The 57,671-nt window shown below is 46.8% G+C and carries 38 protein-coding genes and 7 pseudogenes (2 of these 45 cut by a window edge); 22 read left to right on the top strand and 23 right to left on the bottom strand.

Annotation, left to right across the window (positions count from 1 at the left end; translation table 11 throughout):
• The 3 genes from NQH49_RS23445 to NQH49_RS23435 all read left to right on the top strand — a co-directional run.
• Positions 1–674, top strand: the 3' portion of a protein-coding gene (locus tag NQH49_RS23445; protein ID WP_256699212.1) for a PDDEXK family nuclease. 319 nt of this gene lie to the left of the window's left edge; only the last 674 of its 993 coding nucleotides appear in the window; its start codon lies beyond the left edge, outside the window; the stop codon is at positions 672–674.
• A 633-nt stretch (positions 675–1,307) separates the two neighbouring features.
• A complete protein-coding gene (locus tag NQH49_RS23440) occupies positions 1,308–1,649 on the top strand; it encodes a hypothetical protein (RefSeq protein WP_256699211.1) in 342 nt (113 codons plus the stop codon).
• 9 nt (positions 1,650–1,658) lie between these two features.
• The gene (locus NQH49_RS23435; protein WP_305961353.1) at positions 1,659–2,651 is read left to right on the top strand and encodes a DUF4942 domain-containing protein; all 993 of its coding nucleotides are present in this window, start codon (positions 1,659–1,661) and stop codon (positions 2,649–2,651) included.
• Positions 2,652–3,225: 574 nt separating this feature from the next.
• On the opposite strand, the gene NQH49_RS23430 is transcribed toward NQH49_RS23435, so the two are convergent.
• A complete protein-coding gene (locus tag NQH49_RS23430; RefSeq protein ID WP_256699209.1) occupies positions 3,226–3,570 on the bottom strand; it encodes a hypothetical protein in 345 nt (114 codons plus the stop codon).
• Positions 3,571–3,807: 237 nt separating this feature from the next.
• A complete protein-coding gene (locus NQH49_RS23425; RefSeq protein ID WP_256699208.1) occupies positions 3,808–4,092 on the bottom strand; it encodes a hypothetical protein in 285 nt (94 codons plus the stop codon).
• 1,453 nt (positions 4,093–5,545) lie between these two features.
• On the opposite strand from NQH49_RS23425, the gene NQH49_RS23420 reads away from it, so the two are divergent.
• The gene (locus NQH49_RS23420; RefSeq protein WP_256699207.1) at positions 5,546–6,127 is read left to right on the top strand and encodes a hypothetical protein; all 582 of its coding nucleotides are present in this window, start codon (positions 5,546–5,548) and stop codon (positions 6,125–6,127) included.
• Between the two features lie 860 nt (positions 6,128–6,987).
• On the opposite strand, the gene NQH49_RS23415 is transcribed toward NQH49_RS23420, so the two are convergent.
• Complete coding sequence (locus NQH49_RS23415) at positions 6,988–7,287, bottom strand: HigA family addiction module antitoxin (protein ID WP_256699205.1); 300 nt, start codon at positions 7,285–7,287, stop codon at positions 6,988–6,990.
• A gap of 708 nt (positions 7,288–7,995) precedes the next feature.
• Between NQH49_RS23415 and NQH49_RS23410 the strand changes: the two genes are divergently transcribed.
• The 6 genes from NQH49_RS23410 (at position 7,996) to NQH49_RS23385 (ending at position 12,591) form a co-directional block, all read left to right on the top strand.
• Positions 7,996–8,358 (top strand): hypothetical protein, encoded by a 363-nt coding sequence (locus NQH49_RS23410; protein WP_256699202.1) that lies wholly within the window; start codon positions 7,996–7,998, stop codon positions 8,356–8,358.
• 101 nt (positions 8,359–8,459) lie between these two features.
• Positions 8,460–8,837, top strand: a complete 378-nt coding sequence (locus tag NQH49_RS23405) for an Ltp family lipoprotein (protein WP_256699201.1) — start codon at positions 8,460–8,462, stop codon at positions 8,835–8,837.
• 312 nt (positions 8,838–9,149) lie between these two features.
• Positions 9,150–9,782: a DUF2913 family protein gene (locus NQH49_RS23400; RefSeq protein ID WP_256699200.1), complete on the top strand. Its 633-nt coding sequence runs from the start codon at positions 9,150–9,152 to the stop codon at positions 9,780–9,782.
• Positions 9,783–9,820: 38 nt separating this feature from the next.
• Positions 9,821–11,092, top strand: a complete 1,272-nt coding sequence (locus tag NQH49_RS23395) for a DUF1173 family protein (RefSeq protein WP_256699199.1) — start codon at positions 9,821–9,823, stop codon at positions 11,090–11,092.
• A 468-nt stretch (positions 11,093–11,560) separates the two neighbouring features.
• The gene (locus tag NQH49_RS23390; protein ID WP_256699197.1) at positions 11,561–12,019 is read left to right on the top strand and encodes a helix-turn-helix domain-containing protein; all 459 of its coding nucleotides are present in this window, start codon (positions 11,561–11,563) and stop codon (positions 12,017–12,019) included.
• A complete protein-coding gene (locus NQH49_RS23385; protein ID WP_256699195.1) occupies positions 12,016–12,591 on the top strand; it encodes a VapC50 family PIN domain-containing toxin in 576 nt (191 codons plus the stop codon). The genes NQH49_RS23390 and NQH49_RS23385 overlap by 4 nt, the downstream gene beginning before the upstream one ends.
• 6 nt (positions 12,592–12,597) lie before the next feature.
• On the opposite strand, the gene NQH49_RS23380 is transcribed toward NQH49_RS23385, so the two are convergent.
• On the bottom strand, positions 12,598–13,635 hold the full coding sequence (locus NQH49_RS23380; protein WP_256699194.1) for a tyrosine-type recombinase/integrase: 1,038 nt from the start codon (positions 13,633–13,635) through the stop codon (positions 12,598–12,600).
• A 601-nt stretch (positions 13,636–14,236) separates the two neighbouring features.
• Between NQH49_RS23380 and NQH49_RS23375 the strand changes: the two genes are divergently transcribed.
• From NQH49_RS23375 to NQH49_RS23355, 5 genes and pseudogenes are all read left to right on the top strand, one after another.
• Positions 14,237–16,777: a TIR domain-containing protein gene (locus NQH49_RS23375; protein WP_256699193.1), complete on the top strand. Its 2,541-nt coding sequence runs from the start codon at positions 14,237–14,239 to the stop codon at positions 16,775–16,777.
• Between the two features lie 857 nt (positions 16,778–17,634).
• On the top strand, positions 17,635–18,975 hold the full coding sequence (locus NQH49_RS23370) for an ISNCY family transposase (RefSeq protein WP_256699266.1): 1,341 nt from the start codon (positions 17,635–17,637) through the stop codon (positions 18,973–18,975).
• A gap of 205 nt (positions 18,976–19,180) precedes the next feature.
• Positions 19,181–20,527 (top strand): annotated as a pseudogene (locus NQH49_RS23365) (ISNCY family transposase).
• Positions 20,528–20,576: 49 nt separating this feature from the next.
• Positions 20,577–20,972, top strand: a complete 396-nt coding sequence (locus NQH49_RS23360; RefSeq protein WP_256699191.1) for a helix-turn-helix domain-containing protein — start codon at positions 20,577–20,579, stop codon at positions 20,970–20,972.
• Between the two features lie 85 nt (positions 20,973–21,057).
• Positions 21,058–22,589: pseudogene (locus tag NQH49_RS23355) on the top strand (IS3 family transposase).
• 232 nt (positions 22,590–22,821) lie between these two features.
• Here NQH49_RS23355 and NQH49_RS23350 read toward each other — a convergent pair.
• From NQH49_RS23350 to galB, 7 genes are all read right to left on the bottom strand, one after another.
• Positions 22,822–23,802 (bottom strand): VOC family protein, encoded by a 981-nt coding sequence (locus tag NQH49_RS23350; protein ID WP_256699188.1) that lies wholly within the window; start codon positions 23,800–23,802, stop codon positions 22,822–22,824.
• Between the two features lie 414 nt (positions 23,803–24,216).
• A complete protein-coding gene (locus tag NQH49_RS23345) occupies positions 24,217–25,527 on the bottom strand; it encodes an MFS transporter (protein WP_256699187.1) in 1,311 nt (436 codons plus the stop codon).
• 381 nt (positions 25,528–25,908) lie between these two features.
• Entirely contained in the window at positions 25,909–27,711 is a 1,803-nt protein-coding gene (locus NQH49_RS23340; RefSeq protein WP_256699185.1) for a tannase/feruloyl esterase family alpha/beta hydrolase, read from the bottom strand.
• A 378-nt stretch (positions 27,712–28,089) separates the two neighbouring features.
• Positions 28,090–28,962, bottom strand: coding sequence for a DUF1932 domain-containing protein (locus NQH49_RS23335; protein ID WP_256699184.1), 873 nt, complete (start codon positions 28,960–28,962; stop codon positions 28,090–28,092).
• 9 nt (positions 28,963–28,971) lie between these two features.
• Positions 28,972–30,054: a 4-oxalomesaconate tautomerase gene (locus NQH49_RS23330; RefSeq protein WP_256699183.1), complete on the bottom strand. Its 1,083-nt coding sequence runs from the start codon at positions 30,052–30,054 to the stop codon at positions 28,972–28,974.
• A gap of 2 nt (positions 30,055–30,056) precedes the next feature.
• On the bottom strand, positions 30,057–30,773 hold the full coding sequence (locus NQH49_RS23325) for a 4-carboxy-4-hydroxy-2-oxoadipate aldolase/oxaloacetate decarboxylase (RefSeq protein WP_256699182.1): 717 nt from the start codon (positions 30,771–30,773) through the stop codon (positions 30,057–30,059).
• Positions 30,770–31,510, bottom strand: coding sequence for a 4-oxalmesaconate hydratase (gene galB / locus NQH49_RS23320; RefSeq protein WP_372340050.1), 741 nt, complete (start codon positions 31,508–31,510; stop codon positions 30,770–30,772). The genes NQH49_RS23325 and galB overlap by 4 nt, the downstream gene beginning before the upstream one ends.
• A 127-nt stretch (positions 31,511–31,637) precedes the next feature.
• On the opposite strand from galB, the gene NQH49_RS23315 reads away from it, so the two are divergent.
• The 3 genes from NQH49_RS23315 (at position 31,638) to pckA (ending at position 36,314) form a co-directional block, all read left to right on the top strand.
• Positions 31,638–32,864 (top strand): LysR family transcriptional regulator, encoded by a 1,227-nt coding sequence (locus NQH49_RS23315; protein ID WP_256699263.1) that lies wholly within the window; start codon positions 31,638–31,640, stop codon positions 32,862–32,864.
• A 240-nt stretch (positions 32,865–33,104) separates the two neighbouring features.
• The gene (locus NQH49_RS23310) at positions 33,105–34,484 is read left to right on the top strand and encodes an MFS transporter (protein ID WP_256699181.1); all 1,380 of its coding nucleotides are present in this window, start codon (positions 33,105–33,107) and stop codon (positions 34,482–34,484) included.
• Between the two features lie 177 nt (positions 34,485–34,661).
• Positions 34,662–36,314, top strand: coding sequence for a phosphoenolpyruvate carboxykinase (ATP) (gene pckA / locus NQH49_RS23305; protein ID WP_256699180.1), 1,653 nt, complete (start codon positions 34,662–34,664; stop codon positions 36,312–36,314).
• A 739-nt stretch (positions 36,315–37,053) separates the two neighbouring features.
• Here the strand turns inward: pckA and NQH49_RS23300 are convergent.
• Positions 37,054–37,233: pseudogene (locus NQH49_RS23300) on the bottom strand (integrase core domain-containing protein); the annotation flags it as partial.
• Between NQH49_RS23300 and NQH49_RS23295 the strand changes: the two are divergent.
• Positions 37,229–37,339: pseudogene (locus NQH49_RS23295) on the top strand (IS5/IS1182 family transposase); the annotation flags it as partial. The pseudogenes NQH49_RS23300 and NQH49_RS23295 overlap by 5 nt on opposite strands.
• Positions 37,340–37,457: 118 nt before the next feature.
• Here NQH49_RS23295 and NQH49_RS23290 read toward each other — a convergent pair.
• From NQH49_RS23290 to NQH49_RS23275, 4 genes are all read right to left on the bottom strand, one after another.
• Positions 37,458–38,372 (bottom strand): LysR family transcriptional regulator, encoded by a 915-nt coding sequence (locus NQH49_RS23290; protein ID WP_256699179.1) that lies wholly within the window; start codon positions 38,370–38,372, stop codon positions 37,458–37,460.
• Between the two features lie 139 nt (positions 38,373–38,511).
• Positions 38,512–39,852 carry a carbohydrate porin gene (locus NQH49_RS23285; protein WP_256699178.1) on the bottom strand — a complete coding sequence of 447 codons (1,341 nt, stop codon included), beginning with the start codon at positions 39,850–39,852 and terminating at the stop codon, positions 38,512–38,514.
• Positions 39,853–39,877: 25 nt separating this feature from the next.
• Positions 39,878–41,155, bottom strand: coding sequence for a C4-dicarboxylate transporter DctA (gene dctA, locus NQH49_RS23280; RefSeq protein ID WP_305961347.1), 1,278 nt, complete (start codon positions 41,153–41,155; stop codon positions 39,878–39,880).
• 108 nt (positions 41,156–41,263) lie between these two features.
• Positions 41,264–42,172, bottom strand: coding sequence for an amidohydrolase family protein (locus NQH49_RS23275; protein WP_256699177.1), 909 nt, complete (start codon positions 42,170–42,172; stop codon positions 41,264–41,266).
• Positions 42,173–42,897: 725 nt separating this feature from the next.
• Here NQH49_RS23275 and NQH49_RS23270 point away from each other — a divergent pair.
• Positions 42,898–43,857 (top strand): annotated as a pseudogene (locus tag NQH49_RS23270) (IS3 family transposase); the annotation flags it as partial.
• Between the two features lie 142 nt (positions 43,858–43,999).
• Here NQH49_RS23270 and NQH49_RS23265 read toward each other — a convergent pair.
• Together NQH49_RS23265 and NQH49_RS23260 are read right to left on the bottom strand one after the other, a co-directional pair.
• Positions 44,000–44,476, bottom strand: a complete 477-nt coding sequence (locus NQH49_RS23265) for a DUF1214 domain-containing protein (protein WP_256699176.1) — start codon at positions 44,474–44,476, stop codon at positions 44,000–44,002.
• 201 nt (positions 44,477–44,677) lie between these two features.
• Complete coding sequence (locus tag NQH49_RS23260) at positions 44,678–45,574, bottom strand: LysR family transcriptional regulator (protein WP_256699175.1); 897 nt, start codon at positions 45,572–45,574, stop codon at positions 44,678–44,680.
• 110 nt (positions 45,575–45,684) lie between these two features.
• On the opposite strand from NQH49_RS23260, the gene NQH49_RS23255 reads away from it, so the two are divergent.
• Entirely contained in the window at positions 45,685–46,899 is a 1,215-nt protein-coding gene (locus tag NQH49_RS23255) for an MFS transporter (protein WP_256699174.1), read from the top strand.
• A 272-nt stretch (positions 46,900–47,171) separates the two neighbouring features.
• On the opposite strand, the pseudogene NQH49_RS23250 reads toward NQH49_RS23255, so the two are convergent.
• The 4 genes and pseudogenes from NQH49_RS23250 to NQH49_RS23230 all read right to left on the bottom strand — a co-directional run.
• A pseudogene (locus NQH49_RS23250) lies at positions 47,172–47,420 on the bottom strand (transposase); the annotation flags it as partial.
• A gap of 865 nt (positions 47,421–48,285) precedes the next feature.
• Positions 48,286–49,356, bottom strand: coding sequence for a RepB family plasmid replication initiator protein (locus tag NQH49_RS23245; protein WP_176973216.1), 1,071 nt, complete (start codon positions 49,354–49,356; stop codon positions 48,286–48,288).
• A gap of 3,818 nt (positions 49,357–53,174) precedes the next feature.
• On the bottom strand, positions 53,175–54,158 hold the full coding sequence (locus NQH49_RS23235) for a ParB family protein (protein WP_256699173.1): 984 nt from the start codon (positions 54,156–54,158) through the stop codon (positions 53,175–53,177).
• Positions 54,155–55,363 (bottom strand): AAA family ATPase, encoded by a 1,209-nt coding sequence (locus tag NQH49_RS23230; RefSeq protein ID WP_222185884.1) that lies wholly within the window; start codon positions 55,361–55,363, stop codon positions 54,155–54,157. The genes NQH49_RS23235 and NQH49_RS23230 overlap by 4 nt, the downstream gene beginning before the upstream one ends.
• A gap of 575 nt (positions 55,364–55,938) precedes the next feature.
• On the opposite strand from NQH49_RS23230, the gene NQH49_RS23225 reads away from it, so the two are divergent.
• A complete protein-coding gene (locus NQH49_RS23225; protein WP_256699172.1) occupies positions 55,939–56,814 on the top strand; it encodes a hypothetical protein in 876 nt (291 codons plus the stop codon).
• Between the two features lie 520 nt (positions 56,815–57,334).
• Here the strand turns inward: NQH49_RS23225 and umuC are convergent.
• Positions 57,335–57,671 (bottom strand): annotated as a pseudogene (gene umuC / locus NQH49_RS23220) (translesion error-prone DNA polymerase V subunit UmuC); its annotated part runs 839 nt beyond the window's last position; the annotation flags it as partial.

The following is a 57,671-nucleotide window of genomic DNA, read 5'->3' as shown; positions in this document are numbered from 1 at the left end:
CTGAGTGCTATCAAAAATATCTCGATAAAGAAGGTGTTGAGAAAAATTCAGAGAATGAAATCTTCAATTTCTGTGAGAGAGAAGAAAGCGAAATTGCTGACTTTAATACGCAAGTCCGGATTGTTTTAATATCGGCTGATTTCTCTAAAGAGATCACAAACACAGTCCTGTGGCTTAACAACAATGGCCTTAGTATCAGCTGTTTCAGGTTAAGTCCATATCTGCATCTAGACAAGCTGCTGGTGAATTTCGAACAAATAATCCCGTTGCCAGAGGCAAAAGATTTCCTTGTCCGACAAAAGCGCAAAGAAATAGAAGCCTTGAAGGCAAATGAAAAATCGGAGAAGGATTATTCTAAATTTGTGTTTAAAGGCGCGGCATACAATAAGCGAAACCTGGCTTTTGAGCTTATGAGCGACTGGATAGCGGAGAATGAGCCGGAGAACATCAACTCTGTTGTATCGATCTTTGGAAAGGATATTCATCGCAGTCTTATAAAGTCGGAATCCGACGTCAGTCAGTCACGACGAAAGCGTTTTCATGAGGCGTCCATTGAGCTCATCTCTGGTGAGACGGTGCTGATTACCAACCAATGGAGTATCGGCTCTATTCAGCGACTGATTACAACGTTTGAAAATCTTGGTTATAAAATAACCGCGCAACGCCCTGAATAACGCTAATGAGGAGAAGGGAGCAAGACCTAGTGACCTGCTCCCTTTTGATTAAAACAGAGCGGCTTTAGCCGCCTCTGCTTCACACCCTGGGACATTCATTTACCAGAAAACGTAGTCACCCACTGAATACTCACTCTGAACTGCGCGAAGCAATAATGGCTTCTTCATGATCTCCTTTGGCTCCCCGGCAGGCGGGTCGTCAGCCCGACTGCGCTAACCGGCAGGCCGGCAAGCTTCGCCGAACCGCGAAGGGCTGCGTTTCGGGCCTGGCGGCTGGGGTCTGATGGCGAATGCGAAACCCCAAACCCTGCAGCTCGCTTACCGCCAGCGCCTTCACTGGCCACACAATCCGTGGACGCTAAAGACCGGACCGACGTATAGCTGCCGTCCGGGGCTGTGTCCTGTTCATCATCTGCCTTCCTGTTTCGTTCTCCTGAGCCCCTTCGCCGTGCAGAAACCTGCCACACGGGCGGCCTCACGCAAGGGTCGCCTTGCTAAACGTCTGCACCCGGTCCCTGCGGGCTGCGGCTTTGTCGTTTTCCCCTGCGTTCTGCCTGATGCCCGCGTGCCTGTTCTGCCCTCACGGCGAGGAACTCAGAGAAACATCACGTAAACGCAAACAGGAGAAACAACATGTCACAGCAGAACATCAACACCACGGCTTCAGAATCTAAAGAATCATCGGTTTTTAAAGTCCAGTGCGATTTGAGTCAGGCGGGTGAGGTGCTGGGTGAGGGCTTCTTTGCGCCGGTTGAGTCCGATCTGGTGGATTCGCTGCTGGGGCGCTACCAGCACACCCGCGCCATTATCGGGGAAATTGCAGGCGCAGTGACCAGTAGTGAGAACACGCCTGCGGTGGCGCACTTTATCAGCGGCAACCTGAGCGGCCGCCGGGGTGGTTACGGTTTTTCCGTGGGGGAGGTGTTTAACGTCACGGGTGCTGTCGCGTCGCTGAATGCGGCCTACTGGCAGTAGGCGTTAAACCTGACGGACGTGTACGAGTACATGCCCAACGATCGCCGCAACGAGTGGAACGAGCAGATCCGCGAGATGAAAGCGCCAGACTTTGAAGAGGCTACCGTGCGTTCCACGCTCTCCGAGCTGCTGTTTTCGCGTGAGAAGTTTTTCTCTGAGCGTGTGGACGGCATCTTTCGCAATCTCTCCGGTGAACACGTCACGAACCGCCCGGAAGGCTTCGGCAAGCGCATGATCATGGCGCGCGTCTATGACGAGTGGGGCGGCAATAACTACCAGCGCACGGGCTACATAGACGATTTGCGCCAGGTGATTGCTAAATTCATGGGGCGCGATCCCACCAGCTACCGCACCACCGACAAAATTTTGCAGATTGCCCGCAGTCGCGCCGGGGAGTGGCTCACGCTCGATGGCGGCGCGCTGCGCGTCAAAGCCTTCCTGAAAGGCACGGCACATCTGGAAATTCATCCCGACATGGCCTGGCGCCTCAATGACATTCTGGCCTTCCTGCATCCGGCGGCCATTCCGGCGGAGCATCGTCAGAAGCCGCGAAGCAAGGCAAAATCCTTTGCGCTGCAATCCAATCTCCTGCCTTTCTCCGTGCTCGCAGAACTGAGCGAGCTTGAAATAGAGCGCACAACGCCTTTTCAGGCTAATCGCTGGGACCAACCGCGCGAGCCGATTACAACGAACCCGTTTAACTGCCGCTTTAAAGGTTACCGGGACGGAGACAAGGCCGCACGCGCCGAAGCGGAGAAAGTACTCATGAGCCTGGGCGGCGTGAAGAAGAACATCAATGCGCTGACCTGGTTTGAGTTCGACTATGACCCGACCACAGCGATTCAGGATATACAGCTGAGCGGTGCATTGCCGGATCAGAAAACACACCAGTTTACCCGACGCCCGAGGTGCTTGCCTCGCTGCTGCTTGATGAGGTGGCCATCCAGGCGGGTGACAAGTGGCTGGAGCCGAGCGCTGGCATGGGCGGGCTTGCTGACCTGATGCCGATGGCGCAGACAACTTGTGTGGAGATTTCACCGCTGCAGCGCTGCACTGCCGCGTGTAGGGGGCGAAAGGCTTTAACGTGATCGAAGGTGATTTTGCAGTGGTGCAGGAGGTGCGCGAGCGTTTTGACTTGGTGGTAATGAATCCGCCGTACTGCTAATGCCTTGCCTTGGCGCATCTGAAAGCGGCGGCTGAGCTGCTGAAACCGAGCGGAAGACTGGCCGCGATCTTGCCTGCGGGGATGCTGTTAAGGGTGTGCTTAAGGATTGGAACTGTAGCAGGTCGGATATTCACAAGGGCATGTTTGCTGGAAAGGAAAAATGTGTTGTGCCTGTTGGTCTATAAGCCCGAATAAGGAGCAGAAAAAGGCACGGGTTAACCCTGCCATAATCTTTGACTCCCTTTTGCTAGGAAGATAATACAGAATTAATAGGTGTGTAGATGCGCTGCTTGTTTATACGAGCGTAAACAACCTACTGGCTTCTAAGCTGTTGGTCCACTAAATCAAGACTGTTGCACTGGAGGCGCAAACTTAGCATGAAGACCGCTTCACACTCGGCTATTACTCGTATTATTTTTCACAGAGGTTTTTCCATTCTTTGACGGCGAATATGTCCATCATACCTGAAATGTAATCAGCCACAGCTCGCGCCTTTCTAGCATCATACTGGGATGTTTGATTATATGAAAAAGTAGATTTAAGCTCAGGTGACAAAAACTTATAGTTATGATCGGAAATATAAAAATGAAATAAATCTTTGATGATTTTATCTCCTTTTATTTCTTGGGGCATTATATTTCTTTTGCGCATAATGACTTCCGAGACCAATTTTTGGAGCCCCTCAGCAAGCGCCGGTAGCTCACCATAACCAAGCTCTTCAAAACTACCTTCATTTTTGACTACTGAAATATCCATGACAAGGTGGTTGACAATATTTGATGCCGGCTCTTTACAGAAAGTAATTGCAAATTCTTCAGAAGACTTCAGGGGTTTCTATTTAACTGCAGTTTTCTTAGGCTTACTAACAAGTTAACTGAAGTGACATATAGCAACGTTGTAATTTAGTGAGTTAAGAAATTCATACTCAATATCTTCAATAGTCACCATGTTCCAGCTAAGTGCATCCTCGAGATCATGTGCTGCATGTGCTATTTAATCGGCAAGATTCATGATCTGCGCATCAATAGTTCTCTCACCTTCCTCAAGGACCATTTGCTTTTTTTTAAGTAACTGCGCGTAGAAGGCGTAGTCTTCATCATAAAGGAATTTATCTGCAGGGTATTTTTTATTAGGGTATTTGATGATTGACAGCATGCTGCGGTGGGTGAGATTCAGACCAGCACAGCATGCATAATTTTTTTCGAGTTTTCTCAAAATACAAAACGCCTGGGCGTGTCTTTCATATTCGCCAATTCCATCGAGTAGGATATTGAGCATCTTTTCGCTCGAGTGTCCGAAGGGGGGCTCCCTATGTCATGTGCTAGGCTGCCAGCTCAACAACTACGGGATATTGAAGTTCTAGAACTAATGCCATGCTTCATGCAATCTGGGCGACTTCAAAGCGGTGAGTTAGTAGGTTTCTGGTGAATTTATCAGGAGTAATTTCAAATAGCAGATTTTTCCCTGAAGTAGTTGAAATGAGGACGAATATAGTATTCGTGCATAGTCTCGCTGGTAATCATCTCTATTTCGCGTTTCATTACTGACATCAGTATGCTCACGACTAGGCTCAAGCGCGTCGATGAGTTTTTGCTCTTGATTTTTCGCAAAAGTCTTGATTTGTTCATTGTTCATTGTTCATTGTTCATTGTTCATTGTTCATTGTTCATATTACACCTTAAATTTGGAAACCAATGAAGTAAAGCTTCGCTTTCATATTGATAATACAATGATGGGTAGTCAAGTATCCAATTGGAGATTAACTCGTTTATTTGTAATCTATAGCCTATATATCTTTCTTTTTTATTTTTTAAATCAATTTTCTATGCGCTGCGAAATAATTTTTCTTGTTTTAAATCCTATGTAATCTAGAAATTGCCCGCTTGCCCAAGGATTTAAAGTTCAAACCACACACACACCTTACGCAAGATTGTTTTTTTTCGAAAAAATATTGCAAGAACAATGTCTTAAGATAACATTGAAAGTGCATCGCCTTTTGAAAATTCAAGGAAACTCATAGGAAAATGTTAGGAATCCTATGATAAACCCTTAGGAAACTCATAGGAAAATGTTAGGAATCCTATGGTAAAACCTTAGGAAACTCATAGGAAAATGTTAGGAATCCTATGGTAAACCCTTAGGAAACTCATAGGAAAATGTTAGGAATCCTATGGTAAACCCTTAGGAAACTCATAGGAAAATAATAGGAATTCTAAGCCCCATGAATATTCAATCTATAGGTTACCGTGGCAATTCCTAAGGTTTCCTATGGTTAATCCTAAGGTTTCCTAAGGTTTCCTATAGTTAATCCTATGGGGTTCTATCTGAGATTTTTTAAGTACCTACAGAAATCCTATAGGTCACTTTGTCTGCAATTTTGTCAAGGCTTGCTGATCCAGAACTGGGGCAACGTCTAGCATTTTGGTGTGGATGTACAGTTAGATCGTTAATAATTGCTTTTTGTTTTGATTTGTCTTATTTGTATCTCGCTTAGGCTTTGCACCCTATGTGGCAGGGAAAACAATATCAGTGGAATTTCCTCTTAATAAATAGGCACTGTTAGTTCATAAGTAGCCGCAATCTGCTGTGCTTTGGATAATTTCTTTTTCAATTCCGCATGAGAGTATAAGTTATCATGGTCATCCATCCATTTCGTTAGTTTTTCACTACGATCATATGTAGTGGGGCACTCTAAATGGCGCGGTATATTCACTTTAAAAAGGGGCACAAAATGAGTTTTAAAAAGAAGAGTGGGAAAAAGGTATCAGGTGATCCAAGAAAGCGCTCGGCTACTGCAGTAAAGAAAACGCGAGTAAAGAAAACGCGAGAAGAAAGGACGCTTAAACTCCATGAATTCATCGACATGGAAAATCCACGTGATGTAAAGAATCTTAGGGAAGAAGCTATTGAAGAAAAGTCGATAGACATGGCTGAAATGTTCTGGGACTGGTATGGTGAAAAAACAGGAGCTTATAATGCTAGCAACAGCATACTTAGCTCCAGCGTCCTAGACTTTTTTGATGCACTCTTCGAATTCGGTAAAGTTGACCATGATTCAGGGCAACTGAACTATGATGATATTATTTCCTATCTCAAGGATCCGGCCAACACACTTGAACACATGGAAGCAAAATGGGATGATCTGGATGAGGAATATTTACTGAGTTATTTGAAAGAGTTCTTGAAAGTAAACGGCTATCTGGCCGATTTACACGGCTTCCTCAGCCTCGATGCATATATAGAAAAAGTTCTAGATTTTGAATATTCATTTTATGACGATGAGCCAGCTGTTTTTTCCTATCCGGAAAAGTGACAAATAGACTTTAACACGGTGAATGTCTTAAAATAAATTAATCCTGAATGTGGGGAAATGATTCCCGGAGGACTGGCATTATTTCCCACCGCGAAGTCCATGTGGATGATCGCATTTTAATTAATCATTCCCACTGTTCGGCAAAACACACAATAGTCGTCTCACCCAAGTGGTGAGGATTCATCATTTCAAGATCGTACAATATGAGAGCGGCGGCATATCGTTTTCTTTCTTAAGCAACTTCAGGCTAATATGGTATCATATCTTTTCGGAACGATTATCGACATTGATTTGGAGAGATTTATCCAGTTGCGTCTGCATTTCTTTGCTGAGTTACATATATGTTTTTTTACCGCGTCCGACTAACGTACTGCATTTTTTCATCACCTTCTCATTAAGCACTAACCAACGTGCGCTATGTGCCAGCGTCTTCAGGGGCGTGTCCGCTGTGTATGTTAGTAATAGCAGCAACTCGCCAAGTTTTATCTCTCAAAATAGCGTATCACCACTTTAGTTCCATTTTCAGAAGGGTAGGACCTGTACGATTACTGCGCCGCTGAGGTCAAGGATTGCGTAACGAAATTGTACCTCCCAGCTTCTGTATACTATTCTTACATGTATGGCGGCGGCATCGAAAGCAACTGTAAGTATCAGAGGACTTTATCAGCTTTTCTTCGAGACGCTGCTGGCGTCGGTTAAATAACAGATCGGCTTTGATGCCGTTATCAAGCACCATTTTTTAGAATTAATATATCGTGTTAACAGGAAGCAGCAACGAGCTATTAATTAAATTTATTTGTATAGCTTGCCTGCCTTAAGGTATGCCTAAAGGCACACATACTCTGCTTCTTATGTTACCGCTATGAGTTGCTACCTTGAGCAGTTGACAATGGTTTCAGTCGGGATAAATCAACTTTTTGCTTGGCATGGTACAAGCTGTAAGCATCCTGCATCCGCAGCCACCACTCTGGCGAACTGCCAATAACGTAGGACAGACGTACCGCCATTTCAGGGCTGATCGCAATCTGTTGTTTGGTTATACGCTGAAGCCTCGACGACGACACGTTGAGAGCCACTGCAACTTCATGCAGTGACAGGTTTAGCGCAGCGATATTATCCGCAACCAGTGTGCCCGGATGGGGAGGGGTATGTTGCTTCATCGGTGGAGAACCTCATAGTGAGAGCCCAATCATCCCCATCAGTACAATCGATGATGATGTGTTTATTGGTGAGTTCATTAAAAATTCCACTAGCTACTCCTTTGCTACAACTCCGCTCAGGGAAGTAATTATCATGTCTCAGTTTTGTTTCTGAATGAAGCAATATATTGGTGTAGGGTAGGGCAAATGATATGCAAGTCAGAACTGACTGAGTCAGTATTGAAGCGATAAGGATTAAGGAGTTTGAGTATAAATTTGCCTTACTACATTATAGTTACAACATACAAAATACTTTAACCATATCACCATAGGCTATTCTGAAACCGCGCGCCCCTCTCCACCCAGACCCGCACCGTACCTGGACCCCGGTTGCCCCTACTGACGAGCCCCCGCCGCCCGGCCCGGAGGGCCGGATCAGTAGTGGCTGATTAATGGGTGTTGTAACTAATTAGTTCTTCATTGCTGGTAGCTTTAGCTGCGGGTTCTTTCTTTCGTCTGCGACCATCTGGCTTCTTTGCGCCTGAAAGGCCGCTGCTTAAACGGCGGTCGGGCAGGAGGATGATCGACTGGGTGCAAAAGTCGATACTGATGCCGGTGGGCTGCTTTCTGAAAGGGGAATGACAGTAAATTGATTCAACCGATGGCTGTTAAAGGATGCTGTGAAAATGCCGATAACAGCTAAGAATTCATTTAATATCAAGGTGTAATATGAAGTTAAGGCTTGTGCTCATTTCAGCTGTAGTTATGACGCTGGCAAATTGTTCCTCTCATCAGCAACAAACATCCCCGGAAGATGCGCGCTTCCTGATGATTGAATCAGCGGCGAAAGAGTGTACCGATTATGTTCTTGATACGTCGAAAGCATCTCAGGCCAGGAATATTACAGGTAAGTATTCGCTTGATGGCGCCTACTATATTACTTCCCGTACTGATGGAGCGTTCACCCAGATCATCAGGAAAGGCATTCCTTATGCTAAATCTACTTATCTGGATAATGGTATTGAAGGCAGCGCGTGGCGTGCATGCATGAAAGGTCAGAATGCGCTCGCCCCCGAAATTGCTATTGGCTGAGCATTAACTTAACAGCCCTGGCGTAGGATATTTTCCCATTTATTCGCGACCAAGGGCTTCAAGGGCGTTTGAAGCGCCGTATGTGTTATGGAGATTTTTCAATGAATGTTTTGAAGTTCGTATTGACTGCCGCTTTGTTTGTCTCAGCGCCCACATGGGCGGGAGATTTGACTGGGCCTCAAAATAATGCCGTTAGATCTGCGAAGCAGTATCTCAGTATGATGGGCTTCTCAAGGGACGGACTTATTCATCAACTATCATCGGATGCAGGGGATGGTTTCGATATTTCTGACGCCACGGTAGCAGTGGACAGCCTGAACATTGACTGGAACCAGGAGGCGGTGAAATCTGCGAAGCAGTATCTCAATATGATGGGCTTCTCGTGCAAAGGCCTCATTAAGCAACTTTCCTCAAGTGCCGGAGACAAATACACCGTTGATCAAGCGACTTACGGAGCAAAACAGGCAGGTGGCTGCTAAAAAACGGCGTGATTCAAACGATGATTATTTCCCAAACACCGAATTCAATTGCGCCGGTGTTTGCTCCCACCACATGCTGGTTTTACTAACGTAGGATAATTTCCGCTTTCTAGGCGGCCACCATGATTGAAGCTCAGGCGCTGTCACTATTCCCACAGCAGCTACAGTAAGTGTCCTGAGTTATTATTCCGGATTAAAAGTCTGATAAGTTGATGAATTTAGAAGCTGGTAAGGTTACGATCCCTTATTAGAAGGCTTTCTGCTGCTGAGTGACTGGGTAGTATTGTTGATAATCAAGACACGTGAAAATTTATGAGAAGCTCTGACCTCTACGTTGATCATCTCGCATGGTGCGGGCTCGTTGCACTCTATATGGCTCGTAAGTACGGGGCAGTTACTTCACCCGCTGAGGAAAACCTGTTTCTGTGCAGGTGGCTGGCCACAGCAGAAAAGAAGCGCTTGTTTCGACGTGAACTGGCCAGTGACATTCGCTGGTTGCTTAAAGAGGGTAGAGAAAAAGGACTGCGGTCAGATTTACCAGGTAAGCTTGAATACCTCTGGCGCGCGAGCAGTGGAGACATCCTGGCGCAGAATGATCTCTTCCGACTGCAGCATGTCATCCACGCGATTAAGCTGACCGGCATTAACTATGGAGTTCTTACCGAAAGCGAATGGGGTGGGCGCCATGCCGTCAAACTCAGTCCTAAGGTCCCGGGCCTCTATATTAGAAGCAAAGACCTGGACACCGCATTCGACAGCAACGGATCGCAGATAAAACCACTATGTGTACGTATTACTGCTGAACCAACCGCGGTGGATTCGCTTCTTTGCCGGTCAGGCTGGCGACAGGAGGCTGACAATGAAACCCCCTTTCTGCACCGCTTTTATGCCTGTAACAAGGATGATAACGGAAACGTCGAAGGAAGCACTGGATCCAATGAGTAACGTTATTCGCTGATGCTTCACTTTTAAAGGACGATTGAATGAAGAAGACTCGGTACAGAATAATTATCCTCCGCGGTGGGGAAGAAAAATCTTATTCAGCCGAATTTCAGACTGCAGAAAAGTTTGAACAGAGCTGGCAGGGCGTTCTGAAAAAACACCACGGGAATGACGCGCTGATGCAGTGTGGCTGTCCTGGCACCGGCGACACCCGGTTCATGATTAAGCTCCGGAGAGATTCTGGCCGCTATTACGTAGCCCGCTTTGGTCATAGCGGTATAAATCACTTTCCCGAATGTATCTGGTATTCATCTGCGTCTGTTAGCGGGCGACAGTCCTACACAGAAGGTGTAGTTGAGGAAGAGCCTGACGGTACCCTCCGCGTGAAGCTTGCACTGTCTTTAAAGGAACAGGAACCCGTCGACCGCCCTGCGAGGACTGGCGCTGGGGAACCGCGGCAACGTAGTGGACGCAATCAGTCTGTCATGAAGCTGCAGGGACTTCTGAGCTTACTCTGGACCGAGGCTCAATTGAATGTCTGGTATCCGGCGATGGCCGGGAAGCGGTTCACAGGATCTGTTCACGGATGGCTTAATGCTGCAGCATCCAAGATCCGTGCGGGACGAACGAACCTCAGCGACGTTCTTTTGATCGGCGCTCAGAAAGACTCGGTACAGGAATCGTCAAATCGTAAAAAGCTTTTAGCAGCCGCTAATGAGAAAAAAAGGTTGGTTGTCATCGCCTCACTGGCCTCCTGGAGCAAGGAACGGGAGGAGGGAGTAAATAAAATCCCGGTGCGCGACTTTTTTGGTCTTCCTGAGCTGATTATCCATCAGGATCTCTGGAAAGAATCACTCATGCATCACCCTGTAGAACGTGCGGCATGGGAGCGTGGCGCCCGCATTATTGTCATCGCACTTACTGATGCTGCAAAAGGGAATAAGACTGAAGTTCAAAGAATGGCGCTGATGTACGTGAGCGAACGATGGATACCGCTCGATTCGTCCCATGAGGGCATCGTGGAGTCAAAGCTTGCTGCAGAATCACGAAGTTTTATGAAGCCTATGCGCTTTGATGCCGCTGAAGATGACGTATTTGCCGACTTTCATTTACTCGATACCAGCACCAACCATTTGCCTATGGAGATTTTTGGAATGGGAACCGGGGAATACCTGCTCAGAAAAAGTCAGAAGCAGACCTTTTATAATGAAAAATACGGTTCAGACGGTTGGTGGTACTGGGATGCCTATAGTTCACCTTCTGCTGAAGCTATGCCTCCTTTTCCTCCAGCGGGAAAAAACAGGGGCACATAAATATAAAAAACCGGACAAACCTTACTCAAATGGCTGCAAAGATGGACCTGCTCATCGAAACACAGATTACGTCACTGCAGGAATAATGAGAGACACTGTTTATATGGTGATAACACTCAGGGAAACATCATATAACTTCATCGACAACACATTAGAGGCTTGATGTAGTCAATCTAAAACAACTAAAACATTGATAAATAGTAGAATGACAAGAAAACCCTGCTGATTTCACCGCAAAATTTCTGAGCATTCTTTTTTGATAAACAAGCTCAGGTGCAGAAAACCGCTCACTCTCAATACAAACCGACACCACCCTAAACCTTAAAATTGCTGCCGGCAGTGACCCTGTAGCTGATGATGGACATGTAAACTCTCTTCATTCTCCCACCGAAAGAACGCTGAAAAAAACGGTTGTATAAAACCCCATCATTTGCGAAAATTTCGAATAATTGACCCAGGAGGTGTTTTATGGCTCAGCTTCAGAATAAGCTTCCTTCCCTGCAGGAGGCTGAACTTGCCCGGTTGTGCAGCAGAGAACTCTCAGCTGTGCTTGAAACGCGGGCTGAATCACAACAGGTATCTCTCACTGATAAACGTGGTCAGATTCACAACGTCAGTATTCCTGTCAGCGCATTACGCATGCTGGTAGATGTACTGACCGAATTAGGTGAAGGGAATGCCGTGCGCCTTGTCCCGGTAGGTGCTGAAATGACTACACAGGAGGTTGCAGATTTGCTGAATATTTCCCGGCCGACACTTATCCGTCTCCTGGACAGTGGTGAGCTGCCTTTTCACCGTACAGGCAACCGCAGAAAGATCCGCTATACGGATGCACTTACCTACCGTAATCGACTGTTAGGTCAGCGGCATGAGGCTCTTGATGAGCTCGGGGCTCTGGATCAGGAACTTGGTTTGGGGTACGAATGAGTTCAAGTTATACCGTACTGTTTGATGCATGCGTTCTTTATCCGGCACCTTTGCGTAGTTTCTTGATGTACCTTTCAGCTGGCGGGCAATTCCGAGCTCGCTGGACTGAGGACATACATGAAGAATGGATGCGCAATGTTCTCATTAACCGTACAGATCTGACCAGGACGCAACTCGAGCGTGTGCGTGCGCTTATGGACCGGCACGTTCCGGATGCTCTGGTCACCGGATACAGGTCGCTGATTGAATCGATTAAAGGTCTGCCGGATCAGGATGACCGTCACGTGGTCGCTGCGGCAATCGTTGCCCAGGCTGAAGGAATTGTCACATTTAATCTGAAAGATTTCCCTGATGATGTTCTCGCGACATGGAATCTGCGCGCCATTCATCCTGACAGCTTTATTACAGATCTGACCGAACTGGATATTACTGTGGTTCTCGATGCCGCACGCCGTCAGCGCGCCAGCCTGAAATCGCCACCATTCACTCCTGACGAGTTTCTGGACTGCCTGTTGCGCCAGCAGTTGCCTGAAACCGTTTCACGCCTGCGTCCCCTGACAGCACTGATTTAAACAGGATCATGACTGCCAGTCTTCATCCTCCATCAGTCCGACCATGGCACCGTTGTGTGCATCCACTCTGCGAATGTAACGCATCACCGTCTGCGTCTGTGTCCAGGTGCCTTCCTGCATAATCTGCGCAATGGAGACCCCTTTTCTCGCCATGTCCTGCGCGGCGCCGACCCGTGCGCTGTGGCCGCTCCAGCTGGAATAGCGTCCCTTGTTCGTTTTCAGCGGAGTCCCCGCACCCGCCTGGAGTCGGGCACGCCGCCAGATGTCTTCCAGACACGGCGCGCTCATAGGCTCGGTTGCGACTGCGGTAATTTTGTTTGACCGGTGTACGGGGCAGAACAATACCGCATCAGGTTCGCCAGCCAGACCGGCGGCGTTAATCCACGCCAACAGCCGTTCGGAAGAGCGGGCGCTGAGTGCCTTAACGATACCGCCCGACTGCAGGATGGTTTTGGTCCATCCGACGTCGAGGAGGATGCGTCCGTCGGCCGCGCGTGAGATATCCCGCACCCGCAGCCGGGATATTTCACTCATACGCAGCAACGTGCCGTAGGCCACGTGCATGAAGGCGAGGTCACGCAGATGCTGAAGCCGGGGTGAGTTTTTCCATGCCGCATCCAGGCGGTTCAGATCCGGCCGGCAGAAGGGTACCGCCTGGCCGGTGCGCTCACCTGAGACAACGGCCGTGCGGTTGATCTTCTTTCTGGCGCGCACAACGTCGGGTGAGACAGTCGGAGGGACCAGTCCTGCGTTACGGTGTAACATTGCGATAAGCGCGGCGTGCACCGCTATGGTTGAAGTAGCCCGTCCGGTGGCCTGAAGGTGAAAAAGGTAGTCCTGCAAATCCGCGGGTGACATCGGCAGGAACGACCGTTTGTTTTCCTGCGACCAGCGCCAGCAGATCCGCATCACGCTCAGCAGCTGCCGCCACGTGTTTGGCGAAAATGCCTCGCGGTGCCGGACGAACGCGGCCAGCCTCGCGGTGAGATCGTCATCGCTGCTGCCGCTAAGGGCAACACCGTTAAAACCGGAGAGTTCGCTCATGTTGCTCAGTTTTCGCCCGTTGTTGAAGCGGCAACGCTACGTGAATTCTGAGGAAAAAGCAGGGCAGTTACCCGCCAGAATTTACGTAGCGCTGCCGGAGTTCTAGCCAGCTGCGCTCAGCGCCTGTTCAGCCGGGTGGGGTCCAGGTCGCGCCGCCTCGTAAAAATGGCCACAAAGCTCAGGATCCGCCCCGGATCCTGATGATAGCGCGATTCAGCGCCGGTGTCTGGCCTTATATAATGTTAATTATATAAGGTTAGGCTTGATAGTAAGTCCCGATCAGTAGGTGAGCGCTACACCCTCTCAGTTCATAAAACACCATTATATGAAGTTGAGATTCAGTTAGACGTCCATTTACATAACCGAGGTTGGATGGCGTTATAACTGGGATTAGGAAGCCTCAAATACGACAATGAAAAGCGCTTAAGCTGTGCTTTCTGAATCGAGAATGAAAATCCTATATGTGTAAATAATTTGATGTTACGGACAAATCTTATTGATATGATATCCAGTATCAATGCTAAAGCTTTGAGGGCGGTAGCATTCTAAACTTCGACATTAGACACCTATAACCTTCTGAATTTTATGTAAAGGCAAATCAATGACACATAAGCTATTCATAAGCTACTCTCATAAAGACGAAGAATATAAAGATCAGCTTATTGAGCAACTAAAATCCTTAGAGAGACATGGATCTATAAAGATTTGGGATGACAGAAAAATTTTACCTGGCCAAGAATGGGACAAGGAAATATCAGGGAAGTTAAAAGAATCCAAAATAATTTTATTTCTTGTAAGTTCAAGTTTTACTGCATCTGATTATTGTTTTGATATCGAGGTTGCATTTGCTTTAGAAATGCATGAAAAACAAGAAGCGATTGTGATACCTATTATTATTAGAGAATGCGTATGGGATGTCACCCCTTTTTCGAAGTTACAAGCTTTACCAAAAGATGGAAAAGCAGTCACTACATGGGGTAATACTGATACAGCTTGGACGAGTGTGATAAAAGACATTGTTCGCTTAATTGAGGATATGCCTATGTTACCCAAAGAATCGTCATCAGAAGAATCTCTAAGTGAAGAAACAAAAAATTGGATTGAAGATACAGAGATAGTATTAACACATCGTTTAGTCCCTTACATAAAAAATAGCGACATATATACTTCTTGCGACCTAAAGTTAATCACAAACACTAAGAATAAAGAAAGTGAAATTGAAATAACAAATAGCAACCTTCTATTTAGAGATAAAGGGTTTTATCTTGTTTTTGGTGAGGAACAGCAGGGAAAAACCACTCTTTTAAAGCATATATATTCGCAGTTCGCTTCAAATGGGAAGTACGCCATTTATTTGAATGCAAAAGAACTAAAAAGCTCATCGGTAGAGAAAGTAGTCAACGAAGAAAAGTACAGACAGTATAAAAATATTAATGATGCCAGGTTTAATCAGTGTAAAGAGAAAGTATTATTGATCGATGGTTTCGATGATGTCAATTTGAACTCAAAGTATAGAAGTCATTTCCTTGAAGAAGCTCAGAAGGAGTTTGAACATATAATAATAACTTGTAATACAAGTTTTTTATTCGTATGCCCAGAAATACCTGAGCTTAATAGTTTTAATAAGTATGAATTATTGGGTTTTGGACATGCAAAAAGAGCAGAAATTGTTGAAAAGTGGATCTGCCTGGGCCAAGAGGAAATTATTAACGACAACCTATTATATGAAAGTCTTGACGATATTAGCGTGAAACTTGACGGGATTATAAGAAAAAATATCGTCCCCCCTAAACCTGTTTATATATTGATGTTGTTGCAAATGTTTGAGACATATTCTCAGCAGAATTTAGAAATGACGTCGCATGGTCATTGCTATCAACAATTAGTTTATCAAGCATTTGATAATGCTAAGATACCTAAGATAGAGTTTGAAAAATATCTTAATGTTCTTACTGAATTAGCATGGTACATGCATTTAAATGATTCTTCAATTCTTGAGTCAGAATTACATACATTTTTTGATAATTATCAGAGAATTTATCTGTCAGTTAATGGTGAAGAAATAATATCGAGACTGAAATCAAATTCAATTCTTCAAAGCAATAAACTTAGAATAAAATTCAAATATCCTTATTTGTTTTATTTTTTCACTGCAAAGAAAATTGCAGAGGAGTATTTACAAAATGTGGAAGTAAAAGAAAATGTCAAGCTTCTTTTAAGTGAATTACATCGTGAAGACTATGCAAACATTTTAGTTTTTGTTACGCATCATACAAAAGATTCATGGGTGCTTGAGGAAATTAAGGAAACCTTGAATGCTTTGTTTGACCAGCATGAATCAGCAACCTTGTCCAATGACCAATTGAAGTTCATGGGCGACTTTATCGCTCAAATTCCAGACTTAATAATTGAACAAAGATCGATAAAAGAAGAAAGAATAAAAAGAAAGAAAGAGTTAGATAACATTGAATTAAATTCATTAAACTCTAAGGACAAAGATGAGTTAGAGGCACCCGATATCTTATCCAACATCAACAAAAGCTTTAAAGGAATGGACATTTCTGGTCAGATAATAAGAAATAGATACGCAACATTAAAAAGAAATGACTTGCTTGATTTAGCTAACTCGGGAACGCAAACAGGACTAAGGTTTTTAAAATACTTCCTCGACTTGTCGGACACTTTAAAAAAAGAAATAGTGCAACTAATTGGCAACGCCTTGAAAGAACACCCAAATCTCACCGACGAAAGTTTGCAAAAACATGCGCAAACAGTTTTTCTACAAATGAGCTATGGTGTTATTAATGGTGTTATTAGAAAAATGGCTAGTTCAATAGGTTCTAAAGAGGCTTATGAAATATATGTTGCCCTCGAAGAAAAGATGAAAACTCCCGCAGCAAGTCTTTTAAGCCAAGCAATTGACTTACAGTATAGAAAGCATGTAGACATTAAGAGGTTAAATGATACAGTTGCTAGGTTAAACAATAACCCTGTATGCCAGCGCATTTTAAAAGAAATGGTAATACAGCATACTTACATGTTTCCTATTGGCTATAAAGAGAAGCAACAAATTTCTGAGTTACTAAAACTCACTGTAAAACAACAAATGGTTATGGATGCAAAGAAAGCGGGGAAAGGGTAAGATGAATAGTGGTACAGAACTCATTGTTGATCATTACAACAAGACATATGATTTAACATTCAACCTTTGGGAAGCTAGGAACAAGATTTTATTATGCTTGTTCTTGTGCATAGGAGTAACTGTGTTTCTTACATTTAATGTCGCAGAGGCACAGCCACTACTCATAGATATTATAACAAAATCAATTGGAATTACTGATGCCTCCAGGATTAGCGAGTTAAGAAAAAGCTTTCCTTACGGTGTTGTGCATTCAGCCCTATTGTTGATAATAATGTACTTAATCATTAATTTATATCATAGGAGTGCCTTTATACATCGTAATTATGTCTACTTATCTAAACTTGAGGAAGACATAAGGTCACGGTTATCAATTAATCAAAACTCAAAAGTTTTCTCTAGAGAAAGTGCGTTTTATGATGAAAATAAAACGTTCGCCTCAAAATATATTGGTGTTGTTTATGTGTTGGTTGTTTCCTTTTTCGTTTTAAGCTTTCTAAGTGTCAGACTATACTTAGACGTATTTAGCGCCTCAAAATTAATTATTTTTTATGATGTCGCGGTCGGTTTGGTTATTACCATTTATTTATATTCATGGGCTAAACTATCGATGTGACCGTTACGTTAATCTATGATTAACCTTTTTACTTAAATAAAGCTTCGCCACTATAGAACGAGATGTGACGGAGCTTTTCAAAATTACATTCATCAGCATGGATTATATTTAACATAATTATGATTACATGTACTGTGATTGTGAGTGCTATTTGATAATGTCACTTTTTAGCTAGTTCATAATGTCACCCAGATATGGCGCTTTTGCCACCTTTTCTGGGAGATCTCTGCTGATGCTGGTGACCATGTCGAACAAAGAACTTCACCGCCTTCCCGTCATTCAGGCTGTCATCGAAAAACGTCTGCGCCGTCGTGATGCGGCCTCCCAGCTTGATCTTACCGAGCGTCAGGTTCAGCGGCTCATGAACCGCTATCGCGAGTCCGGCGCTGTCGGGCTGACTAACGCGCGTCGCGGTCAACCAGGCAATCACCGGATTGAGGATGCATTACGCTGCCAGATACTGACGCTGCTACGTGAAAATTACGTAGGTTTCGGGCCCACACTTGCCGTAGAAAAGCTTCAGGAGCGTCACGGGATCGCTGTCTCCGTTGAGACGCTGCGATGCTGGATGATTGCTGACGGACTCTGGATCCCGCACGCTCGCCGTCAGCCCCGGATTTATCAGCCGCGCCAGCGGCGGGATTGTCTTGGCGAACTTATCCAGATCGACGGCTCTCACCATGACTGGTTCGAAGGCCGCGCACCAAAATGCTGTCTGCTGGTTTACATCGATGACGCGACCGGTCGTCTGATGCACCTGCGCTTCTGCCAGAGTGAATCGGCCTTTGATTACATGATGGCCACGCGCGATTACATCGACAAGCACGGCAAGCCGGTGGCGTTTTACAGTGATAAGCACGCGGTATTTCGCGTTAGCCAGGCAGAAACACGCCGTACCGGCATGACGCAGTTCGGACGTGCTTTGCACGACCTGAACATCGACCTTATCTGTGCCAACAGCTCGCAGGCTAAAGGCCGCGTCGAACGCGCCAATCTTACGCTTCAGGATCGGCTTGTTAAGGAGATGCGGCTCGAGAACATTTCCGGCATTGATAACGCGAATGCCTGGCTTGAGACATTCATCAGTGACTTCAACCGCCGCTTCGGCAGGCCGGCAACATATCCGAAAAACCTGCACCGCACCGTCTCGGAGAGCGGTCAGGAGCTGGACGATATCTTCGCCTGGCAGACGCTGCGTACGCTCTCAAAATCACTGACTTTTCAGTACGATAAAATTTTATATCTGGTTGAACCTACGGAGGAAAACTCACGTATTGCCGGGGAAAAAATCATTGCTTTTGATTACCCGGACGGTACGCTCGCATTCCGCCACGGCAGCAGAATTCTGGAATATCAGATGTTCGATAAGCTGGAGTGCATCAGTCAGGGGCGCATCGTTGACAATAAAAGGCTCGGCGCAGTGCTGAAGCTGGCGCAGGAAAAGCAGGATGAACTGGAAGCAGCAGGAAAAAGAAAACGCAGCCGTCATATGCCTAAAAGACGGGCGCAGGTTCAGGAACAACTCAGGGCAATCAATCCGGTTCTGGCTGATCCGTCACTTTTCAAATCCAGCCTGAAAAAATGAGCTCGCTGCCCTTTTCTCTTCATTGGCAAACAACAAAAAGTGACATTTAAAAATGGTAAATCGGGGTGACATTATCAATAGGGATAGACAGTGATTGTTACTCCAAAACGCTAATGTCGTACGGAACAATTCACAGATGTCGTCCCTGAACTAACCTTAGATCTCCTCAGGCTCAGCTCAGGATGCAGACTTTATGTTGGTGACCATGACAGATAAAGATCTATATCGGCTCGGCATCATTCAGCGCGTTCACGACCACACTCTGCTGCAGCGTGAAGCTGCGCGCCTTCTCGAACTCACCGTCCGTCAGGTTCAGCGTGTTCTGCGGCGTTATCGTGAACACGGCGCGGCATCGGTTGTATCAGAACGTCGCGGGCGTCCCGGTAACAACCGCATTCCTGACGATTTACGCTGCGCCGCTTTGCATCTGATCCGTCAACATTACGCCGATTTTGGTCCCACTTTGGCCACCGAGAAGCTTCTGGAACGACACGGCATTCCGGTTTCCGTTGAGACTGTCCGCAACTGGATGATTTCAGACGGACTCTGACGGCCTCACTCACGAAGACAGGTACACATCTATCAGCCGAGACACCGGCGCGACTGCCTCGGCAAACTGGTTCAGCTGGACGGCTCTCACCATGCCTGGTTTGAGGACCGCGCACCGAAGTGCTGCCTTCTCGTGTACGTTGACGATGCGACCGGTCGCCTTATGCACCTGCGCTTCTGTGATACAGAGTCTGCGTTCGATTATATGACGGCAACGCGTGAATACATTGATTTACATGGAAAACCTGTCGCATTCTACAGCGATAAGCACGCAGTATTTCGGGTCAACGGCACGGACGCGCGCCGCAGCGGAACCACGCAGTTTAGACGTGCGCTGCGCGATCTGAGCATTGAACTTATCTGTGCCAACAGCAGCCAGGCCAAGGGACGCGTTGAGCGCGCCAACCAGACGTTGCAGGATCGGCTGGTCAAGGAGATGCGGCTGCATAACATCAGCTCCATTAGCGAGGCTAACCGCTGGGTTGCAGGTTTTATCGATGACTTTAACCGGCGTTTTTCGCGACCGCCGAAGTATCCGAAAGATTTGCACCGTCCGGCGGATTTAGCGCCGGAAGAACTCGATGATATCTTTGCCTGGCAGGACCTGCGCAAGCTCTCAAAAGCGCTGACATTTCAGTATGATAAAATGATATATCTCATTGATCCGACAGATGAGAACAGCCGAATCGCCGGTGAAAGAGTCACAGTTTACGAGTACCCGGACGGCAGGATCGCCTTCCGGTATGGGCACAGGCTGCTGCGCTATCAGGTCTTTGATCGTCTTGCCTGTGTGGATCAGGGAGCGATCGTTGATAACAAGCGACTGGGTGCGGTTCTGAGGCTGGCACTGGAAAAGCAGGACGAACAGGAAGCCGAAGGTCAGCGTTCACGAAGTAAAAAAATGCCGCGCAGGCGGGCTCAGGAGCGTGCTCTTGAGGAGTTGCGGGCAATCAACCCAGTGCTGATCAGCCCCGAAGATTTTGTTCCCAGCCTGAAGCGCTGACGTCTTTCCCCTGCCCGGCTCACCGCCGGCAGCGATAAGAGGTGAATGCATGAATGAATTTAAACCACCTGTCCTGCTGCGTGACCAGATGCGCGCCGACCTCATCGAAGCGTATCTGGCAAGGGATATCTCCCTGGCCGACGCCGCCGAATCTATGGAGTTGAGCCGCCGGCAATGCCGTCGCCTCGTTAAGCGGTATCGCGAAGCTGGTCCGGAAGGACTGATTAACAGGCGTCGTGGTAAACCCAGTAACTGTCAGCTGAAAGACAACCTGAAAGCTCAGGTGATAAAGCTTATCCGCACCCGCTGCCGCGGCATGAGCCCTACTGGCGCATGGCGATTACTCAATGCCGGTTTTGGCCTGAGCATCTCAAAGGAAACCGTCAGAAAGTTGATGATTGCCGAAAATACGTGGGTAGCTCATCCCAGAAACACGCCCGGATAATCAGACTCTGTTCATATAAAAGATGACACTTTAACTTAGCCATGAGGGGGTGCGGACGATTTCCTGGACTCTCAGGAGATATATTATGTATTCCGAGGCGGACCGCCTTCGTGCAATCGAGCTGTACTTTAAATACGGCAAAAAAATCGTAGCCGTTGTTGGTGAGCTGGGTTATCCCACAGAACGCCATCTCAGACGCTGGATAGAAGCATGGAACGCAGGTGATGGCACTGTAAAGAGTGTTAAGCGCAAACCACGCTACTCCGCCGCGCAAAAACAGGCTGCTGTTGATCATTATCTCACACACGGGCGATGCCTGGCCTTTACGTGCCGTGAGCTGGGCTATCCCTGCACCGCAGTACTGAACTGCTGGCTGGATGAAATTCTGCCGGGAAAGCGTCGTATCATCACCAGCACCTCCAATCCTGAAGCGCCCTTTACATCAGAGGTTAAGCGTAAAGCCGTAGGCGAACTGTGTACCCATAGCAAACCCGCCCGGGAAATCGCACAGCATGTGGGTGTCAGCCGTCAACTGTTGTATAAGTGGAAGGATGAACTTGTTGGTGACGAGGCCTATCGTTCAATGCGCAAATGCAAAGCAGCATCCGAAACAGAAGATATCGACACGCTGAAAGATGAGCGTGACAGACTCAGGCAGGAAATCCAGCAGTTACAGATGGAGCACGATATCCTGAAGAAAGCGGATGAACTGATAAAAAAAGATCCGGGCATCAGCGCCGGCCCCCTGACAAACAGGGAAAAGACTAAGATCGCTGATGCCCTGAGAGAAACATATTCGCTGCCGGCGCTGCTGAGCAACCTGGAGCTCGCCCGCAGCAGCTATTTTTATCAACGCGCTGCGTTGCAGACCGGTGATAAGCACGCTGATGTTCGTGTTACCCTGGCGGAGCTCTTCCATGCCAACTACCGGTGTTACGGCTACCGCCGCCTGCATGCAATGCTGCGTCATGAAGGTATCAGCCTCTCTGAAAAAGTCGTGCGCAGGCTGATGTCAGAGGAAAAGCTGGTTGTTAGCACAGCCCGTCGCCGCCGATACAGCTCGTACTGCGGAGAAATCGGCCCGGCCCCTGATAACCTTCTTGCGAGGGACTTTAATGCTTAGCTGCCCAATCAGAAGTGGCTGACAATATCACGGAGTTCCATCTGCCTGCAGGCAAAGTGTGGCTGTCACCTGTGGTGGACTGCTTCGACGGTAAAGTGGTGAGCTGGTCGGTAGGCACAAGGCCTGACGCGATGCTGGCCAACAGTATGCTAGAAAACGCGATAGACACGCTGAAACCGCACGAACGTCCGATAATACACAGTGATCGGGGCGGGCATTACCGGTGGCCGGGATGGTTACAGAGAATCTCCACCTCGGGCCTGGTGCGCTCAATGTCGCGCAAAGGCTGCTCTCCGGATAATGCCGCGTGCGAAGGGTTCTTCGGGCTGCTGAAAAACGAGATGTACTACGGTCGCAACTGGTCAGGCGTAACAATAGATGACTTTATGAAGCAGGTAGATGGCTACATCCGCTGGCACAATGGCCATCTGATCAAGCTGTCGCTGGGCGCAGTGAGCCCTGAAACGTACCGGCAAAAACGTGGGCTAATATAATCAATCAGTCCAGGAAATCGTCCGCACCCCCCAGGGTGACATTATCAATAGGGATAGACAGTGATTGAGATGTGATGCGGCTTATGCTGCGGTTTTTACCTTGAACGAAGTTAACCGGCTGAATGTTAATTAGCACATTACCGGCCAGCGGCTGGTCACGCACCTTGCCGCTGAACGCTTACTAAGATAATCAAGCCTTATATTCTTTTTAAAAAAGTCTTTGGTTATGAAATTACTCTTTCATTTCCTTTGGCATCGGTGGTGTGCCGTGCGTATGGAAAGTCTCAATAGTCTTTAATCCCCACGCCTGCCCTTTTTTACGCTCGGTCTCTGTCCATACCACAGTCTGCCAGTCCGGGGCGAGTATCAGGCGAGCGCCGGAGTTTGCCAGCTCAACGCGATTCCCCGCCGGCTCCCAGACGTAAAGGAAAAAGGTCCCCTGAATCGCATGCTTATGCGGGCCCGTCTCAATATGCACGCCGTTTTCAAGAAAGATATCGGCTGCGCGCAGAATATCCTCTCGGGTGTCTGTGGCATAAGTAACGTGGTGCAGACGTGCTCTGCCGCCGCCATGCTCTTCCGTGCATGCCAGGTCATAAGTTTTATTGTTGATGGTGAACCAGCAGCCACCAATCCGGCCATTATCAAGCTGAATCATTTCTGTAACCCGCGAGCCGAGGCAGGTTTCCATAAAGCGTTTAAACTCACTTACGTCCGCTGCAAGCAAATTAAGATGATCGAGGCGGCGAGGACAAGCACCACGTCCATGGTAACGCTGCGCAAGATTTTTCAGTGACGGGCTCTCACCTACTTCAGCCTGATAGCGTACGGTTTCATAATAAATTTCAAAAATATGACCGAAAGGATCGGCAAAGCGGAAGGCGCGACCGTGCCCCTGATCGTCATTCACCCAGCCAATTATTTCATAATCGCTGGCCTCAATGACGGCCACACGTCGCATCAGCGCCGCTTCCGAGCTGGCACGATAAGCAATGTGCCCTACTCCAGTCGTATGATGACGCGTCAGCTTCAGGGTATGAAATTCATAGTCATCCCAGGCACGCAGCCATGCATGCTTTTCATCCTGCGCCGAGACGGTAAGGCCATAGACATTGACGAAGAAATTAAGGCTCTCTTCAAATTTGTCAGTGTAAATCTCGACATGTGCCAAATGGGCAATATCATGACAGGGTTCCGTCATTTGATTTGTCATAAGGACCTCCTTTCTTGTGTAGGCGTACCAATGTTCTCTGTTTAATTAAGAGGTAAGTTATCCTCCTTTCACCCAACAAGAGAGTTGGTTTTACCTTTGCAGGTATGAGTTTCTTTTATAATGTGACAGCGGTAACACGACAGGCTGGGTAAAGAAGCGACAACCCCACGTTTATATACGCAAACAGGTTGCATGATCACAGGGGTCAGTCGAAAGGAATTTTACATAACCGAAACAGATTAACGTGCAATGGGCGCTGCGGTTCCCCGGCTTGTCACGCAACTGATGGTTGCGTCTCAACGTCACCGAGCGCCCCTGTCAGTTTACAGGTGTAGTGCGCTGTATAAGCCGCACCCGTTTCACCATTCACTGCGCTAAAAATGTTTTGCTGACGAGAATTAAAAAGAATTCGCTTTAATTAACTTCAGCGAGATTAATGCCCGTTGTATTTGGCAGGCACAGAGCGGCAATGATCCCTATACAATAAGAAGCAATCGCCAGACTTCCCATTGCATATCCTAAATGAACCTGACTCGAGACAATACCTACCAGTGCAGGCATTAGCGAACCGAAGCCGCGTCCAAAACTGGCGCAAAATCCTGCCCCACTACCGCGAATGTGTGTAGGATATAATTCAGAAAAGGCGGGGGTTAAACCTGAAGCCAAACCACCCTGTAATGCCCCGAGAAAAAAACCCAATCCAAGCGTCATATTCAGACTGACGTTAGCAAACATATAAATACTGACAACAATCATTTGACACAACAGAAACAGAATAATAGTTTTCCATCGGCCAAACTTATCGCTTAAGCGGCCATAGAGAAAGGGGCCTATCAGCGAACCCAAAATATTTATTGCTAAATAGCCTGACATTGATACTACCGGCAATCCCAGTTCCATACGCAGATAGGTTGGCAACCAGGTAATCATTATATAAGCACCACCAAATATTCCGCTGGCCAATAAAGTTGCGGTCACGGTAATACGCCGGTGCTTTGCCTGAAAGATCTCCGTTATCTTTTTAGGTTGTTTATTTTGCGGCGTATTTGAAAAAACGGGTGACTCCGGCACTAAGCGACGAATAAACCACACCAGAACAGCCGGAACAATGCCGATAAGGAAAAATAATTTCCAGGCAATTTCTTGCGGGAAAAAACTCAGTAACACCGGCAGTACGGCCAATGAAATGGCATAACCCAGTGCGTATCCGCTCTGAATTGATGCTCCAACACGACCACGATAACTCGCTCGGATCACTTCGCTGATTAAGACACCACCAACGACAACTTCGCCGCCGTAGCCAAGGCCCTGTAAAAAACGTACGATCAGAAACTGCCAGAACTCGCCACACAGTGCTGTCAGTGCTGTAAAGCAGGCCACCCATAAAACCGTTAACTGCATGACGCGAATACGCCCCCAGCGATCGGCCAGCATGCCAGCGCTCCAGCCCCCTAAAGCACTACCTATTAAGGATGCCGATCCTAATATTCCAGCTTCGGATTTAGTCAGTATTGCCAGACTTAATAATATTGGCATGACTAGCGAATAAATAGTGCTATCCATCGAGTCGAGAGTAAACCCGCCCAGACAGGCCCACCAGGTTTTCTTTTCATTTCTGGTGAGTTCACCGTACCATCCTGTTTTCATTTTCCACCCGCCGTTGGCTACAAAAAAAATAGCTCGCCACCTTTTCAGGTGGCGCTCATTATTATCGTTTAACGACATACAGAACTAGGTTAAAACAAGGATTAATAACAGCACCTTTATAGTTTTTTGTGATCGCTGCCGCGGTAAAATTACAATACAAAAATAGCACTCGCTCCATTAAAAAAGATAAATTAAAAAGCCAATCACTAATATTTATCCAGCCATGAGTTTTATTTATAAAAAATCAACACCCCTATTTACTCGCTATAGACACGATCTTCTTTTATCCTTATAAATATTAATTAAAAGTAGTTATTTTTTTACAACCAACATGCTTATAAAAGCGTCAATTCAATAAATCAAAAAAACCTGAATTAATAGACACCGTCAAATCTCTAACGCTCTAAAATAAAAAACGCCGCAATCGCGACGCTTTTTATATTTACATTTTAACTGATTTTAATTACTAAATTGATAAGGCTGATAAAAATGCGATCCTGCCCAATCGTAATGCTTGTTGATTACAGGTAACGTTTTCGGCACATAGGACTCCTCCTGCATTACATTATCTTTGCCATTCCATACCGCATATTGCGGGTAAGGATAAACAGGACGCGATGCTGCCTTAGACGGGATGGTTTCAAGTTTCATATCTGGACGTTCCATCACTGGAGGTTTTCCTCCCTGCATCGGGCTGGCTTTCAAAGGCAGCTTACCATCCGCGCCGACAGGCTGACCAAAGCTGTTTTTCTGCTGCGGTGAGGCCTGCCAGGTAATGACAGCGTCAGGTGCCTGGCCCTTTTCCACCCAGTTCATCACGGGCGTCAGGAAATCGACCAGACTCGGGCCTTCTCCATTCGAACAATGGTAAACACCGGGCAGCAAATACAGACGTTCAAAGGCCTGGCGCTGTGATGTGCCCATCTCTTTGCCCAGCGCATTGTGGTATGCAATTGAATTGAGAGGAGAAATATGCGGATCGGCCCAGCCGTGCCAGATGATCAGCTTGCCGCCTGCCTTAGCGAACGCGCGCAAATCAGGATTGGTGGCATCATAGAGGCTGTGCAACTTACTGAGCTCATCGAAAGTTTTTTGATCAAATTTCAGCTCATTAAGTGTAAAAGACGGTGCCGGGTTAGTGACAAAATTAACGTAACGCAGCGAAGAGAGCGAAATCATTGAGCTCATCACTGGCTGGCTCTTTTCTTCAGGAATAAACACGCCCTGCCAGGCAAGTTCAGAGCCATACTGCGGCCCGCCGACAATCAATTTACGACCGGTTATTGCATCGCGTGGCCCGTCGTAGAGTTTCTTCAGCGCGGTGAGTTGTACATTGCTTAAGCATTTACCGTCCTGCTGACCCGCTTTACAGCGAAGCACATCCAGGTTGGGATGACAGGCTTCCGGCGCGGCAATCAGGCCATCTTTCTGTCCGTCGAGCGCATCACACTGATTCAGCACAGCCTGATGTATCAACGGCAGGTCTTTTGACGTCAGTAGTGCGTTGCCGTCTTTGTCACGGTTGCTGACTACCTGCCAGGCATGATACATCGCGTTCTGCACCTGGAAATTCATGGCTGCCGCACCCGCAATGATGCCGTTGAAATCATGCGGGAAACGCTGCGCTTCCATCAGCGCTTCGCGCCCACCGTCGGAGCAGCCGTTGAAGTAAGCAAATGCTGCCGGTTTTTGATAGAACGCGGCGATGAGTTTTTTAGCGGCCAGCGCAGTCAAATGTTGTCCCCGCCATGCAAAATCGCTGCGTTTCTGGCTGTCATTTCCCCAGTCCGCTTCCTCTTCACGATGCCCCATATTTGTTGCCGCCACAGCAAAGCCGTTACTGTTGAGCGGTGCGCACCCTGCCGCTGCGCCGGGCTGCAACGTAATGGAGCCACATAAGCCCCCACAGCCTACCTGCATATATCGTTGATTCCAGCTGTCTGCGGGTAATAAAAGACGAAAACTAATTTCCGGAGCCAGCGTCCCTTCTACTTTGCACCACTGAGCATTGTTCAGTTTGATAACCGAGGTGGTATTAACCTGACTGCCTTTACCACCGATCTCTGTCAGGTCAGTAGATTTCAGGCTGTCACAGCTGACCGCGGGTTTCATCATTGCCAGATTGGCTGAATGTGCTTCCGGCAATATTAAAAAAACGGCCAGCAGTGACAGCAACTGCAGACCGTAAAAAAGCTTGTTCTTCATAAGGTTCCCTGAGGTAATACCGTGTGTGGCAAGTATAAATTTATTGCATATTTTCACTGCGAAATCTTTTCGTGGAGAAAGTCAGCATTTAGATAAGCAGCGTAAGGAAATATGTTTTACCTGGTTCAACGGTGAAGTAGTAGGCGCAGGCCGTATGGTGCGAATGATTCATTGCTGGCCGAGCTGGTGGCGCAAATAGCACCCCGTTACCGTGTTAATCACGCTACGCAAAGGTGCTAACTGAAGCCGGCACCTTTTTTACCGCCAGTCTTTCCACATTCTCAGCAAAAGCTCGGTTGTTATGGCCTTTAGCGCATGAGCAGACAGAAGAAGAGTTAATGAATAAAGCGGCTTTTATTCATCTTCTCTGCAATGAAAATCTGAGGCCGGGTTTTAAGCAACGACTCAGTAGCTTGTAGGCGCTCTCATGATCAATTACCTCAAACGATCTAACGCTTCCTGCCAGACGAATGGCGTAAAATCACTGTAGCGTACGCACTGCTCCGCCATTCTTGCCGGCAATCCGGCCTGCACCTGCTGTGTCGCCTGACTCATTACCCCCGCCACGCCGACATCCTGCAAGGTTTTCACCACTTCGCCCATCTCTTCCGCGCGCCTGACGCCATGTTCCGCAACCCGGCTGATAAGATAATGCGGCAATTGATCGTTCCATCCCAGCGACGGGAAACTGGCATGCAGAGAGGCTAAAACGGCTTCTTCTACACCATACTGCCGCGCCGCGCTGAGACATTCGGTGGTTAAGGCTTCCAGACCTTTAATCATTACGCTGCGACACATCTTGATCGCCGACACGTCACCAATATGCTCACTGGCAGCGCGCGCGTTGCAACCCAGCGCATTTAACGTGTCCGCAGCGAGAGAAGCTGCAAACCCGCCAATCAGCAGCGGTGTAGCAAGCCGCTTTGGCGGCACCGGTGCCATGACCGCAACATCCAGATACGATCCTGCCCCTGTTGCTATTACCTCAGCGGCGGCACGCTTGGTTTCCGGTGCAACGGAATTAAAGTCCAGAAAAATCTGGCCGGCACGCAGCAGCGGCGCTGCATGTTTTGCGACGTCCAGCGCGCTGGATGCTGTTACCAGGGAAAACACTAAATCTGCGCCGTCCAGCGCCTCATTCAGTGAACCTGCTGGTTGAACGGCGATTTGCCCAGCCAGCCCGCGCAAAAGCTCAGCGTGCTGGCTGAGAAACTTTTTGTCCCAGACACGCACGTTTGCAATACCCGCTAAATCCTGAGCATATACCTGTCCGGCTTCACCAAAACCAATAATCGCAATACCTGTCATGTGTATTCCTCAGTTGCCTGACCAGAGTGTTCCCGGAATGGCTACTCGACCCTCAAATAGCAGGCGTGCCGTGCGAATCAGTCCGCTATTGATAACGTTGCCCGCCGCATCACGCGTCAGCATTACGCTGAACTCGCCAGTGGGATGTTCAACAGCCAGTCTCTGTTCATGGGCAGTGCTGACCTCAGCAAGCCCTTCCGTAACAGAGCCGGGGATCAGACAGGCGGTTGCCACGCTCACCGCGCCTAATACGCCAATGGATGCATGACAGCGGTGCGGAATAAAGGTACGTGTAGTCAGGGCACCGCCTTGTTCCGGAGCGGCAATCAGCGTCATTTTTGGCACCGTACGCTGTGCCACATCGCCAAGGTTCATTCGTGGACCAGCCTGCAGGCGGATCGACTCCAGCCGCGTTTTCAGCTCGTCGTCATTGTCCAACTGTTCGCGCGTTTCCAGCCCGCTTCGTTGCAGATCGGCTGCGCGTAACAACACCACAGGCATGCCATTATCAATACAGGTCACATCAATTCCGTCAAAGCTGTCGCGTGCATTCCCCGTCGGCAGCAACGCACCACAGCTGGAGCCAGCAATATCCTGGAAATTCAGTATCTGCTCAGCTGCGTAACCCGGCACACCGTCAATCTGCGCATCGCCTTCATATTCCACTGCTCCCTCAGGCGTGGCGATACATGCTTCTGCGATTTGCCCGGTGTTCACCATAAAAATGCGCACCCGTGTGACCTCTCCCTGCGCCGCCACCAGCCCTTTTTCAATTGCGAACGGCCCGACCGCAGCGAGAATGTTGCCGCAGTTTTGCCCGTAATCTACTACGGCTTTATTCACGTTAACCTGCGCGAACAGGTAATCAACATCCGCGTCGGGACGCGTTGAGGCTGAAACAATCGCAACTTTGCTGGTCAGCGGATCGGCTCCGCCGATACCATCAATCTGACGCGTGTCGGGTGAACCCATGACGGCCAGTAACACGCGATCGCGCATGGCGTTATCGGTGGGCAGATCTGATGCCAGAAAGCAGGCCGCTTTAGAGGTGCCGCCACGCATCAGGACGCAAGGGAGTAAGGTCTGTTTCATCGTCAGCCCTTCTTCAGTTCATCAAGGGAATTCACATAGCGCAGCCCTTTCTCAGCTAACGCTGGCCGCATCTGATAAATATCAAGACCCAACTCACCGGCGGCGAGTCGCTGACGTTTGCCTTCTTCCGCATCAACGCGTTTTTGTGCCGCAGCACTAACTGCCTCAGCCTGCTCACGCGGCACAATGACCACGCCATCATCATCGGCCACCACGATGTCGCCCGGACTGACCAGTTGCCCGGCACAGACGACCGGCACATTTACCGAGCCTAATGTCTCTTTCACCGTACCCTGCGCATAAACAGCTCGCGACCAGACGGGAAAATTCATGTCTCGCAACGTCTGGCTGTCACGGATACCGATATCGCCAACCAGAGCGACCACACCACGCGCCTGCAATGACGTTGCCAGCAAATCGCCAAAAAAGCCGTCGTGGCACTCAGAAGTAGGCGCTACCAGTAATATGTCGCCCGGCTGACACTGTTCTACTGCAACGTGGAACATCCAGTTATCGCCAGGTGAGACCAGCACTGTCACAGCGCTACCCGCGACAGTGCGGTTTTGCTGAACCGGGCGCACACGAACATCAAGCAGGCCACTTCGTCCCTGCGCTTCATGCGTAGTCGCCACGCCATAGCGTGCAAATTGTGCGACCAGCTCGGACTCGGCGCGCTCAATATTTATCACGACTACGCCTTTTTTATTCACCAGACTCATGACAAATCCTCCGTTACGCGAGGGAACAGACTCTGATAGCCCTCGCCGTGGCTAATCACTTTAGATGAGGTGATCCCTACGTTACGCTTAGCCTGTACACCACGTTGTAATGCTACGCGCGTATAGTATTCCCAGAGGTGCTCCTGCCCCGCCATGCACTGGATGGCGGCATATTTTTTATCCCAGACCGACGTAATATCCAGGAGAACATCGGGTTTCCAATCGCACTGCTCCGGCTGGTGTGGCTCAAAGCAGTAAACCGGAGGTGCACCGATAATGGTTTCACCGGGACGATAACCTTCGGCCTGCGCAATGATGCGGGCTTCCTGAGTCAGGTTAGCGGCCAACGGATGGTCGTAGTTATAAGGGTCATTCACTGAATGAGTCAGAACAAAGTGCGGTTGGACTTTACGGAACACGTCTGCAAGGCGGAATAGCGTTTCTTTATCTGCACGTAGTGGATAATCGCCAAGATCAAAGAATTCAATGCTTGCCCCGAGGATTTTGGCCGCAGCTTCGGCTTCTTCTTGTCGACTCTGCTTCACGATTGCTTCAGTCATATTACCTTTGCGCCACAACTTTGCTGATTCGCCGCGCTCACCATAGGAAAGGCATACCACATGCACGTCGTAACCCTGAGAGGCATGCAACGCAATCGCGCCACCTGCACGCCAGACGAAATCAGCGGAGTGGGCACTAACGACTAAGGCACTCTTTTTTGCGATCTTTTCCATCATGTCATCCTACGTTTTGCTGTTTTTTTCATCCTGCCATGCAGGTCAACGCGCGGATAATGCCTTTCATTGCGCCAGATATGACTTTTATTTATGTTGTGATTCAGACCTCAAACTACCGGCGAAAAAAATGAAAAAGGCTCATGAAAAAAATGAATTAAAAATCATGCAAATACGCGCATTTTGCATGATTGCAGATCGCGGCACAGTCTCGGAAGCAGCGAACAAATTATTTCGTACCCAGTCGGCAATCACCCGCTCAATCCGTGATCTTGAACACACTTTAGCCACGCCGCTGTTCGAGCGTCATGCAAGCGGCATGATGCTGACAGAAACGGGAAAGTGTGTTCTGCCGCGTGCCATACGTGCTGTACAGGAGTTACATTTGATTCCGTCGGTGCTCAGTAAACTTAAACAGCGCGACAGTGGGCGCGAAGAAGCAGAACCGATCTGGCTGTTTAACCTGCGCCGCCTGCAAATCTTTTTGGCGCTGCACCGCCTTCATCACACACAAAGCGTGGCAACGTCACTGGGTATCAGTCAGCCCGCCGTTAGTGCAGCATTAAAAGTGCTGGAAAAGGGAGCGGGATTAACGCTGTTTCAGCGTACGCCAAAAGGCATGATGCCTACATCCGCCGGGCGCGAAATAGCGCCTTTTATCAGTCGCGCACTGAATGAAATACGGCATATTCCTGAAGATCTCGCGGCACACCAGGGCGTGCTGACCGGCACCGTGCATGTGGGTGCACTGCCGCTGTGCCGCAGCAGTGTATTGCCTCTGGCAATTGCTCAGCTGGTAACGCGTTACCCCGGTATAAAAGTGGTGACTAATGAAAGTGCCTTTAGCGCGCTGGTAACGGAAATGCGTGCTGGCGATATTGATTTCATTCTCGGCGCACTGCGTCAAAACGATGCCGTACCAGATATTCATAATCAGGTTTTATTCGATGAGGAGCTTATTTTACTGGCGCGACCACAGCATCTGCTGGCTGGGCGTACACTGACGCCAGACGATTTGACACAGACGCAATGGATTCTGCCGCGTGATAACACGCCCGCGCGTCATTTGTTAGATCGCGCCTTTCAGGCGTTAGGCATGCCCGCGCCACAGCCGGTTGTGGAAAGTGGAGATTTGGCGATAGTGCGTGGATTACTGCTTCATTCAGATATGGTAGCCGCCGTCTCTTCGCATCAGCTTGAGTATGAGTTACGCGCCGGCATTCTTACGCCGCTGACGCTTAATCTACCTGATACGCGTCGTGAAATTGGTTTAACTTTCCGTCAGGGTGCGCTGCACTCACCTGCGACAAAAGCCCTGTTGAGCTGCATCAATGAGACGCTATCTGACACAGCCTAAACGAAATTCATATCATAGCTGAACATATCCGACGTCAGAACTGGCTTCCAAAGCACTCTGGCGCTGTTCATGGCATTTTTAGACAATGTTAATCGCATCACAATATAAACCTTACTCATACCTCTAAAAGCCTTTTTTGACAGACAGAATCATTCACCACGCTTAACGTGTTGCTGGATTGTTACCCTTTCTCTTACCACAACGACAGCTGCCTCAGGTAGCACAGAAGAGAGCGTACCCATGACAGCAAATAACCTTGTCAATGTGAAAGCGTGGATTGATGCGCGGCCCGTCTCGTCCTTTCAGTGGCGCGTACTGGTGCTGTGCCTGATTATCATTATGTTTGACGGCTATGACGCTGCCGTAATGGGCTTTATTGCCCCGGCGCTGATTGAACACTGGGGTATCAGCCGCTCAGCAATGGGGCCGATTCTAGGTGCGGCAATGTTTGGCGTGGCTCTGGGTGCACTGATTGCCGGGCCAATGTCCGATCGCTATGGCCGTAAGCGGGTCATTTTAATGTCGGTGCTGATCTTCTCCGCTTTCAGCCTGGCCTGTGCGTATGCCACTTCGCCCACACAAATGGCCCTGTTGCGCTTTATTGCCGGATTAGGATTAGGCGCAGTGATGCCGAATTGCGTTACTCTATTGTCAGAGTACATGCCCGAGCGTCGTAAAGGGATCATGATCACGTTGATGTTCAGCGGTTTTAACATTGGTTCTGGGCTGGGTGGATTTATCGCCGCCGGGCTACTGGCTCATTATCAGTGGCCTGCCGTGCTGATTTTCGGTGGTGCGCTGCCGCTGATGATGCTGCCGGTTATTGCCTGGCTGTTACCGGAATCGGCGCTAAATCTGGTGGTACGCAAGGCACCGCGTGAGCAAATTGCCGCGCTGCTGAACCGAATGGGCGGAAATTTCACTGATGAGAGTGCCTTTATCCTTAACTCTCCCAGCATTAAGCGCAACAGCACCATTGCAGAGTTGTTTCGTCACGGCTTTGCACGCGGCACCATCATTCTCTGGCTGACCTATTTTATGGGGCTGTTCGTCATTTATCTGCTGAATGGCTGGCTGCCAACCATCATGCGTTCCGGCGGTATTTCACTGGAGCAAGCCGCCATTATTGCCGGTTTGTTCCAGCTTGGTGGTCCGGTGGGAGGCATCATTGTTGGTACGCTGATGGATAAACTGCGCGCGAAATGGGTTATTGGCGTGGTGTATTTAATCGGCTGTGTATGTCTGATTACGCAAGGCATATTTGGGCTGAGTGGCGTGGCGCTGGGTGTGATTATTTTTATCACCGGCATGTGCATTAACGGCGCGCAAAATGGGCTGCAGGTTTACTCGCCTGCATACTACCCAACCGAGATCCGCGCGACGGGCGTAAGCTGGATGCACGGTATTGGTCGTATTGGCGCAATCCTCAGCTCATCACTGGGTGGTCTGTTGATGGGGGCTTTCCCGGGCCAGTCAGCCATCTTTTTTATTCTTGCCCTGCCCGCGCTGCTTGCCGCGATCAGCATCGTTTTTCATCGCAATATTCAACTATCCATGAAGGTAAAAGGCGCAGGGCTTGGTGAAATTCCGGCACTGTCGCAAACGTTGAATAACCGATAAGTGAAGTCGATCTTATGGCTCAGCTTATTCGTGGAATTAAGGTTTCTCATAGTCTGGTCATCGGATTTCTCGTTAATCGAGCAAGTAGCGAATAGATCGGCAAAGATTGATAGGACGTGATTCTTCTGTTTAAAAAAATCTTAGTAAGACGTCATCTATATATGGGACAGAAATTATATGAATATTCAGCAAGCTGTTGAAAAAACACTTTTATCAGTTGGGATAAATAAAACTGCAGAAGTGATTTATAACCCTGATTATGATCTCCTCGTAGAGCATGAGACTTCAGCAGAACTGGAAGGATACGAGCGTGGAGTAATGACCACTTCCAGCGCAGTTGCTGTGGACACTGGCGAATTCACTGGACGCTCGCCTAAAGATAAATATATCGTCCTGGATGATACTACCCGCGATAGCCTGTGGTGGGCTAACTCTGGAACGGGGCGTAATGACAATAAGCCGCTGTCACCTGAAGTCTGGGCAGAACTCAAATCGCTCGTCGCCTCTCAACTTTCAGGCAAAAAACTGTATGTAATTGATGCGTGGTGCGGGGCGAGTGCTGCTACGCGACTGGCTGTGCGCTTTGTTACCGAAGTTGCCTGGCAGGCCCATTTCGTAAAAAATATGTTTATTACTCCTGATGCAGAAGAAATTGAGCAGTTTACCCCCGATTTCATGGTAATGAACGGTTCCAAATGTACCAATGCAAACTGGCAGGCTCAGGGCCTCAACTCCGAAAACTTTGTCGCTTTTAACCTGTCAGAGAAGATCCAGTTAATTGGCGGCACTTGGTACGGCGGAGAAATGAAAAAAGGCCTTTTCTCCGTTATGAATTACCTTCTTCCTCAACGTGGCATTGCATCAATGCACTGTTCTGCCAACCGAGGTGTCAATGACGATGTAGCCCTTTTCTTTGGTCTGTCAGGAACGGGTAAAACGACGTTATCTACCGATCCCGAACGTCAGCTTATCGGTGATGATGAGCATGGTTGGGATGATGAGGGAATCTTCAATTTCGAAGGTGGCTGCTATGCAAAAACGATTAATTTAAGCGAGCAAGCTGAGCCTGAAATTTATAAAGCCATTCGTCACGAAGCATTACTGGAAAATGTTGTTGTAAGAGAAGACGGCAGCGTGGACTACGCTGATGGTCGTAAAACGGAAAATACGCGCGTCTCCTATCCACTTTCGCACATTGACAATATTGTCCATCCGGTTTCACGCGCAGGCCACCCGGCGCACATCATCTTTTTGACGGCTGATGCGTTCGGCGTATTACCCCCGGTATCGCGTCTGAACCGCGAGCAAATGCAGTACCATTTCCTTTCCGGCTTCACCTCAAAACTGGCGGGTACAGAAAGAGGTATTACCCATCCGACTCCAACGTTCTCAGCCTGTTATGGCGCTGCCTTTCTGCTGCTTCATCCGACACAATATGCCAGCGTGCTTGAAGCCAGAATGGCTGACACCAGCGCACAAGCTTGGCTGGTTAACACGGGCTGGAACAGCAAAGGCGAACGTTTATCTCTCACCAACACCCGCAACATTATCAGTGCCATCCTTAACGGTTCTGTCAGCAATACTCTTTATAAAGAAATTCCTGTCTTTAATCTTTCTGTACCAGACAACATACCAGGCGTTGATAATAACCTGCTCGATCCGCGAAATAACTGGGACTCGGAAAAGGAATGGCTGGGAGCAGCCAAGAAGCTGGCGCAGCTCTTTGTTGATAACTTTCAGCAATACAGCACCACAGAAGCAGGCAAACTGCTGGCTTTTGCAGGGCCTGAATTAAACGAGAAAAGACCAAAAACGCTTTGCCCGGAATGATGTCAGTTACGCTCAAGCCACACGAAGGGTGGCTTGATTATTATGTTTTATGCATAACCAATAGTGGCTTCCCAACGGCACTTTCTTGCTGCGAGTTTTATCTAAACTTCATTATCTAATCTGCTTATATTGTGGGTCGCCACAATATAAAAATCCCCGCCTCATCCATTCCACGGCTATATCAGGCTCTTTTGGCACCAGACGGTTGAAGCCTATATCGATTGCCGCTAACTGCTCGGAGTTCACTCATACCATAAAAGTATAATTTCCATGAATACTTTCTTTTAAGGTATCAAAAATGAATTTTTGCGTTTGGCTTAACTTTACCGCAGGTGCATGTTAACGTACCTTTTACTCTGGGATGTCTAATCCTGCTCACTAACCGGCCCTGCCTGCTGGGCTGCGCATTTAAGAGTATATTCACTGTGGCGATGGCTACTCTCTATTTATGCTTATTTTTTAGTTGCGATAAGGCTTTTGCTGATCCGTTAATTTCCTCGTGAAGAAAGCCAGTTGCAGCAATATTTTGTTCAGGCTTTACCGCTCCATTCTGTTGTTGCAGCCCTTCCAGCCACTGTGCTATCTGAGTATACGCCTGGCGAGTCGCGGAAGATTCGCTGTTACTCTGTTTTTAAGTAACGGTATCCTGACCCCGAATATGATCCAGGCATAATCAGGAATAACCGGCTTCTGACCCTGACCCCGAATATGATCCAGACATAATCAGGAATAACCGGCTTCAGATTGGTTGCTTATTCTGGCAACCGGTAGATTTTTCGGCGAATTCGGATGGGGTCATCCAGCCCAGCGCAGAATGGGGACGACTCTGGTTATAGTGTATGCGCCAGGCCTCGATTTTGCATCGTGCATTCTCCAGAGACATGAACCAGTTCTCGTTCAGGCACTCCTGCCGCAGCCTGACGCTGCGTGACTACAATGCGCAGGATGGTGAAGCTATGACCATGCTCCATGCCTTAAACAAAATGACGCGTGATGGGATGCCTGAGAGTGTGCATATCGCCTGAAAGCCGGATCTGTTACAGAGAAATTCACCTGGAATCTGATTTATTCCACAAAGCCAATCAGACAATCAAACAATCAAACACGGTTTACCGTTAAACTCATCTGGTTAACTTATTATAATCACGAAGAAATTATCAGTTCTTTAATTAATTCAATAGTCGATTTTTGCAACATGGTGTGCGGACGACGCGTGCTAGTCGCCAGTGAAAGCCTTGCAAACAAACCCTTCTCACCAATTCGTCTTAATTGCACATCATTTGATTGTGCAAAATTAACGATGGCATTTTTTGGAAGAATTGCATTGCCCAAACCATGCCTGACAAGTTCCAGAATGGTGCTAACACCATCAATATCTACCGCATAATGAGGAGAGAGTTTGTGCGCGCCCATCGCTTCTTCCAGAAGCTGGCGGAAAGCATGTTGCCGGCTGGGCATGACTAATGGAATTGTTGCAAGTTCTGCTAATGTTACCACTTCCTTTGCTGAAGGATTAACCCGCTCAATCAGAAACAATTCTTCTTCATGAAACTGCACAGCATCAATATCGGGTGATGGCTGATTATGATACAAAACGGCAATATCCAGTCGGCCCTTGATGAGTAGCTCTTGAATTTGATTACTGAGACCTTCTGAAACCGAAATCGTGGCGCCGTTCATGGAGGAATTGAAGGTGGTAACCAGTGGTAGTGTGAGAAATCGCGCTAAGGTAGGGGGTAACCCTACAGCAATACTTTCATGCCTTGTACCCCGCAGATGTTCAAGATCACTGCGAGCACGGTCAACCTGATGCAGAATCCCCCGAGCATGCTCAAGCAGCATCGTTCCACCTTCGGTACAATATACGCCTCGACCATTGCGTATTAGTAGGCTCTGCCCCAGCTCAACCTCTAACTGGCGAATCTGGCGGCTCAAGGCGGGTTGTGCCACACCAAGCGTAATTGAAGCGCGCGTAAAACTACCTAACTCAGACACACATATGAAGTATTCAAGCTGCTTAATGTCCAAATTAGATACCCACACTTTTAATGATTTCATTTGTATCCTAAATGTCTGGGATAAATAAGTAAACACATAATCGTAGCCAGTGCATTCAAAAGAAAACAGTAATTTATACCGATACGAAAATTGCCGGATGATTAAACTATTTTAGATAATCAGAAATAAGTTTTATAAGTTAAAATGAGAGATTGACCTGAGTACCAAAAACCCATGCATCTTTTATTACGTTAACACCGCCCGGGTTTGCAATAAGCTGAATGTCAGGACTGATTGAAAACCACGGTGTAATTTTAGCACTATAGCGGAGTTCAGCTGAATATTCCGTACTGCGCACAGGTTGATAGGAAGGATTATCATAACCGTTCAGCCCTTTGAGGTTATTAGCAATGTCGGCACGCTGGGCCAGCCTTTGATTAACATGCATTTTATTGAGACCAAAGCTAATGTAATCTCTCGGTCGAGAAGCAAAGAGACCTTTATAAACTGCCCCAACCTGAGCCTGATAATCCATGGTCGAGGTGTATTTATCATTAGCAGAAAAATGTATAAAAAGCGTCAACCCACGACTAATATCATTACCTACATCGCTAACTTGTTGCATCAGATAGAAATAGCCACCATAACGACCGTCATGTATTTTTTCCGGATTTTTCGAAACTATATAGACATGACCCTCACTGTCATTCAGAACATCAGCAGCGTTGACCGTGTTATACCAACCGCCTAGTTTAAGACTGCCGGGCAGTTTTTTATCACCCAGGGAGATGAGATGGCCTAACTCCGCAACATACATGTTGCCAGTCCTGCCACTTAGGTTCATTTTGAAACTGCCTTCACGAGTAAGGTATGAAGGATTATATAGGAATGCTCCAAATTGTGCATAATTTGATTTATCAAAATTAATTTTGATCCGGGTTCCGTACTGACTTACCGGAGTATTATACCAGACACCAGATCCATGGCCAGCAAGCGAGCCGCATAAGGAGAGATTCTGGAAAAAACAGCCGTTATTATCGAAATCTTCACCGATAGCCATACGGCCGATTTTAAAGTCCATAAAATTATTGAAAATTTTCTGCTGATACCAAAGTTGCCCAATATGCCATATTTGCCCCCTCCCATAATTACTTTGCGCACCTGAACCAATAACCGGCGCACGCGAGTCCTGAATTCTGTCAACGGTGATATCACGTCCATTGCGATCATTGATCGACACTACAAACTGAGCATCACTTATTCCTGCTATTTTTTTTAAGTCCAGCTTTGCGCCAAATGTGTATTGGTCACTATAACGTGCGGTTTTATCACGATCATAACCGCCTGAAATATTCGACGTTACTATGGATGAGTAATCAACTGAGAAATCATAGCCCATCTGGGAGAATTCGGTTCTGTATCCTTGCCAGTCGCCAGTAAGATATTTACCATTACTTGCTAACCAATCTTCTGCATTTGAATATGTAGGAATAAGAATAATAGCGATAAGGATTTTTTTATAGTTAAAAATGGGAGTCATGGTGGCTACCTATTATAATTTATAATCATGCCAACTCTTGCTTAACATTTTTTATTTCATTGTTTAATTTTTTATAATCAAGTTCTTTTTCCCACGCTGAAACCACCATACAGGCGACGCCATTACCGACTAAATTCGTCATAGCAAGGCCAGTGCCCATAAATCTGTGAATGCCCAAGATTAATACCATGCCCTGAACCGGAACAATGGGCACAACCAGCAAGGTACTGGTTAGCATGATAAATGCCGCCCCAGCTACACCTGCAGCACCTTTGGAAGTCAGCATACCAACACCAATGATAATAAGCTGGTCGGTCAGACTTAAATCAATATTCATTGCCTGAGATATAAATACTACTGCCATGGTGAGATAAAGATTGGTGCCATCAAGATTAAATGAGTAACCCGTGGGTATCACCAGACCAACAATTGTTTTTGAGCAACCCAGTTTCTCCATTTTCATAAGCATTTGTGGCAGCACGACTTCAGTCGAACTGGTGCCAAGTACTACAAGTAACTCATCTTTGATATAATTAAGAAACTTTAGAATACTGACGTTGAATAGTCGGCAAACCAAGCCAAGCACAACTAATACAAAGAATATACAAACCAGATAAAAACCACCCACTAACTTAGCTAATGGTCCAAGCGATCCAGCACCATATTGTCCAACCGTGAAGGCAATTGCGCCGAATGCCCCAATTGAAGAAAATCGTGTGATCATGTTGACAATTTTGAAAAAGACCTGTGAGAATGCATCAATGATGTTGAATACAGGGCGACCAGCGTCTCCAATAGCACTCAGAGCCCAGCCAAAGAGAACAGCCAGAAATAGAACACTCAATATATTCCCACCGACAAATGCACTGACGACTGTGTCAGGAATAATATGCATAAAAAAACTACTAAGATCGAGATGTTCGCCTTTGTCAAGATACCCCTGTATTTGTGAGGAATCCAGACTGTCGGGGTTAACGTTGAATCCTTCTCCGGGGTTTAAGAGATGACCTCCAAACAAACCTATAATAAGGGAAAGCGTTGATATAACCTCAAAATAGAGAAGCGCTTTGCCGCCAACGCGCCCTACTTTCTTCATATCTTGCATTCCGGCAATGCCAGTGACAATCGAACAAAATATTACAACGGCGATCATCATTTTTATAAGTTTAATGAATGCATCACCCAAAGGGGCCATTTTTACAGCAATCGCTGGCCAAAAATGTCCTAAAATCACTCCGAGCAGAATACCTATAAAAACCTCGAAATAGATCGTTCTGTAAAACGGTTTTTTAATGTTATTCATGATGTACTCACTTGTAGGGTTTTAATATTTAAATAAATATAATTTAACATTCTAAAAAGGCGCCCTTTTCTTTGCGCCAGATTTTTTATAATTATTAGAGTGTGTCATTCATTTATCCCAATATAATCCTGAGGGGTTTTTTACCAGCAACTTTTCCTGAAGTGCAACTGTAGTTGCAATTAATGGGATAAAATCAACCAGTAAACCATCATCAGGCATATGGTCTTTCAGATTCGGGTGCGGCCAGTCAGTTCCCCACAATACCCGGTCCGGGAAATTTTCAACAATATACTTTGCGAAAGGCACCACATCTTTATAGGGTGCCAGCTCTCCATTTAACGCAGCCGGTCCGGTCAGGCTCAATCTCTCAGGGCAGGTTACTTTACACCACATGTTTTCATGCTCACGTAACATTCTGACTAAAAGCTGAAATTCTTCGCCATCCACAGGTTTCGAGACATCGGGACGCCCCATATGATCAACAACCACTTTAGTAGGAATTGCATCAAAGAAGTCCCATAAATCAGGTAGGTCGGCAGCTTCAAAATAGATCACTACATGCCAGCCTAAAGGTGCAATGCGGTGAGCAATTTCAAGTAGTTCATCTTTGGGTGTAAAATCGACCAATCGCTTGAGGAAATTAAAACGCACACCACGAACACCCGCGTCATGTAAATTTTTTAATTCTTTATCGCTGATATTTCGCTTCACTGTAGCCACGCCGCGGGCCAGCTCACCTGCACTTTTTAAAGCGTCCACCAGCGCACTGTTATCATCTCCATGGCACGTTGCCTGAACGATAACATTTCGTGAAACGCCTAATCTGTCGCGAAGAGCAAAAAGTTGTTTTTTTGAGGCATCACAAGGCGTGTATTTACGTTCCGATGAATAGGGAAATACTTCGCCAGGGCCAAAAACATGGCAGTGAGCATCAACCGTCCCCTCTGGTAAAACGAAGTGCGGTACTGAAGGAGCCTGATGAAAATCAAGCCAGCCAGGCGTTTTATTATATTTCATGTTGTACTCCATATAAATATAAAAGCAGGATAAATAATTATTTGAGTAGACTTAGTTTTCAATCAACACATTCGTGCCCAGCGTTTCCCATTCAAGTCCTGAAGCAGTATTTATAATCCCTGAAAAATTATTCAATAACTTATCTACCAATCATCTCTTACTTGCCCTCAACTAGTCGCATGGGTGTATAAAAAATCAATCTTTTTTTAATTTCCCCCTGACGTTATAAATACGTCGTGACCTTCTATCTGACGTTATAAATACGTCGTGACCTTCTATTTTTTAATCATCCCAAGAGAAATGCGTCTGCGCTACGGGGATGAACATCTAACAGATATGCCGTTATGGTATTTCGTGATGAATGACAAACTTCGTTGGCTTTTGAATGGTTTTGGAAGCACTTATTTCAATAATGTAATCGATTACACCTTCATAGGTAAAACTAAATATTATTGTTTATCATTCGGTTATCGTAATATTGACTCTAAAGATCACAGTTTTCAACTTAGCCTTAGCTTTGTTGAATAAGGGGTCATATACCCGATTATTACGGTGTCGAACGTAGCCCTGAAGTTGAGAAACACAGCACCTCTGTTGACCTGCCACCAGGATTAGATACAACCTTCAGTTAGTAATGTCAGATGATTGTAGGTATCCCGCTTAACCGGCCCATTCACTTTTAGAGATCTTCCGACATACTGATTATGTCACCTGTGGAGATCGCTATGCGTAAGATCCGATTCACCGAGCACCAGATCATCGCCGTTCTGAAGTCTGTCGAAGCCGGGCGCACCGTCAAAGATGTGTGCCGCGAAGCCGCTATTTCCGAAGCCAGCTACTACAACTGGAAGGCGAAATATGGCGGGATGGAAGCCGCTGATATCAAAAAAATCAAAGATCTTGAGGACGAGAATCGTCGTCTGAAGCAGATTTTTCCGATCTGAGTCTGGAATGCCGGGCGCTGAAGGACGTTATTGAAAAAAAGCTCTAAAACCAGCGATAAAGCGGGAGCTTGTCAGCTATCTGACTGCACAATTTTCCATGAGCATCCGCCAGGCATGCAGGACAGTATCGCTGAGCAGGACGGTGTATTTTTATGAGCCCGATACCCGGCGTGATGAACCGGTGATCCTGGCGCTGACTGAACTGGCAGATCGCTATCCGCGATACGGATTTAAGAAGCTTTTTCAGGTACTTCGCAGGAGGGTAACGCCTGGAATCATAAGCGTGTTCACCGGATTTACTGCCTGCTGAAACTCAATTTTCGCCGCAAGGGGAAACAACGTCTTCCGGTGCGCAATCCGGCTCCGCTGGCAACGCCGGAAGCACTCAACCAGAGCTGGTCGATTGATTTTATGCACGACGCGCTGACATGTGGCCGACGTTTTCGGACTTTCAACGTCGTGGATGATTTTAACCGTGAGGCTCTGGCCATAGAAATTGACCTGAATATCCCGGCGCAGCGGGTTGTGCGGGTGCTGGACAGGATAGTGGCAAACCGTGGATATCCGCTGAAGATGCGGATGGATAATGACCCGGAGCTGATATCACTGGCTCTGGCACAATGGGCTGAGGACCATGGCGTGATGCTGGAATTTATCAAGCCAGGCAAACCGACACAGAATGCCTTTATCGAACGCTTTAACCGGACGTACCGGACAGAAATCCTGGATTTTTATCTGTTCACAGCCAACAAAGACTAAACAGTGTTGCCAGGCAGCTCAACGAGAGGCCAAGAAAAACGCTAGACGATGAATCACCCGCAGAGCGTTTTAACTAATGTGTTGCATCCATCGGTTGAACTCACAGCCAAAAGCGGACATTAATTCACTTACTCACCACCTGAGGTAATTTCCAGCTTCCGTTCATCACCGAATCTTTAGGCTGGTAGAGCCTGAACATCAGATAAAAATTATGCTCAGGAGCAGGCAACCAGTTGGCATCGGCATCAGAGGGTTTTGCATGCGAGATTATCAACTTCAGGGTGCCATCTTTACCCTTAACAAGGCCTTTAGTATCAGAGCCAATCTTGTAGCGGTTCAGCGCGTTATCAACCAGCATTTTGCTGTCAGCATCGTACATGGTGATGGACCAGAAAGCGTTAACCGGCGGTTCTGAATCGAGCGTCAGCGTATAGCTGTTGGCTCCGTCCAGCGTTTCCCCTTTGCTGTCATTGTAGCGAATCGGATATACGGCTTCTTTCTCGCCCTGGCCTCCCAGATATGGGCCCGAAACCAGCGATCGGAGAGGGTAGTTATAGCCAAAATCATCCAGCCCTTTAACATAGCTCCAGCCCTGCCGCACTTCTGAGGTGCTGACATGTAGTGGTTTACTGAATTTGGCCAGCTGAATAGAGGTGATATCATCACCTCATAGTCAAAACAGGTGACATTATGACCGAACGTAAAAGACGCAATAAGTGTTTTGCATCAATCGGTTGAACTGATAGCACGAAGCTGACGCGTTAGGAAAGTACGATTTGAGCGAAATTGGCACACCCTTTTATCAGCTATTTGCATAGGATTTCGCTAATTCATGCGCGATAACATCGATCAGCTTTGTTACCCGACGAGGCTGAACGGGAGCTGGCGAGTAAACGAAATGCAATGCAGTTGGTGAAAGGGCATAGGCAGCCAAAACTTCGACAAGCCTGCCACAAGCAAGGTCAGCCTCAACATCCCAGATGGACTTTTTACACAGCCCATGTCCCTGCAATGCCCACTGTTTGATTAACTGGCCATTGTTGGTTGTCCGCTGTCCGTTAACTGAGATGGCATAGGGTGCTCCATGGTTTTGAAATGACCAAATACGCTCGATTCCCTGCGTAAAGCGCATCATGATGCATTCGTGATTTAAAAGATCATCGGGGTGTAATGGAATGCCTTTACGGTTCAAATAATCGGGGGATCCACAAATCAAACGACGATTTTCCCCAATCGGTTTGGCCTTGAGTGTGGTGTTAGAAAATATTCCATAACGTATGGCGAAATCGACTCCCTGGCTTACCAGATCAACAAAACTGTCAGTCAGGTTGAGATCAATGGTGACATCCGGATGACTTGCAAGGAACCGATCGAGAATCGGCACAATACGAGTCTGCCCTAAATCGACAGGCGCGGTGATCTTGATTGGGCCCGATATTATTTGTGTTCCAGATTTGATGCGGCTTTCAAGTTCATCGGCCTCGGCCAGTAGCCGACGTGCTCCAATTGCGAAAATGCGTCCTTCTTCTGTAAGGCTTAACGAGCGAGTGGTTCGCGTCAGAAATGTCGCCTTGTAATAAGATTCCAACGCCATCAGACGCTCAGACACCGAGGCCGGAGAAAGCCCAAGCTCACGTCCAGCCGCTGACAGGGTGCCCTTTTCTACAATCATGAGGAACAACTTCAAATTTTCTAGCATTATTCGGAAATCCCGAAAGATACATTCGTTATTGCAGCACTTATCAATGATTCCCGCAAGGTCTACACTCATCCTCCTTCAGAAAAAATTGAATAAGATTGGGACATCATTTGACGACACAAACGACGCTGCACCCTGACACTGCGCCAGAAATGGCAAGCTTAAAGCCTTCCACTGTCATCCTGTTTGCTTTTGCCTGCGGAGCTACTACCGCGAATGTTTATTACTCACAATCAATCGCCGGATTGATTGCAAGTAGTATGCATCTCCCGGCGAGTCTCGCGGGGCTGATTGTCACCACCACCCAGCTTGGCTATGGCATGGGTCTGTTTTTTCTGGTTTGCCTGGCCGATTTGATTGAGAACCGTCGGTTAGTATTGATGACAACCGCGGGTACTATACTTAGCCTGATTGGCGTAGCGGTCAGTTCTGGTCCCGCAGCGTTGGTGGTCACTTCGTTTTCGCTTGGAGTTTGTACAGTAGGCAGTCAGGTCCTGGTGCCGCTTGCGGTTCATCTTTCGCCGGAGCGTAAACGTGGAAAAATTATCGGCAATATCATGTTCGGATTGGTCTCTGGCATTATGCTGTCTCGCCCCTTAGCGAGTTTTTTGGCAGGCTATTGGGGATGGCGATCCATCTTTGTCTTCTCAGCGGCTTTGATGCTCGGTACCTTCGTGCTAATGATGCGCGCGTTACCGCAATGGCATCCCCAATCGAAGCGAAATTATTGGGCTACGCTGCGGTCAATGCTTAACTTACTGATAACTTCCAGAACTCTGCAAAGCCGGGCGGCCTATCAGGGTACGATGTTCGGCATATTTAATATGTTTTGGACTGCCGCTCCTCCCATGCTACATCTGCGTTTTGGTCTCGCCCAAGCGGGAATTGCTGCCTTTGCGCTGGCGGGAGCGGCAGGGGCACTTTCAGCTCCCGTGGCAGGTAAAGTTGCAGACCGCGGGGGAGCAAAAATCGGCACCGGTATAGTGATCGGTTGCGCGGGTATTGCGCTACTGATGAGTGGCTGGGGGCACGCGGAAGATTCATTGATGATTTTGGTCTTTGCCGCGATAATTCTCGATGCCGCAACACAGGCGAATCAGGTCTTTGGCCAGCGTGCCATCCAAAGTCTGGATACCGGGGCGCGGGGAAGGCTAAATGCGGCTTATATGGCCGTGATTTTCATTTGTGGTGCAGTGGGTTCGGCGCTGGGTTCATTTACTTTTTATCATGGCGGTTGGAGTGCGATCGCTGTGGTCGGAGCATGTTTGGCAATGGCAATTCTGCTGGTCTTTATGACTGAACTGCTCACAAATAAATCTGCATAAATCTTGTCTCTGCTATTGTCAGCATGCTGATTTTCTGTAAAAGCGCAGTGTACTGTTCCTGACAGTAGGGCGTAGCTGCAAATGAATGAAAAGCCCGCCGGATTTACTGCTGGCATTTCAGTAAGACAAAAGGGAGCCGGTAAATTAATGACTGCGCCTGCGTTTGCAGCATATGCGCGCTATTTTTGTCAGTAAATTTTCATCAAGTCTTCCATCAAAGACGCAGCCACTTCTTTAAGGATAGCGTTGCGTCGACCCGTTGAACTCACAGCGGCTTTTTTTAATATGTCCCGTTCGTCGGGAACCCGCTTCAGCTCTTTCTGGAGACGGCGGATCTCGGCCTGAGCATCTGACTGTTCTTTATTAGTGGAAGAATCCGGAACGTACTTCTTTATCCAGGCGTAAAGGCTGTGGGTGGTGATATCGAGACGTGTTGCAACGCTGGAAACAGAATGACCACGATCAACAACCTGTTTGACTGCTTCAATTTTAAACTCTTCGGGATAACGCTTACCGCTCATGGGCACCTCTCTTTAAGCCATCTTAAATGACTCTGAGGTGTCTGTTAAACCTGTGGCGATTCAGCCCTGAATCATGATATTACCTGGTGAGCCATTTCTCATTTTCTCACCTACTCAAGTATGCCGCCGATGTGGTTAAAACCAGAATTTCGTTCAAACCTAACGCTTTGCATATCTGCCAAAATCATGCACTTTTCTCTCCGTTTTCTAATTCTATGCTAACAGCAATGTTTTAAGACGTGACAGTGTTACGTCCGATGTGCAATAACGTTTTTACCCTAAATAATCAGATCCTAAGACTCCTCCCCGGCTAATTTGGTCAATAATCATACTCATTGTGTGATGAGGACTTGCTGTAAATGATGACCACTATAGAGAGTAATGACCGCTATGGAGAGTAAGAGCGCTGTCTGTTCGAATGACTGCTATGGAGAGTGATTATCGATATGAATTCAAAGACTGCTATGGAGAGTATTCGGAGAGTATAGGTATTTGTCTCGGTCAAGATGCTTAGGACCGAGTGCAACTTACGAGAGTCAATAATTAGTGTTAGTGCCTACTAACATCACTGCTTACAAGGGTTGCGGGGTTAGTGACTACCAGGGCGGTTGAGAATATTGGCCGAATATAGTCGGCTTATACTCTATATAGCAGTCGTTTTGAAATAGAGAACATTTCATTTCCTCACTATAGCGGTTAAGAAGATTACATCACAAATGACTGCTATAGCAAGTGAATTGGGGATTCTCGAACCATCTCTCCCACGTAAATGACCGCTATAGAGAGAGGCATCTCTCTATAGCGGTCAACAAACCAGGAAGTGATGAGCCTCTTTCTAAAACCGACTGATTGCGGAAGATGAGGATTAATTCTTTTTGCTCTTCCTGATGGTTTCAAGCATTGCAAGTTCTTCTTCTGACAACATCACCATTTTGCCGGCCGGCTCCTTCTTGGCTTTTGGAGCCGCCCTCGCTTTCACCGGCTTCTTAGCGGGTGCGATTTCAACTTCATTGTCCAGTTCATCTTCAAGTTCAGGAAGACTGATTGGGATGTTTGCAGGTCTGAGCTTCGGCTGACGATAGTGGATCGAAAAGTAGATCGTCGATCCTCGTTTGAACTCTGTGTAATCGAGATAACCGATCTCTTTCAGCTGCTCCATAGCCCTTCTTACAGTGGCATATTGAGTATTAGGCCGAGAGGTCAAATTTAACCGAGCCTGGAGGCGCTGCATGGACACCGGGGCGGGATCTGGGGGTAAGCTCTCGATGAAGGTGTAAAGTGCCTGTGCAGACTCCTTACGCGCTAATTCGTTGATAGCTCGAAGCTGGAGCAACACCTTGCGATCAAATTGATAGAGTTCAAAGATCTTAGGATCGGCTTGCAGGGTCACAGTGTCATTTTTGACACTGTATTTTGCTGACTGAACCAGGTGCGTCACGTAGTACTCACCCTCTTTGTTGGCAAAGTGGATGGTATTCGTTGCAATGCGTGTCAGAGAGGCTTCCAGACGCGTTCTAAGCTTCGCAGACGAGCGTAATGATGGGATGCCACAGAGTTTGGCGAAATCAACGAAAGGAAGCGTTACGCTATCTCCCAGCACTTTATACTTCGCAAAGGCATGAATGATCCCGACCCATGCTTTGAAGTCGTTATCCATATCAAGACGTGCACCCGTGATCTTGATATTTTCATAACCTTCAGCCTTTACGATCGTCAGCTGTTTCAGCTCATCGGTGACGTCCATTGTAGACATCTGATTTTTACGACCATTTGCAGTGGATTTAAGCGTGGGAACAAATAGACCCAGCCTCATCAATGCAACAGGCTGAACAGTATTATTACTGTTAGGTGTTAGGTGAACAACTTCACCGGTTCGTTTGTCTGTTTCACTGAAAGCATCAGCTATCAGATTGATTTCTTGTTCTTTTTTCGGCATTTGGAAAATCCGTGATTTGAACAAGCGATAGTCGCCGTTACTCGTTACAGTGGATATTATCACTCACTACAGCGGTTATTCTACTCACTATAGCGGTTTAATTACTCTCTATAGTAGTCTTTCTACTCGCTATAGCAGTCAGCGATCAACGCTAAAGCCTTGTCCAGCAAGGCATCAGAGCGATCCGGGATCTGTTTGGAACATATAGGTTCTTATTAGGATCTGTTATTGGATTTATGCAGTTGATAACTTTAAAACCAATAAATTGCCCATTTTGCGTGCTGTTTTCGGTGCATAACTATTTAAAACTTAGAACACAGAAAATGTAGTGGTTTAACCGAACCTACGAGCAGCAGGTGTTTGACCATAATTTCGATTAACTGGCTTATTAACAAGCAAATCAGCTCGTTACTCACTATAGCAGTCATGATGTTCTCTCTATATTGGTCATCTCTGCTCTCTATAGCAGTCAAGATGCTCGTTATATTGGTCATTACACTCACTACAGCAGTCATCGACAGGCGTTTAGCCCACAGTTAGCAAGGCCTGTGGCGTTGTCGGGATCTGTTTAGGATCTCAATGGGATCATATTGGGATCAAGTTATTGGATCTGACCTGTGGATAATGGGGATAAATAAAGGAACGCTATAAGCCTGTAAGTTATATCCAGTCATACTTATAAAAGGGTAAGAACCGGCCTCACTGATGACTGGTCATCGCATTGAAACAGTGTGTACATACGGGGATACTGTGACTTGTGCTTGTAATGATTGAGGATTTCTACTGAGCTTGTACTAAACACCGCTTCTAACAGAGCTCATATAACAGTACTGATGCTTGGCTTCTGGATCATAAACGCGTTGTTAACTTTCAACAGCAACTCATGATGACTGCTATAGAGAGAAGATGACTATTGTAGTGAGTATCCACATTAGCCTTCGTTCCAATGAGTTGGTATGGGTTTACTTAGGTGTGAGTAGCTCGTGCAACGCTAAAGACCGCTGTAGTGAGTAACTTACTCGCTATAGTAGTCATTTGGATTGAGATTACCCATGACATACACTTTCCGTTTTCAACAAAATCTAGCTCGTCAGGCCTTTCACATTCCCTGTAAGCAGTAACAAGTGGCGACACTTGATAGTGTTGAGTGCAGTCTCATTCCTTCTCAATGCCATGATAAATTTCATTTTTAATTGATCACTTGTGTAGATGCTTACCTACACATCGATCAGATCAACCGCCATTAATGGGGGAATCCAATAAGCATCAAGTGAAATCTTCAAAATAGTAGAAGCAGGATTTGTTGAGAGAATGGCGTAATAAAAGGGCTGTTAAAAGAAGATGAGTGATGGCTTAGATCTGTTAGAACAAGAGAAAGTAATCAGTAACTTACTGATGTAAATACGTAAAAACGTAAAAACGTAAAAACGTAAAAACGTATAATACACTTCTCTTTTAATGGGTTAGAAAACTTTTGAACTCTACCTTGGAACACTTTTTTTATACATCCCCAACATTATTTTGCTCAGCAACACCTCTTCTTGCCGGCTTTAAAGCATCAGCTGTACCGCAAAACCGTAGTAACAGGCCGTTTAAAAATTAATTTCCCAAGGCATTTAACACGAATTTTCCACTAAAAGTCTCATATCTAAGTACGTCAAATGATGGAATTGGAGAGCAGACTCTGAAGTGTTTGATGGATAATCAGCGAGTTGAGGACCTTTATTTCGCATAATACCCCAGGGCACTAAACCTCGTGAACGCTATATCATCCTGAGACGATTACCCGAGTCTATAGCCTAATCAGCACAATCTAGTGCTGTCTGGCACATAATGGCGATGCTCAACAGAACCGAGATTTAAAATTCTAGCGAAGCCGTAATGCCCTTCCCTACCTTCCCCCATTGTTTAAACTTCAGGGATTTTACCACCCCCCTGATTTAAAGCCGTTCCACATCATATGTTCTTGAGACGATGTAGCTTGGCAACCTCAAATGGTGAAATGAACGCTTGTGCCAGGAAACTGGTGAATTCAAGTTGACCGTAGCACGGAGCATAACCTGAAATGTGGTTACACCTTGAAATGACAAATTGATGCTTAGGGGCAATTTTACACACCAATTTGTGACGCGTTCTGGTGAATTCTGCAGAGGATTGGTGCAGCGAAGTCACTAAAATTCACGTAGCGACGTCAGTGCTAATAAACGATTGTTTTTAAGGGATTCTTACAGGGAAATACAAATCCAGCACAAGAAATGTGGCAGAATTGTGTTTAAATCAACCTTCAGCTTTTTTCCACGATATCTCCCCCACCCCAACCAAGCTATCCACTCTTAGTTCTCAATCTAACGATTTTATTTCACCACAGCAAAAGTTATGTCATTCGTATCGGCTTTGGTATGCATTACCTAATGCACTTTGATGGATACCTCCCTGTGTTAGTCATGTCGGCATCAGGATTGTGAGGCTATCTCCAGGAAGAGACGTTTTTCCGACGAATAGATCATCAGCTTTTCCACGCGGCTGAAGCCATGGTAACTAGCTGCAAGCACGCCATTTCAGACACTACCTCCTCTGTCCGGTGTAAGAAGTTTGGCGGCATCGAATTCCTAAAGTGAAGTACATTAAGTCACTTTAAGAAAAGAATGCCCGGTTCATGAATCTGCTTGCCGAAGTCATACTGGCTAAAGAGGCGTTTCAGATGGCTCTGGCCCAAAAGCACTGACGACAGATAAATCACGGGAAGTCGTGGAGTTTATGTGTGTGACAGGTCTGTCGCAGTGACTTGCTTTCAGGCTCATAGATTTGTACATGTAGAACTGCCTCTATAAGTCGCAGCGTCCAGCTCCTTGCACCTTTTTAAAAGACGCATCAATGACCTGTATTCCGAATGCCGGCGCTTTAGTTATCGCTATATCTGGTGGCTTTTGATGCGTGCAGATCTATGTGTCACTCACAAGCGAATGAATGGCATTTATCATTCTAACGTCCTTTGCGAGAAGCGTAGGCAGCACTGTAAAAGGCTGGTGGCTGAATGGCTTCCACTTTCTTGTACGAATGCACTGAATCTGGTCAGGTTGATGAAGGTCATCATGGAAGCACTCGTCAGCTGTCGCCATAATAATTACCTGACCTGTATAGATGATTACACGGATGCTAGCCGGACGATCACCGCTGCTTTGCAGTCAGGTCACATATATTCTGGACAGTATCGTGCTGTTACGTGGCTACCCGGCGACGACGAGGACTGTTCAGAGATCAGCATTTACATGCCAGACTCTTAAAACATCATGTGGAACCAAGACTCATCCAGCCGGGTCAGCCGAAACAGTACGGATCTAATGTGAGTCCAAATGGAAGATTTAGAGATGAGTACCTGAATGAGCTAGGTTATCAGCGAGAATAATTACGGTAGGAATACTATTGATGAGTGTCGGCAGGATTATAATAGGTGTAGTCCATATTCAGCGCTGAATGGCGAGACTTAAACTGAATGTGCCGCGGTCAGGCACAACGGGAATTATTATGGAATGATGACCTGAATATGGAAGCAAAGCTTGGGAGATGGGTATGACGCGCCGATTTTAAGTTACACCCAAGGTCACTCCACCTCTTTCCCGCTATCCTTTTCACATAGCGCGAAGCTTGTTTGTTTAATGATTTTTAAGATGTGCTTTATGGGAATTTCAATGTGAAATATTTTGGTTTTTTGTATATATGACAATTGGTTAGAATGCTTTTGGGAAGGGGCGATTTAGTGACTGCGTTTGAAAGAGGCACAGCTTCAGTTAATAAAGCTGTGCCTCTTTGGATGCATGTTAGCTATTACCTTCAGCTTGCATGCGTGCTATTACAGCTTTAACAGCAGCATCAAGTTCTGCTTGATAGGTCGCCGGGAGGCGTGAGAACTCATATGTGACCAATCTTTTTTCACTGTCGGTTTTCTTGCGGGCAAACTGTTTCTTGTCCTTAAAGTCAGCTATTTTTTCAGTGACGACTTGCTTGGGACCGCGTTTGTTTTTCACCCCGGTATTTTCTGCACGGAAATATGCGATAATTTTCGCTTTTACATTCGGGTCTTCAGGTGCATAAGAGACATCATTATCAATGCGTTCTTGCACCGCTGCAGTGAGTTGCTCGATGGTTATATGCTGGGCCTTAGCTTTGTCAGCAATATCCAGTAATGTCTGATAATCGTTGATGGACAACTCACTAACTGAAGGAAATACGGCGATCATTTCGTCTGGTACAGCTGCGGCTTGATATGCTCTGGTGACTTTGGCTGCAGACAACCCTTCAGCTTCAGCAATGTCAGACTTATTCATATCATCCGGGTACATCAACTGAAGACGCTTTCCAAGCTCACGAAGCGTATGCTCCTTGGCTGTCTGGATATCGATAGCAAGCTGACGCGCATCTGCAAGGCTAATTTCGTCACGTGTAACCAGCACTTCAAACGATGTGCCATTAAAGATGCAGGCTGCACGTCGGCGTGAACCATCCAGAACCTCAATTCGCCCATCCATTTCGCGGGCAATAGCCGGGAAGAACTGCTGTAACTTGATCGTTCGCGCGATATCACTAACAGATTCCGGGGTCAGAAACGCTTGGTCACGACCGTTTATCGCTGCATCCACGTAGGTGTTTGACTCGATATCATCATGAAGCACCCTTGTAAGAGTAAAGCTTGCTTCTGCACCTGATTTTAAAGTGAAAACGCGCTCGCCATCGATTTCATTCAGCGTTTTAGAGAAGCCTGTTTTACCGAATTGGCGGCCAAGTTTTACCATTTCTTTTTTCACTTAATACCTCTTACAAACTCAATTCGCTTAAATACAGCTTGCGTAAAACGCTCAGCTTCGCGTTTCGCATTCTTAAGGGCTTCAGCACTACCCGGATAAGAGTGAGGATCTGCGCTGACAATAGTGTCGAAACTCTCACCGCAACGCTCAAAGCCATCAAGGCGCGGTAGTGAGGCGTCGAGAATGTAGGAAGTAAACACATCACGAGCCAGACCATGCGTCATTTCATGATCCCGCTTAGACGTCATTTTCGACATAAAACCGATATTACCTTTGATACGGGGAGTGATGCCCTCCTCCTCAAGCTGCTCAAGCATCTCGGGCAGGCGCGTCAGATACTTCAGCGTAGAGTGAAAATCTACCTGTGCCGGCGGCGTAGGCGTTAACAGTAAATCGCTGGCGGCAATGGCGTTAAGCATAAAGGCATCTAGATGCGGACCCGTATCAATAAAGATGAAGTCATAGTCCTGGCCAACACGATCAATAATATTCCGGCGCAATACATCAGAGGGAAGAACACCCGGTAAATGCTGATTAACCAGGTCATTCCATTGGCTAGCAATAAAGCCATCATCAATCGAAGCTGGGATGATATCCACGCCAGGAATGATGGTCGGCTTGATGATGTCTTCTTTGATTTGTTCAGCATCCAGATCGTTCAACATAGCCTGAGCTGCTGTCTCGACGATTGAGCCAATACTATTCGTGTGATTAAGGAACATGGTGCTGGATGCCTGTGGATCAAGGTCAATCACCAGGGTACGCAGGTCATATTGTAATAGGTCTGGGTGAACACGCAGGCCATGAGCAAGGGTGACCGTAGTGACTGTTTTTGATACGCCACCTTTAAGGTTAACCACAAACACAACAAACGGACCTTCGCCTGCATGAATATCGCGATACTTTGGCACTTTGCGATGAGCGTAAATATCAACCACATCCTGGATGGTTAATGCATAGTGCTTGGCATTACCGGCGTCCTTTTTGCCAAACACATGCCCTTTAGATTCCATTTCTTCTACCGCTTGTTCAACAGCGCGGCGGCTAAGCTTAGGTAGATTAGCTACCGAATTTCGCGTGAATGTCTGGTAATACTGATCGAGGCCGTATTCATTACGTCTATCAGTGATGTCATCACTCATGCTGCGAAGCATGGCATTTGCCCTACGCGCTGTTACGTCTACCCCACCGTAATTACTTTTCATTACTCCGCTCCGTTGGTAACTTTTGCAGCCAGTGTACAGCTTATGATGCTGCGTGCAACTTTTAACGGTATTCTTTAAAAAGTTGTACCGAGCATGAGATATTGATCCCACTCATCATTGCTCATTCAGCAGCCTTCTTTCTTCTATAAGCGAACGCCTTTCAGTCAATGGTGATGCTTTTTGCTGCACCCTGCCCTCTTCTCTTAACTCAGACTACGTGATGAAAAATCGCAAAATCACCCATAGTTATTTCAATGTTAAGTTTATGAAAAATATAGGGTTTCGTTTTTTATTTCAGATTGAAATTCCCTTGAGCATTTGCGTTCCCCCCGCCAGTTGAAGCGAAGTGATACCTTGTTATCCTATCAAACCTTTGGATAAGATTTCTTAAATGTCTTTCATCAGGATTACGTACATTCAAGGTTATTGCTCTACTCACTCGTGCAATTTTATGGCGGCAAATAGACCGTGGGTTTCCATATTTTTATTCTGCTTCTACAGACCTATAACCAATCTTGGAAATAGTGAATTTATAGATACAATGCCCTATCAAATGGAATGTTCAGGATGGATTCATGGCAATGATAAAGACTTCAGCTCTACTTTCTCTTCTATCACTCTTCACTTTCGGCGTGAGCAGCTCTGAGTGTTCACCTCAGCAAGTTCAAAATAACAAGATGAATAATTTCATTCTCTTTGATGAGCAGCCTTCAGCTGACACTCCCAAAACAATGAAACTAACCATCGAAAGCCGTGATGGTTTCATCCACAGTTCAGTTTCAGCTATTTTCAGCCGTTGCGGAGAATTGATAAAAGCAGAGTTCGCTAAGGAAAAGAACTACCAAACGGGAAGTCGAGTGCTAACGGCGACCTACTCTGCCGAAATCAACAAAAAAGAGTATGGCTGGAAAACAAATTTGAAGTTTAATAACGCCATGAATGATACGGACTCAAAAAAGAAAACCGAACTCTTTAGCCAGCAAGTTGAGGGCGTGATCTTATTAGGGGAAAATGGAGTAATAAGTAAGTCAGGCGAAAGATTTGAGGCAATGACAGGAAATCTAAATCAAATTGGAGTAGCGAAGACATCTTACCGTTTCGATGCGACTGAGCGGTTACTTAGCACGGATAGAAGAAGTAATTTTCGTTCAGATAATGCTAAAACAATCTATGAATATGATGCCAGTAGACGCCTCCTTCAGAAACGCTCAGCGTCAGTATTGGACATTTATTCCTATGATCAATCAGGTAGAGAGTTCAGTTTAACTTCTACAGCGACCTATTTCACCATAGAGAAGACAGTGACCACGTGCCAGGAGTGGAATGAATTGGGTAAATGCATATTGGCACACCAGCGTATAACTATAACCACTCCCAATGCCAAGTCTGGTGTTAGTTCTGTTCAGAAGCATGATGCTACCCTCAAAACATCTATCACCTATTGGGAGTGATCATAGACGTAGAACAGAACTATTTCAGATGGGGTTATGTGAGTAATGGCGTCACGATGGGAGTTAAAAGTACTAACTGGTGTCGAAACGAATTAAAACCATTAGAGAACTTAGGGAGCTGTCTACAAAAATGCCCCGCCGACATTTAGCGTTCTTACAATTTCAACCAGATTGAACAGGCCTGGAAGATGAGTGTCATTCCAGGCCAATGGTGCATGATGAATTGATTCTCACATTGGAAACACTTCAGGTGTGTAGTTCATTGCGTGAACCCCTTTCAACGACATTTCGATTTCCCTTGTTTCTTGGGAACTCGAAAGAAACCGGATGTTAAGTTTAGCGCTCACTGAAAATGGTTATAACCATGATCCTGATGCATTGATCATCGCCTCCACGTCATAGGTTCAATCCCTGTTATGAATTATCTCTATTATTATCTGCTAGTGCGGAGGTACCGCTAAATTGGCGACCGGCTATTTACGCTCAAAGGGCATCTCATCCTAAAGCGTGCTGTCAGGCTCTAATACACTCTGGCTACAGGGATCTCGTTCCAGTTGGTAGTCCAGGCGTTACTCAACAATTCACGTTTCATTTTCCACTCTGTATCGACACCCTGACCAGCAAACCACACATTGCCAAGTCCGGACTGGTTGATACCATCCAGAACCTTCATGAGCTTTTCGCTGTTGGGCCGAGGTTGATTTTCATCGAACAGATTCAACTGGCTCACTCCATTAGGCGTAAAATCATCGAGCATGACGCCGGCTTTCATATACCTTTTTCCTTCAAGCCAGATTTGATCAAGGGACTTCATCGCAACATCAATGATCTCTCTGGTATCTTGCGTAGGAAGCGAA

It is taken from the genome of Pantoea trifolii (genome assembly GCF_024506435.1).
Taxonomy (GTDB): domain Bacteria; phylum Pseudomonadota; class Gammaproteobacteria; order Enterobacterales; family Enterobacteriaceae; genus Pantoea; species Pantoea trifolii.
This window is presented reverse-complemented; position numbering and strand designations above follow the sequence as displayed.

Bases quoted from the DNA above. Each gene is read 5' to 3' on its own strand.
- NQH49_RS23330 (WP_256699183.1), bottom strand. From the start codon at position 30,054: ATGAAACAGACCTTACTCCCTTGCGTCCTGATGCGTGGCGGCACCTCT.
- NQH49_RS23410 (WP_256699202.1), top strand. From the start codon at position 7,996: ATGAAGTTAAGGCTTGTGCTCATTTCAGCTGTAGTTATGACGCTGGCA.
- NQH49_RS23245 (WP_176973216.1), bottom strand. From the start codon at position 49,356: ATGCCGAAAAAAGAACAAGAAATCAATCTGATAGCTGATGCTTTCAGT.
- NQH49_RS23390 (WP_256699197.1), top strand. From the start codon at position 11,561: ATGGCTCAGCTTCAGAATAAGCTTCCTTCCCTGCAGGAGGCTGAACTT.
- NQH49_RS23345 (WP_256699187.1), bottom strand. From the start codon at position 25,527: ATGTCGTTAAACGATAATAATGAGCGCCACCTGAAAAGGTGGCGAGCT.
- NQH49_RS23395 (WP_256699199.1), top strand. From the start codon at position 9,821: ATGAAGAAGACTCGGTACAGAATAATTATCCTCCGCGGTGGGGAAGAA.
- NQH49_RS23400 (WP_256699200.1), top strand. From the start codon at position 9,150: ATGAGAAGCTCTGACCTCTACGTTGATCATCTCGCATGGTGCGGGCTC.
- NQH49_RS23315 (WP_256699263.1), top strand. From the start codon at position 31,638: ATGAAAAAGGCTCATGAAAAAAATGAATTAAAAATCATGCAAATACGC.
- NQH49_RS23285 (WP_256699178.1), bottom strand. From the start codon at position 39,852: ATGACTCCCATTTTTAACTATAAAAAAATCCTTATCGCTATTATTCTT.
- NQH49_RS23360 (WP_256699191.1), top strand. From the start codon at position 20,577: ATGAATGAATTTAAACCACCTGTCCTGCTGCGTGACCAGATGCGCGCC.
- NQH49_RS23350 (WP_256699188.1), bottom strand. From the start codon at position 23,802: ATGACAAATCAAATGACGGAACCCTGTCATGATATTGCCCATTTGGCA.
- NQH49_RS23440 (WP_256699211.1), top strand. From the start codon at position 1,308: ATGTCACAGCAGAACATCAACACCACGGCTTCAGAATCTAAAGAATCA.
- NQH49_RS23380 (WP_256699194.1), bottom strand. From the start codon at position 13,635: ATGAGCGAACTCTCCGGTTTTAACGGTGTTGCCCTTAGCGGCAGCAGC.
- NQH49_RS23415 (WP_256699205.1), bottom strand. From the start codon at position 7,287: ATGAAGCAACATACCCCTCCCCATCCGGGCACACTGGTTGCGGATAAT.
- NQH49_RS23230 (WP_222185884.1), bottom strand. From the start codon at position 55,363: ATGAAAAGTAATTACGGTGGGGTAGACGTAACAGCGCGTAGGGCAAAT.
- NQH49_RS23225 (WP_256699172.1), top strand. From the start codon at position 55,939: ATGGCAATGATAAAGACTTCAGCTCTACTTTCTCTTCTATCACTCTTC.
- NQH49_RS23335 (WP_256699184.1), bottom strand. From the start codon at position 28,962: ATGACAGGTATTGCGATTATTGGTTTTGGTGAAGCCGGACAGGTATAT.
- dctA (WP_305961347.1), bottom strand. From the start codon at position 41,155: ATGAATAACATTAAAAAACCGTTTTACAGAACGATCTATTTCGAGGTT.
- NQH49_RS23420 (WP_256699207.1), top strand. From the start codon at position 5,546: ATGAGTTTTAAAAAGAAGAGTGGGAAAAAGGTATCAGGTGATCCAAGA.
- NQH49_RS23325 (WP_256699182.1), bottom strand. From the start codon at position 30,773: ATGAGTCTGGTGAATAAAAAAGGCGTAGTCGTGATAAATATTGAGCGC.
- NQH49_RS23370 (WP_256699266.1), top strand. From the start codon at position 17,635: ATGTCGAACAAAGAACTTCACCGCCTTCCCGTCATTCAGGCTGTCATC.
- NQH49_RS23405 (WP_256699201.1), top strand. From the start codon at position 8,460: ATGAATGTTTTGAAGTTCGTATTGACTGCCGCTTTGTTTGTCTCAGCG.
- NQH49_RS23385 (WP_256699195.1), top strand. From the start codon at position 12,016: ATGAGTTCAAGTTATACCGTACTGTTTGATGCATGCGTTCTTTATCCG.
- NQH49_RS23260 (WP_256699175.1), bottom strand. From the start codon at position 45,574: ATGCTAGAAAATTTGAAGTTGTTCCTCATGATTGTAGAAAAGGGCACC.
- NQH49_RS23375 (WP_256699193.1), top strand. From the start codon at position 14,237: ATGACACATAAGCTATTCATAAGCTACTCTCATAAAGACGAAGAATAT.
- NQH49_RS23290 (WP_256699179.1), bottom strand. From the start codon at position 38,372: ATGAAATCATTAAAAGTGTGGGTATCTAATTTGGACATTAAGCAGCTT.
- NQH49_RS23275 (WP_256699177.1), bottom strand. From the start codon at position 42,172: ATGAAATATAATAAAACGCCTGGCTGGCTTGATTTTCATCAGGCTCCT.
- NQH49_RS23425 (WP_256699208.1), bottom strand. From the start codon at position 4,092: ATGCTCAATATCCTACTCGATGGAATTGGCGAATATGAAAGACACGCC.
- NQH49_RS23310 (WP_256699181.1), top strand. From the start codon at position 33,105: ATGACAGCAAATAACCTTGTCAATGTGAAAGCGTGGATTGATGCGCGG.
- NQH49_RS23430 (WP_256699209.1), bottom strand. From the start codon at position 3,570: ATGGATATTTCAGTAGTCAAAAATGAAGGTAGTTTTGAAGAGCTTGGT.
- pckA (WP_256699180.1), top strand. From the start codon at position 34,662: ATGAATATTCAGCAAGCTGTTGAAAAAACACTTTTATCAGTTGGGATA.
- galB (WP_372340050.1), bottom strand. From the start codon at position 31,510: ATGATGGAAAAGATCGCAAAAAAGAGTGCCTTAGTCGTTAGTGCCCAC.